This window comes from Bacillus sp. (in: firmicutes), from assembly GCA_017656295.1.
In the GTDB taxonomy this organism is placed as follows: Bacteria; Bacillota; Bacilli; order Bacillales; family JACDOC01; genus JACDOC01.
Genome location: JACDOC010000009.1, coordinates 1 through 57,671 on the forward strand (window position 1 = coordinate 1; position 57,671 = coordinate 57,671).

The following is a 57,671-nucleotide window of genomic DNA, read 5'->3' on the forward strand; positions in this document are numbered from 1 at the left end:
GCGGAAGTAGTTCAGTGGTAGAACACCACCTTGCCAAGGTGGGGGTCGCGGGTTCGAATCCCGTCTTCCGCTCCAAACAATATAAGGCGGCATAGCCAAGTGGTAAGGCAGAGGTCTGCAAAACCTTTATCACCGGTTCGAATCCGGTTGCCGCCTCCAACATACATAAAACGGCAACTTCCATGAAAAATGGAAGTTTTTTTATTTTATCATAAAATTAAAAGCATTTACGAAATAGCATCGTAAATGCTTTTTTACATACTTGAAACAACATTACAAATGATTACATATAAATTTGACCAATTGTTGTCCAAAATTCTGCTTTAACATACCCTCAATTTAAACTATAATATCATTATCATGAAAAGGTATGGTGTACTTATTTGAGAAAAAATATTTTATGGGAAAAATATAGTATTTATGAGTAAAAATGACGAAATTATGAGCAAAATTATGAAATTTATGGGAAATGTTTGCTCAGTTATGAGAAAAAACTTAAAATTTAAGAGTAAAAATACTAATTTATGAGCAAATCAGCGTACAAAATCGTAAATCAATTTCCATATGTGACTCTCTTTTCATAGACTAGGGTGAGATCTATGTATCACATAAGACAAGAAACGGCACAAGATTGTATGGCCATTAAAGAAGTTAATAACCTAGCTTTTGGACGGAATAATGAATCCCAATTGATTGAGGAACTTAGAAAATCCAGATCTTTTATTCCTCAGCTCTCATTAGTTACTGAAACGGATACACGTGAAATTATAGGACATATTTTATTTAGTGAGATTTCTATTGAAACCAAAAATGGATCTATTCCATCTTTAGCTTTAGCTCCAATGGCAGTTAAACCGAGTTATCAAAAAAAAGGCGTAGGTTCTGCGTTAATAAAAGAAGGATTAAAGCGATGTAAGGAATTAGGATACCATTCGGTTATTGTCTTAGGTCACCCTGAATATTACTCAAAGTTTGGTTTTATAAAGGCAAGTACAAAAGGGATCTTTCCACCATTTGACGTTCCAGATGAGGCGTTTATGGTTTATGAACTACAACCCAATGCATTTAAAGGAATTCAGGGGACTGTGAGGTATCCAGAACCTTTTCTTAATGTCTAATGAATTTATGGACAGAGTGGCTAAAAATTGTTTGAAAAAGCTGATTATAGAAGTGAAATCAATTTTACTTTGATTGATTATAGTTGACGATATTTTAAAACTGTTTAAAACTGTGATTTGATATTTCTTGTTAGTTCCCATGAATTGAATAAGCTGAATTGCCGATGTGGCGGTATTGGTAGACGCGCATGACTCAAATAGCTTTTTGCGTATCCACCAAACGTTGAATTTAACATGTATATCAGTTAAGAATAGTACGCTACGACAATTACGCAACTCTTTCTGTTTCAACTTCGCAAATTTGTTAATGCAAGGTTAGAAAACGGAAAGGGGTTTTTTATTTTGTTCAGAAGTTGAACTATAGGAGATAAATCAATTTTTTGGCTTCAGAGAAGCATTAAAATCTTTATTTACATAAAAATGGATAAAATAAGGAAAACTAAGGTAAGGAATTTTATACAAATAAAAATTATTTAAATGGTAAGAATGTAAGGAGATAGTATGAGAAATATTGCTGCTTTATTTTCCATTCTTATGCCCGGATTCGGACAAATTTATAATGGTCAGTTCTTGAAAGGTGTCTTCTTTTTAATAGTTGAACACTTTGATAATATATTTGGACATATAAACCATGCCATTTATCTTGATTTTAATGGATTCCACCAACAGGCTATAGATGTGACAAATTTTCAATTCATGTTATTTTACCCTGGATTTTATGTTTATGTAGTATGGGATGCTTGGTATTATGCAAAACCTAATGCTGACAAGTCAAAGACCGCTATTCCATTTATCATTGCCGGTTTCCTGGGAGAGTTGAGTGCAATATATGCACCGAAACTAGCCATCCCCACTTTAACCGTAGGATTGGTAATGATTATTCCTATGCTTTGTGGAATGTTCATATTTAGGAACCAATAAAGATATGGCCCAAATTCAATTTATGAAACTAAAGAAGCTATTTGTAGATTTTTTTCAATGAGATAGATGAAAAATGTATTTTGGAGAGATTTACTCGGAAATGCCTTCAGATATACGGTTGGAAGAAAAAATTTAACGATGGGAGAATACATGATTCAATGGACAGAATATTATTGTGGTGTTTATTAATCATTGGAATTGGATTATTTATTTTCAGTTTAAGAAAACCACTCCTTATGAAAAACACGATTTTAATTTTCTTAATGAAAGCTTATTTTTCATCATTTATTGGGGTTGTTGTTGTAGAAGAAAAAATGGTTGAATACCCTGTAAGGTTTTTAAGTAAATATTTCGATGCAAGTCTTCTTTTTGAATATATTCTTTATCCCATTATGTGTGTTTACTTCTATCAAACAACTGTACATTCAAGATTTCTAGGCATTGTTCTACAATGTGCATTGTATACCGCTGGATTAACGATAATTGAGGTCATTTGTGAAAAATATACCGATTTAATTACATACCATTCATGGACCTGGATGCACTCGTACGTAACCATCTTTCTTTTATCTCTTACAGTACGTCTCCTTTTGCAATTGATAAATAAAATAGAAATATCAAAGGTATAATGGTTCATTAAACCGAAACTGTGTGATTTCAGATTTTTAATTCTTTCTGTTTAACATAAAAAGTGATGCTACCGAAGTGATTGCGTTCAGTAACCAATGTTTGTTAGATTTTTCTTGAGGCCACGGTTTCCCTCAAGTATAACTAATGTTACTGTTAATCTAATTAATGATTTAATCCTTCACCTTGAATGGTTGAAAAATGAACAAATATAACATTTCTGCCGTCAACATAGGTTGTTCTCATCTCAAGTCATAAAACTTATGCATAAGTTCCCTTGAAATAAAAACAAGGATTGCTGCCCAAAATTTAGGTGATAGATTAAAAAACAGATTGACTTACGTTTGCGTCCGTGTTATATTATTCATTGTCGACAGACACGCACGACTTGTAGTAACATACCTTGAAAAGTGATCGTCTAACTGAATAATTCGTTGTTAATACCAACAAAAACGTGCCGATGTGGCGGAATTGGCAGACGCGCACGACTCAAAATCGTGTTCCCTTGTGGAGTGTGGGTTCGACTCCCACCATCGGCATCGAAAATAGGGAAAAGGTTTTAGGATCAAGGGTTCTCACAAACGTGGGAACCCTTTTTTTATACCGAATACGATTCAAGAAGGAAAAATCGTGTGCGTACAATCGTGTTCGGTGAGGTGAAATGAACAGTGAAAAGAATGGAAAATGAGAGAAAATTGCAGAGAAAGAGCAAGAGGGAGAGACGAGGAGAGCTGAGTCCTGAAAAGCTATTGCTAATATCTGACGACATCGTGGAAATTGAATACACGTTCGATGAATTGTTAGAGATATTTATTGAGGATTGCGAATTGAGGAATTTAAGAGAACATACGATTAAATATTACCGCAGTGAGCTAAATGCATTTGTAAAACTACTAAAAGAACAAGAAATCGAATTACGTGTAGGTGAATGGACAGGAGAAACCATTAAGCGAAATGTCATTATGTACATGAAAGAAAAAGGTCTCAAGACAGTCAATATCAATTCTCGTTTGAGAGCAGTGAGGGCGTTTTTTAACTTTTTAGAAAGGCGAAATCTCATAAAAAGCAATCCGATGAAAGACATCAAATTGCTGAGGAAAGAAAATGGATGCTTTACTTCAATAAGGAGTAAAGTCTTTTTATTGTACTAATAGGCAGGGTAATTAAATAATCCAACCTATTCATTTGTACAATTTATCCAATCGTTCCGTATGTAATTGGTAAAATAGAGTTGTTTAGCAAATAAAGAACAATAGAGAAATTGAGGTGTTTATTTCATGTGGAGCCAAACACGATTTCAAATGCATAGATTGAATAAAAAAGATACACCTGAACTTATTGCTCTTTCAGCATCGGTTGATTGGGATTATGATGAACAAGAAATCAATACAATCATGTCGGTAGGTATAGTATATGGACATAAAAATGAACAAGGAGATATTATTTCCAGTGCAGCTATTATTCCTTATGACAATAAGTTGGCTTCTATCGGAATGGTAATTGTTAACGAAAACTACAGAGGGAATGGGTTAGGCAAGGAGCTGACTCAGGCTTGTATCAACTCAGTACCTAATGAAACGACTATTATGCTAATTGCTACTAAAGAGGGAAAACCCCTGTATGAAAAATTAGGATTTCAAACGGTTACTTATGTACATAAGTTTTTAAGTGACAACTATATGCCTCTTTACTCAGACCACGAAAATAAAGAATACGAAATAATTCCATTAACTGATTCCCACTTCTCTCAAGTTCAAGAGCTGGACCAATCCGCGATTGGCGCTGACAGAAGCTCGTTTCTTAAATTTAGAATCCAACAAGCTAAACAAGGAGTAGTAGTTAGAAATAATAATGGGGATATAGTGGGGTATGGATTGAGTATTGAAGGGCCAATTAATTTAATACTTGGACCTATTGTAGCAATTAACGATGATGTAGCAACATACATCATAGAACACCTTGCAAGAGGATACCAAGGGAAGTTAAGAATTGATGTACCAGACGGACAGGAATCATTCATCACGTATTTAGAGAAATGTGGATTTAATAAAGTGAACCAACCTCCTGTAATGGTCAAAAATTCAATCCAATTGCCACCAAGAAATGATACACTCTATGGTATCGCTGCTCAGATTTTTGGTTAAGGTAGTAGGCAATCCTATGTCACTAAACAATTTTAAAAAGGGATGTATTGTAATTGTAAATCATAATAATAAGCAGGAAGTGGAACCATATGTTCCTTATCATCAGATAGTTATTATCACACATTCACGATTAGACACTCTTTTTTTAGGATATGGGAACCTTCAAACATATAAGGGTGGGAACAGTATCGAACTGATGGATGGAGTATATATGAAAAATTAAACGAAAAAAACTTTGTCTGTAAGCGGCATAGATTGTTAATTATTGATGAAAAACCTTCTTTGTGAATAGTAGTGTATTTGATATTGATGACACTGATAATGTTTTGAAATGGTTCAATGATTTAGCGGAACCATTAGTACTGAATGTGTATGAATCTCAAATGTACAAAAGCTATATCACGACATTGGTTGCAAGGCAGTTAGCAGAGAATCAATCAAGTGTAACAACATCTCTCATTGATGAAAATGACAATTCTATACATACGAAAAAACTTAAAGAGACAATACTAAAATGAAAAGTCATGAGGATAATAAATCGAAAAACGAGTCTTTAAAACAAATAAAGCATTTTGAAAAATTGCTTAAAGAAGATGGGGCAGGAAGAATCGATGACTATCAAATTAGAAAAAAAGTAGGAAGGAAGATTATTGTATCCGAAAGAATTGATTATTCTAAATTAGGCCTGAACATACTTGTACTCGATGGAACAGCAGAATTAACCTTTCAACAATACAAAGGATTTAAATTTAAAAAAGTGCAAAATTATAATGATCGAAAGTTATTTGAGGAGAAATCGAATGTGGCAACCAAACCCCAATAAACTTATTGAACACGACGGGGAAAAATGAATTAAAAGACCGAAAAGCATTATATTTGACTAGCTTACCTAAAATGAATGCAGATCATTATAAAAAGATTGCTATTGCCTTTTACGGAAATGATGTTGATATATCGATGAGTTCGGATAATGCAGAAATACTCCAAATGATACATAGAACAGCACTAAGAAAGATTACGTCTAACGATGAAATACATATCTTTGTAGCATACGATGATGAGGATATTGATAAATTGATGAAAAAGCCTAGCGGAGCTACAATATCTATACTATCTGAAACACTCAATAGATGGTACTTCAAGGAACAAGCTCATATACATACATATCGTGTTCAAGATGAATCACTATATAAACGTGGTGAAACAATACTAGACTTTGCAGAACAAATTGATCGATGGATAAAAATGAATGTGACTTTTTTCAATGATCTTCCTAAACCAATATCACATATTGATAAAGGTAAAAATGGCATAGGTGAAAAATTCCGTAATTGGCTAAAGAGAAGTCTTTTAGAAAAGGGATAATAGCATAGATTGTTGAATTCTGTAAGATAGGTTATGGATATATGTTACAAAAGTTGTTGCAGGGTTTGATGTAAAAGCTATCAAATTGTTAGCTGTATTTGATAATAAGTGTCACCCGCATCCTCCCTCCCCTTTTCATGTTTATAAAATGATGTTTATCCAATGCGAAATAATTGGTGGTCAAACCAATGGAAGGCATAGAAACAAGTGCAGTTGAGTTCTTTGCTGAAAACGAACTACCACCGTTACCAATAGTTCGGAATACAAAAAACACAATTGAGATGGCTTTTAGCATTTTAATAACTTCCCACCCTCTGGTTCAACTACCATGGAAGAACGAATAAACTTCCATCATCTATGATGCCGCGAAGCGAGGCATGGTGGCTAACATGTTCGAGAATTCATTATCGGTGGTATAGGAAGCCGTTTTTCTTATTCAACAAACGGGACAGGATAGTTTAATAAGGCATTATTTGATGGAAGGCGGAGAAATTATGGACATTCAAGAGATAATTAAAGAATTAGTCAATAAAAAAATCATTCATTCAAATACCATTGAGTATAAACAGTTAAATGGAGGAACTATAAGTAATTTATACCTTCTTGGTAACAGTGATAACGCCAAATATGTCGTTAAGTTGAATGAACCGCAAGTTCTTGAATCAGAGGCATATTTTCTTGACTTTTATAAGGACGTAAATCTATTACCTAAACTTCTGTATGTTGGGCAATCATATAATTACATAGTTTATTCATTCATTTCTGGTTCTACAAACTATGTTAGAAAAAATAAAAAGGAAATACTTAAGGCGCTTGTGCAACGCCTTATAAATAATTATAAGACCGTTCCTCATTCCGTTGGCTGGGGATGGGCAAATGAACCAACAGATTCGTGGCAAGGTTTTCTTTTGAATAGGGTTATTGAAGCAAATAAGATTTTAGATTCACACTTAGAAAAAGATGATTTAAATATTGTACTTGAACTTGTGAAAAGTCCAAATAGAAATAGTTTTAACAGAGAACCATTTTTATTACATGGGGATTGTGGTGTACATAATTTTATTTTTAATGAGGGACAGTTATGTGGGGTGATTGATCCAACTCCTGTTTTTGGAGAACCCCTTTATGATTTAATCTATGCGTTTTGTTCTTCACCAGATGATTTAACTAAAGAAACGATAAATTCAGCAGCAAGTCATTTGATAATTAAAGGGAACAAAAGTGAACAACTATTATATGAAGAAGTGCTTATTGGGTTATATCTCAGATTAGCAACATGTATTAGACATCATCCAAATGATTTAGAGGACTATCTAAAAGCTTGGAACTACTGGAAGAACATAATCAAAGACACATGATTTTAGTTTTTATTGCTTACTCAGCTATCCTGAAAATTAGTATTTTCATCCTCCTGATGGTGCCGTATAGATGCCGAATGGTTGTCTCCCATGGAAGAATAAAATTTCATTATCTGTGGTGAAGCCCGTTTCATGGTTGGCTAGGGGCAGGATAGTGGAAGAAGGAAATTGTTTTTTGGATGGAGATTAAAAAGTATGTATGGGGTTATAGCTTTATTCGATGAAAAGACAGAACAAATTATTAAAGATATATGGAAAGAGTTGAGTGAAAAATCAATTTCCTTTTATGCAGAGGAAGTGGAGGATAGAAGACCACACATTACAATAGCCAGTTACAATGATTTAAATAAAAGCGAATTTATAAGGCTAATGGATAAATTATATGATGATAAAACTAATGTCGATATTACATTTAGTTCAATAGGCTCATTTTTAAGTTCTGGAACCTTATTTTTCTTACCAACTGTAACAACAGAACTGATTGAATTTCATTTTAATCACCATGAATACTTTAAAGAGTTCAATGATAATCCCAATTCGTTGTATTTGCCTGGCAAATGGATACCTCATTGCACTATTGCAAATAGGCTATCTCATGAGAAATTAACCGAGGCATTCAGTTATTGCTCAAAAAGAAATGGAACTATACATGGGAAGATAAATAAGATTGCTTTAATTGAGTTAGTTTATGAAAATAACAAATGTGTCAAAGCTCCTATCATATATTCAAAGACGTTAAAGGGATAATAGTTCTCATCTTACTCAACTTAATGGGTATCTTATCTTAGTTAAAGAAGACATATAAAAGGACAAAAAAAACTGATAATAACTGATTTATTGTTAACCAACGCTTTTACATATTGAAAAAGGGGGGGAGACCGAGTGAATATACGTCAAGCTATTCAACACGATATTGAAGCATTACAAACACTAAGCATGCAAAATCATGAATTTCATCTGGAACAATCGCCTGATTTCTTTAAAAAGATAGATAAATTGTAAGGAATCTGATTGGCAAGGCTTTATAGAAAACAGCTCATGCTGTGTTTTAGTGATTGAGGACGCTCTAATGTAATAGGTTTTGCATTAATCCGTTTAATAAATACAAATGTCGCACCTCATTTACGGGAAAAGCGAACTGCTTTTATCTCAGACTTCTGTATCCATCAAAACTGGCGTGGAAGAGGACTTGGCAAAAAGTTGTTTCAAGCTTGCGAGGAATGGGCCAGGGAACAAAATGCGGAAGAATTAGGATTAAATGTATGGTCATTTAATAATCATGCTATTCAGTTATATGAAGCTATGGGTATGAGAGATATTTACCGTCAAATGCGCAAACCATTATAATTTTAGGTCAACTTCCAAATTCAATTGACGAGTGTATACTTTAGTAACTCATCTCATATGCCGCACCATGAGGAACCGGAATTATTTGCAGAAACCATTAAAATGTTTGTAAACAGAAACGCTCCTTTACAGTAGTAATTAAACTCCCATAAAAGAACGAATTAACTTCTATCATCCACGGTGAATTATCGTTTCATGGTTAGCTAACGGGTAGGAATGTATGTTATTCTCCACTGACGAACCAAATGATGAGAGAAAAAAATTAATAAAGATTAAAAGTGGCTATATTTCCTATTTAATAAGTATTATTTATATATTTATTATTACTGTCCTTTTTGATTAGGGTGTATTTAGCAACTCATTAAACGGATTTATCTTTATATTGGTTGGAACCATTTTAGTATTTCCTTTGACACTTTTTTATTTTAAAAAAACCATGTAAAAAAGTTGCTAAAGCTGCATATTTAGTCTTATTAAAAAAACACCTGTAAAACAGATCCTGGTGGAACTCCACCTATTCCAGTAAATCGAAAATAAACACCATAACCTTTGTCAACGTTGCTTAATGCACGATCAAGAACTCCACCTTCAAGGCTATTGTGGCAGCAATTACTTCCTGGTACTGATTGCTAATGAGATAAAAATTTTCTTTTTCATATTTATCCTCTCCTCTGATGTCTTAACATGTTGCCATATGTTATTGAACTTCTCGCTTTTCACAAGATATATATTCCTTCTTCATCTAACGCCAGCTTTAGTTAAAATTAGGACACCCAAAGACAACCATTAGACAATTTCAATAGCTCAATATAGAGGAAATGCAGTTGTCTAGAAGTTTTGTATTGGAATAAATTGTTTATTGATGATTATCACATTTATTTGATAGTTTTGTTAAAAGAGCTAATGAAACGGTAACCAATAATAGGCTCATATTGACATCTGAGGTGAGCTGCCATGAATTCCATCATCAAAAAATACGAGCATATGAAGATGATTCTTGACAATATTTTAGAAATGGTATTTTTCGTTTCAGTAAAAAAAGATGGCTCCTTTTGTTATGAAGATGTTAATAAAGCGGCTATCGATCAGCTCCGTTTCCCAAAAAACTTCATTGGAAAAACGATTGAGGAAGTGGTGGGGGCACATAATGCCAAAAACATCATTTACCATTATCAAGAGGCGATTCGTCAAAAACAACCAGTCACTTACGAAGACCAGTTTGAAATATCTGCAAATACGTATCGGTGGTATGAATCGACGGTTTCCCCTTTATTTAACAAAAAGGGCGACTGTGAGTATATCATTGCAGTTACTCGAGATATTACGGATCGGAAACAAAAGGAAAACGAACTAGAGCTCATCTTTCATCATGCGGCGGATGCGGTGTGTACGTTCGATCAATATGGAAACTTTGTAAAAGTCAATCCAAGTTTCACGAAACTATTTGGTTGGACAGAAGAAGAACTTTTAAATGATTCAACGATTTCCATTTTACCTAATGGTTATGAAGAGGAATTTAACGATGTATTACGACTGATTCAAAAAGGAGAGAGCGTTAACAATCTTGAATCGAAACGTATGACAAAGAGTGGAAAAATCATTCATACATTATCTTCTTATTCCCCCATCATGGAAAATGGACAAATGATTGGCGGCGTTGCGGTTTATAAAGATATTTCTAAGCTAAAGGAAGTAGAAAAACAACTTCGTGAGAGTGAGCAACGATTTAAACAAATTGCTGACTATTCTACGGATTTGATCACTGTTGTCACCTCAAAAGGAATCATATTATACGCGTCACCTTCTCATGAAAAGATTCTCGGTGTGCAACCCGAATTTATAAAAAACAAATCATTTATGGCGTTTGTTCATCATGACGATATGGTCCATATTCAAAAAACATTAGAGGACATCGTTCAAACGAAAACGACACAATCAATGGAATTTCGGCGGTATAGCAAAAATAAAGAGACGGTTTGGTTAGAAGCTTTAGGGACGCCTATCTTGAATGAGAGTGGTCAAGTCCATCAAATCGTTTTTATGTCACGAGATATAAGTGAACGAAAGAAAGAAGTAAAGAAGTTAAAACGATTGGCGTATCATGATTCACTTACGAATCTACCCAATCGTCGGTTATTTGATAAACTACTGTCTAAAGCGATGAAAGCGACAAGGCGACATAAAAAACTGTTAGCGGTTTTCGTTTTAGACTGTGATGGCTTTAAACTAGTAAACGATACTTACGGTCATCACGCTGGCGATAAAGTTATACAGCAATTTGCACAACGCTTAAAAAGTAATCTCCGAGAAGGGGATATGGTTTCACGAATGGGAGGAGATGAATTTCAAGTACTACTTACCAATATAAAAACAAAAGAAGATGCATTAAAGGTCGCTGATCGTATGATTAAGGCAATGGAAGTACCATTTGATATTGGAAGTATTCAATTAAAACTTACAACAAGCATTGGTATTGCTTTTTATAAAGGGGAAAACAAACATAAAAACTCATTAATTAAAGAAGCGGATTCAGCCTTATATGAGGCTAAACGCAAGGGGAAAAATACGTACTGCATCTATACTCCTTATAAAAAAGAGTCACGTGGCAATGATTGAGGAATAATGAAACAATACAAAAAGAAAAAATCGAACTTAGTAGACTAATCGTTTAATTTATAGCCATGCCTACATCGGTCATGGTTTTTTTATAGGGAAATAATTAGAAATTCCGCTCGTTTGTATATAAGTGATTTATAGATACAAAAAATTGAGAATCTATAAATTATTTTCAGAATAAATTAAGAATGATGAAATCGTTTAATGAAGGAGGTCTGTGCATGGGAATATTAGACGGGTTAATGGGCAATGTTTCCGAAGCGAATATTGAAGAGGTTAAAAAGGAATTGGAAAAGATTGTAACTGAAGAGGAACGTGTGGAAAAAGCGTATAAGTTGATCCGTGATTTAATTGTTTTTACAAATAAGCGATTGATATTAATTGACAAGCAGGGCGTAACTGGTAAAAAGGTAGAATATCATTCCATTCCTTATAAAAGTATTACTCATTTCAGTGTGGAGACAGCAGGAACTTTTGATTTAGATGCAGAGTTAAAAATTTGGATTTCCAGTAACTCAGAACCGATTACGAAGCAATTTAAAAAAGATAAAAGTATTTATGATGTTCAAAAAGCATTGGCAACGTATGTAGCGAAATAAAATTCGTATTCGTGGTAAACAAAAAGAAGAAAGGGGTTGTCCTTTCTTCTTTTACGGTAATTATTGACCGAGAAACGATTTAAGCATCCAGTTGTGTTTTTCAAGGCTTTTGTGTATACCTAGAAGCATATCTCCCGTTGCTTCGTCATTTGTTTCCTCTGCTAACTCTAATCCTTTTGCTAAGTCTTCTAACATCGATAAGAAGTCTTGATACAATTGTTGTACCATTTGTTCATCCGTTTCGTTGCCTTTTGCTTCTTGGATGGAAGACAATTCTAAGCATTCTTTCATGGTGGCAACTGGTTTTCCATTGAGGGCGAGTAGGCGTTCAGCTAGTTCATCAATATAGAGAGCGGCTTCGTTATATAGTTCCTCAAACTTGGCATGTAACACAAAAAATTGTTGTCCCTTAACGTACCAATGGTAATTATGCAACTTGACGTATAGGACTATCCAATCCGCAATTTGTTTATTGACAATGTCCATCAGTTGTTCTTTTGCCATGTGGTATCTCCTCCTTTTTTCACTATTAAAGTCCCCTATGTCCTTCTTTTTCAAACAAAAGAGATTATAGAATAACTTGGTAATAATTATTTCTTTGCTATTAAAAGAGGAAATTCATCATGATTGATTCATTAAAGTCATAACCATATGATAAGAAGGCTCATTTATATGGGAGGAGTGAAGTTTGTGTATCCTTACTATGTTTACCGGGTGAACGGTTGGACTAATATACTGCATCTTCTTCAGCAAAGTTTATATGCGGAAAGTATGGTTTGTTCGATGAGTTCGCAACTTTATCATATTCCAGAAACGAAAGACTTGCAGGGAAATAATGAAATGCATACACACTTGGTTCCTGCTTCCTACCATCGAGTAACAACGGTCGGCTCAGCTCAACGGTTAGTTAATGGTGAACAGCAACAATCCATTGTGAAGACACTGATTGCCTGTATCCGTAATGCGGAGAAACAAGATCAACACGTTCGAGAAGGACTTAAAGTGATGGAAGAACATGCCAACTCGGATATAAAGCCATTTATTCAAGCCATCCAATGGTGGCAACAGCAAGCGGAAGCTTCATTACAGCAAGCCAAGCAATTGGTAGAGGCGATGGGACTATCCCTATCAACCGAAGAAGAAGCAACGAATTCTTACTAACTGTCAAAGATGATTTTATATAAAGGTTATGTTATACTTCATTGTTGATTTTTAGCAAGTTGTTCACACGGCGGCGACTCCAGCGGGAACAAGAAGCCGCAAGACCGTTACTTGAGTGTAGCGAGGGAAGCGGCTAGCGGTTTGCCCGCGGAAAGCGTCCGCCTGCAGCGAAATATAAATATAAACAGTATCGTTTAAAAGATCCTATATAAAATGAAAAGGTCATTTCCTATGGGGAATGATCTTTTTTCTTTTTAGGGGTTCTATTTAACAATAGTCACAAATGTTTCCTCTTGTCTCCAAAACAAATTGATGGTAGCATTATTTTTACATAATATTTTGTAAAGGTCAGACGTTTTTGTGAAGCTAATATTTACGCTGTCACAAATTCTTAAAAAAAATTAAAAAAAGCTGTTGCAATTTTTAAGTGATGTTAATATAATAAAAAATGTCTTCGACAGAAAGAGATAACATTCGACAAATGTGCGGGTGTAGTTTAGTGGTAAAACCTCAGCCTTCCAAGCTGATGTCGTGGGTTCGATTCCCATCACCCGCTCCATACATATTCGTATTCAACGCAGTGTTTCGTTTCGAAATGAACGAAGCATTGCGTTTTTTGATTATATACGGATAAAATGAAGAAAGCCATTGGTTATTTCCCAATGACTTCAAACGTACCTGTTCCTCCATGAATTTGGAGAAACATGTCCATTAATGATTTTGTGAGTTTTTCACTCTCTTCTTTAGATAAAGAAGGGCGAAGATAGATAATTTGTAAAGCAGATGTGGTGGTTTCGGTCACCGGTGTTCGATCGGAATCGACAAACGGACTGCCAAATGGCCCGAGGGCATCACATGAAACGAGTAAGCCGTCGAGCGAGTTGCTTCTACCGTTTAATCCTATGTATTCTTCACCGTCTTTACCAATTCGTAAGATGACGTCACCTTTAATATGGTCTTTATCATAGATACCGATTGGTGTTTCATATTTTAACGAAAAGAAATTGTTAACATCGATAGTTGAGTTGACGCTCGTTAAATAATTTTGTTTTTTAATGCGACGGTATAAAGCTTCTGCCGAATGACGATAACGGTTCGGGTCTTTTCCAAACGTTTTAAATAGTTGACGCCATTCTTGTATGCCTGGGAACGCCGTTACTGGTTTTTCTTCTAAATCAAAAAAGATGGATTCCTGGAAAAGCTGCAAACGCCCACGCAGCATTTGCGGGGACTTTCCAACTTGAATGCCCTCGTAATGAATGACACCAATTTTAAAGGTAGGAACGAGTTCAGTAATAGCAGAATCAACTGTTACGTTCATTTCATTCACCCCTATCCAGTGTAATGTACTGTTAGTTTATCATACCGAATGATGGTATTAGAAATAGAAAGGAGGGATATTGATGGATTGGCAACAATTAAAAGAAGAAATTATTGCTTATAGCCGGACGATTGGCATTGATAAAATCGGTTTTGCTGCTCCAGATCCGTTTACCGAAATGAAAAATCGCTTGATTCGGCAACAAGAGTTAGGATATCAGTCAGGATTTGAAGAAAAAGATATCGAAAAACGGGTCGATCCATCCCTCATTTTTGAAGAGCCGCGTTCGATTATTTCAATTGCGTTAGCGTATCCGTCCAAAATGAAAAACGCTCCCCGAAGCAAGCGAGGGGACCGACGTGGGATTTTTTGCCGTGCATCTTGGGGAACCGATTATCATGTCGTACTAAAAGATCGGTTAGATAAACTGGAACAATTTATTAAAGAAAAAGTACCAGATGCTGTATGCCGTTCGATGGTGGATACCGGTGAGTTAGTCGACCGAGCCGTCGCAGAACGAGCGGGTATTGGCTGGAGCGGGAAAAATTGTTCCATTATTACGCCGGAGTTTGGTTCTTACGTTTATTTAGGAGAAATGATTACCAATTTGCCGCTTGAGCCGGATGAGCCGATGGAGGAACAATGCGGAGAATGCACCAAATGTTTAGACGTCTGTCCAACAGGAGCGTTAGTGGGACCTGGACAATTAAATGCGCAGCGGTGCATCGCCTTTTTAACCCAAACAAAAGGGTTTTTGCCAGACGAATTCCGTGACAAAATCGGGAATCGTTTGTACGGATGTGATACGTGTCAAACGGTGTGTCCGAAAAATAAAGGAAAGGATTTTCATCTCCATGAAGAGATGGAACCGGATCCTGAAATTGCTAAGCCAAGGCTGCTGCCGCTTCTTTCGATTTCTAATCGCGAATTTAAAGAAAAGTTCGGCCACATTTCTGGGGCATGGCGCGGAAAGAAGCCGATTCAACGGAATGCCATTTTAGCGCTAGCTCATTATAAAGAGGAAGCGGCCGTTGGGGAACTGATTAACGTCATGCGATCCGATGTACGTCCGGTGATTCGGGGGACGGCAGCTTGGGCGTTAGGGAAAATCGGTGGTAACGAAGCGTACGAAGCGTTACTAGAAGCAAAAGAGCGGGAGAAAGATCCGGATGTGTTAGCTGAAATTGAAAAAGGATTAGCTTTTTTTGAAGCGGAGTGACCTTCACTCCGTTTTTTTATAGTGCAAGCCAAAAAGCTGAAACTGCAAAACAGATGCCTGAAACTGCAAAACAAATGTCTAAAATTGTAAAATAGAAGGACAAGCGTGCAATCAAGAATAATTATGACTGATCCAAATTCAATACTTTTAAAAAGGATTGAACCTGCTTCTCCGTTCATAGGATGGAAAGAGGAGGGTGGGGTGTATGAAAGAGCAACTGCAAAAATATTTACAATGTCGGCTCGACCAATGTGTATTAAATGACCGGGATGTTGTTTGTCCGAAAATAGAGCGCAAAAAAGAACTAGCTTCAAAACGAAATGCTGAAATTGTGAAGGTGATCGGAAAAGGGTGGATCAAAAAAACTGTAGAACACGGGGACCATACGGAAGTGTTATATCAAACGCAGCTGACGTATTTAGTAAAACAACTTGATTTGTTTTATATAGAGGAAGAAATCGAGTCAAGAATCGCAACCTTTGCAGAAAAAAAATTAGTGGATGACCGAGAAGTAGACGTGGTGTATGAAGAGAACCATGATGCGATTGATGTTTTTTCAGACGAACGGGTATCCTATCCTTATACCTATGATCGGCAAAAAGCGGTTCAATATGCCGAACGTTGGTGGGATTCGTACAATCCGGCCTATAAACAGTTTGAAGTGGACTGCACCAATTATATATCCCAGTGTTTGCATGCTGGGGGAGCACCGATGCGAGGATATCCGAATCGTGGGCGTGGCTGGTGGATGATGCATAACAATTGGAGCTATAGTTGGAGTGTCGCTAATTCCTTAAGGCTGTATTTGACCCACTCGACGGTCGGTTTAAAAGCAAAAGAAGTATATAGTCCGGATGAGTTATTACTAGGAGATGTCATCTGTTACGACTTTCAAGGGGACGGCCGGTATGATCATAACACGATTGTGACTGGAAAAGATGCATACGGTATGCCGCTCGTTAATGCGCATACCACGAACAGTCGGTTACGGTATTGGTCGTATGAAGATTCCAGCGCCTATACCCCAAATATTCAGTACAAATTCTTTTCAATCGTTGATCATCCGTGAAAAGCTTGTCCTCCTTCAAAAGAGTGGTATAATGGCAAATAGAGTTTTTTAGATGAGGTGAACAGTTGTGCCATTACATGTAGTTTTATACCAACCAGAAATACCTGCCAACACTGGGAACATTGCCCGGACGTGTGCTGCTACTGATACAACTTTACATTTAATTCGTCCATTAGGTTTTTCAACGGATGATAAAATGCTTCGTCGTGCGGGATTAGACTATTGGAAGTACGTTAATGTCGTCTACTACGATTCGTTAGACGAATTTTTTGAAAAAAATGCCGGTGGCGATTTTTATTTCTTAACGAAATTTGGTGAGCGCGATCATACATCTTATGATTACAGCGATTCTAAAAAAGATATTTACTTTATTTTTGGCCGAGAAACGACAGGACTTCCGAAAGACGTACTAGCTTCGAATAAAGAACGATGCCTGCGCATTCCAATGAACGATAACGTACGTTCGTTGAACTTATCGAATACGGCTGCGATTCTTGTATACGAAGCGTTGCGTCAGCAAGGGTTTCCGAATGTAAAGTAATGACCGCTTCTTTAGTAGGCGGTCTTTTTTTGTGAGAAAAATGAGGAATTTACGAGAAAGTGAACCGTTTAGAGTAAATTTTGAAGTTTTAAGAGCAAAATATGCAGTTTTATTGAAAAAAATCTGAGAAATAAGGGAAAATTTTAAAAATAGGCTATGTTATATTTCATTGTGTAATTTTATTCATCGATGTGCCAATGGCAATTGGCATGAATGTCTGTTAAATGATACTGATGATATTTATACATTACGCTTGTGGCGGACGCTTTCCGCGGGCAAGCCGCAAGCCGCTTCCCTCGCTATGCTCAAGTATGGGTCTTGCGGCTTCTTGTTCCCGCTGGAGTCGCCGCCGTGTGAATAACTTGCTAAAAATCAAAACAAAAGTTATCCACAGTTATTTCTGGGTAGAGCCTAAAAATAAGAGTATTAAGCGCAAAATGTCCTTGACATAAAAAATTAAGCTGCTGATTCATTCAGCAGCTCGAGTTCATTTACTTATGAACACCTGGTTTGTCGTTGTAACCTGCTGTGAAAATCGCAGCAAGAAACGCTACACATACACCTAAAATTAAGAATGTACCCATGTATGTAAGCCTCCTTTTTCTTCATTAGGACAAACGAACACTATTTTTATTATATCCAAAAGGGAAAGCAGTGTGAATGATGTCTCATGATTTTTTTCTGGCAATTCGGTGACAATGTTATTATTCGAAAATCCTTGTCTTGATTAATCATCATTAGCCAACTCCCCGCATAAATATTGTAATAATCGTTGCTCAATAAGGCTCAGGGGGAGGTCCTCATGGATATTTTAAAAAGGATTGAACAATTTCGTGAAAACGAAGAAAGATTGAAATGGGAAGGCACGTTTGCTCAATATTTAGAGATTGTCAAACAAAAGCCGTGGGTTGCACAGTCGGCGCATTCAAGGGTATATAATATGATCAAAGATGCCGGATACGAAGTAGTTGATGGAAAAAAACGATACAAATTTTTTAGTCAACAATTGTTCGGTTTGGAAGAAGCGTTGGAACGTTTAGTGGAAGAATATTTTCATCCAGCAGCGAAACGACTCGATGTCAGGAAACGCATTTTACTATTAATGGGGCCAGTGAGCGGCGGTAAGTCAACGTTAGTTACGTTGTTAAAGCGTGGCCTAGAGGCGTATACACGAACGGATCGAGGAGCGATTTACGCAATTAAAGGATGTCCGATGCATGAAGACCCACTCCATTTGATTCCACATCATTTACGTGATGATTTTTACAAACAGTACGGGGTGCGAATCGAAGGGAATTTATCACCATTAAACATGATGCGTTTGGAACAAGAGTATGGCGGACGTATTGAAGATGTCATGGTTGAACGTATTTTCTTCTCAGAAGATAAACGTGTCGGTATTGGAACATTTAGTCCATCTGATCCAAAATCACAAGATATTGCCGATTTAACAGGCAGTATTGACTTTTCAACGATTGCTGAGTACGGATCTGAATCCGATCCTCGAGCATATCGATTTGACGGTGAGCTAAACAAAGCAAACCGAGGAATTATGGAATTCCAAGAAATGTTAAAATGTGATGAAAAGTTTTTATGGCACTTGCTTTCGCTTACACAAGAAGGAAATTTTAAAGCTGGACGTTTTGCACTTATTTCAGCGGATGAGCTCATTGTCGCCCATACGAATGAAACCGAGTATCGTTCGTTTATTTCCAATAAAAAAAATGAAGCGCTTCATTCACGGATCATTGTTATGCCGATTCCGTATAACTTAAAGTTATCAGATGAAGAAAAAATTTACGAAAAAATGATTAAAGAAAGCGATGTAGCGGATGTGCATATTGCTCCGCATACGTTGCGCGTGGCAGCGATGTTTACCATCTTAACTCGTCTAAAAGAACCGAAACGGGGCGATATTGATTTAATTAAGAAGATGCGCCTGTATGACGGAGAAAGTGTCGAAGGGTTTAATTCGACTGACGTAGAAGAATTGAAAAAAGAGTATCCAGATGAAGGAATGAGCGGTATTGACCCACGATATGTGATTAACCGAATTTCTTCTACGATTATCCGAAAAGAAATACATTCCATAAACGCCCTAGATGTATTGCGTTCACTAAAAGAAGGATTAGACCAACATCCTTCTATTACGCAAGAGCTCAAAGAAAAATATTTGAACTTTATTTCACTTGCACGTAAAGAATACGACGAAATTGCGAAAAAAGAAGTACAAAAAGCGTTCGTCTACTCCTATGAAGAGTCTGCAAAAACGTTAATGGATAACTACTTAGACAACGTGGAAGCTTATTGTAACAAGGCGAAGCTCCGCGATCCGTTAACTGGAGAAGAAATTAATCCTGATGAAAAATTAATGCGTTCGATTGAAGAGCAAATTGGTATTTCTGAAAATGCAAAAAAAGCGTTCCGGGAAGAAATTTTAATCCGTATCTCGGCCTATGCACGCAAAGGAAAACGATTTGACTACAATTCGCATGATCGTCTAAGAGAAGCGATTCAAAAGAAATTGTTTGCTGATTTAAAAGATGTCGTAAAAATTACAACGTCCACCAAGACGCCTGATGAACAACAACTGAAGAAAGTTAACGAAGTCGTAGCTCGTTTAATTGATGAATATGGCTACAATTCGACGTCAGCGAACGAGTTGCTCCAATATGTAGGAAGTTTATTAAACCGATAAATTGTTATCAGGGAAGGCTGCGATTACGCAGTCTTTTTCCTTCCTTTTCATCGTACGATTTCCATTTCACGAGGGAATGATAACAGAGAAGGAGGGAAAAAGATGAAGGAGCAAAAAAATATAGAAGATGTGTGGAATGGATACATGGCTCCGACCATGGAGGATATGATTTGGCTTGGAAAGCAAATGGAAAAATTGCGGACAGAACTGGAAAAGTATAATCGGTACGATGATTATATTGAAGATGAAAAATAAAAAGGGGGAGCTAAACAGATCCCCTTTTTTGGAACATTTATTGGTTATTCTTCATCTTTCATGTAAACGGCCGTGCCCGTAGCTACACACATCATCATGCCATCGCGAAGTGTTTCAAAATCAAGGTCCACCCCGATTACTGCATTTGCACCCAGCCGTTGGGCTTTTTCTTGCATTTCGCGTAGCGCAATTTCTCGGCCTTCAGCTAGCTTATTTTCATAAGAAGAGCTACGTCCTCCAATTACATCCGTTACCGAAGCTAAAAAGTCTCGCACGACGTTTGCACCCATAATCGCTTCTCCAGAAACGACCCCTAAGTACCGTTCCACTTTCTTTCCTTGAAGTGTATGAGTCGTTGATACGATCATATCCATCCCCCTTTCGTTTAATTACTAGTATACGAAAAGGTATCATAAAAAGATTCATATACTTGTCCAAAAATTTAGGTTTTTGTCTATTTATTGTTCGAATTGGTCAATTATTTGAATTTCATGCATACGATAGAGTAATCAAACAAACTTTCTTGTATTCCATAGTTTTTTTGCCAACATATTGTATGTAACAAAGATGGAATTCGTGAATAAATTTTTTATAGGAGGGGAAAAAAAGGTGACTCATGCGGATAATCAGCAGTTTGTCGTATCGAAAGAAGATTGGTCCCTCCACCGTAAAGGACATGATGACCAACAACGTCATCAAGAAAAAGTTCAGGAAGCGATTCGTAACAATTTGCCTGATTTGATCACTGAAGAAAGCATCGTGATGTCAAACGGTAGAGACGTGATAAAAATTCCAATTCGCTCATTAGATGAATATAAAATTCGGTACAATTATGATAAGAATAAACACGTTGGTCAGGGGGACGGTGATAGTCAAGTCGGCGATGTCATTGCTAGAGATGGTTCGGGTAGTCAAAAGGGACCAGGGAAAGGCAACGGGGCCGGAGATACGCCAGGGCAAGACTATTACGAAGCGGAAGTTTCGATTTTAGAATTAGAATCCGCCTTATTTAGCCAACTCGAATTGCCGAATTTAAAACAAAAAGAACCTGATTTAAATAAAGTTACATCTATCGAATTTAACGATATTCGAAAAACGGGTCTCATGGGGAACATTGATAAAAAACGGACGATGATGTCTGCCTTTAAACGAAATGCGATGCGAGGGAAACCAAGTTTTTATCCAATCTATCGAGAAGATTTAAAGTTTAAAACGTGGAACGAAATAACGAAGCCAGATTCTAAAGCAGTTGTATTAGCGATGATGGATACAAGTGGCTCGATGGGCGTATGGGAAAAATATATGGCACGTAGCTTTTTCTTTTGGATGATACGGTTTTTACGGACGAAATACGAAACGGTTGAAATTGAGTTTATTGCTCATCACACGGATGCGAAAGTCGTGACAGAAGAAGAGTTTTTCTCAAAAGGAGAAAGTGGAGGAACGATTTGTTCATCTGCTTACCGAATGGCGCTTGAATTAATTCATGAAAAATACGACCCTAATCGTTATAACATCTATCCGTTTCATTTTTCAGATGGGGATAATTTAACATCGGATAACGCCCGGTGTGTAAAGTTAGTGGATGAAATTATGAAACATTCCAACATGTTCGGTTACGGTGAAGTGAATCAATATAACCGACACTCGACATTGATGCAAGCGTATAAAAACGTGAAAAATGAAAAATTTAAGTATTACATTTTAAAACAAAAAGCGGACGTCTTTCACGCAATGAAAAGATTTTTCAAAAAAGATGAATCCAAACAACCCGTGTAAAATGAAAGGGAATACCTTTCTTTTTTTTGGGCTATTTTTGTTTAATACGTTAATGTGTAATAGAAATGGGGTTTTTTGCACTAGGAATTTTGTCTTTGATTTTAGTAAATATTGCTTATAAATTACAGAACACTGTGAAATCTGGCTGTTTTTATTATTTTAGCATTGAAAAAAAGTATATGTTATAGAAAAATAGTTAAGATTATGCGTTTTCTAAAAAACGTGGAGAATAGGAAGTTAGGGGGAACCATATTGAAAAAACTACACGTATTATTGATGGCAAGCCTGTTCGCGATATTACTTGTGGCTTGCGGACAAGAAAAAGTAGCGAACAAAGAAGATGGAAGTACAGGGGGAAAACTGACAGCTGAAGACATACTAATGAAGTCAACAGAAGAGATGGCAGATGTAAAAAGTTATGCGATGAATATTGATGCGAATATTGACATGAATATAGATGGTGAACAAATGTCCATGCCGATGCAAATGGAAGGAAGATATACGGTCGATCCGTTCATGGGACATACGACAACAACAACTGCTTTGGAAGGAGAGGAATTTGCCGTCGATTCGTACTTTGATGGGGAAGCGGTCTACATGGATTTAGGAGGCATGTGGGCTAAAATGACGTTTGATACAGAAGAGCTTCCTGAAGATATAAAAGCACAACTTCAAGGATACGATCCATCTCAAGAAATTGAAGAATTAAAAGCAGTCTCTGATTATATTGATCTAAAAGAACAAGAAGGACAATATATCATCACGATTGATAGTTCCAATGATACGGTGAAAAAATTCATTCTAGAAAAAATGAATAGTTTAAACGGCGACATGATGATGACACACGATTCCGAACAAGCATTAGAAGCCATGAACATTCAAAGTTTATCTTATAAAGTGATGGTTGATAAAAATACATTTTTAGTTAGTCAATTAGAAATGTCGATGTCCTTAACGATCAATGATGGAGAGATGCCGGTCGATATGAAAATGGACATGACAACAAAATACAACCAATATAACGAAATTGAATCCATTGTTGTACCTCAAGAAGCCATTGAGCAAGCAATCGAGATGGACGGAAGTGCGATGTAACGATATAAAAGAGGTTGGCTACTGGCCGGCCTCTTTTTTGTACTTATTTAATGGGACTGAAGGGATGGATTAATTGGTAAAAAAATTTATTCAATGAATTGATCAAAGTCGCATAAAATATTTTAGAAAATTCTGTATTTATTATTGACTAAAATTTAATATATTATAAACTTAATTTATATTAAATATTTACTAATTTGAAAAAATATAGAAGGTGGGAGGCGATTTCATGCGGATGTTCCGTACATACGTAGGTAGAATGGTTGCATTCATTACACTACTAGGTACTTCATTTACCCTTTTCCTTCCAAGTAGTGCATCTGCTTACAATACTTTCAACGATCATGTTTTAAATGGAGGGGTAGGAAACTACGGTAACAATAAAAGATATTATTATATCACTTCATCGGCAAGTAGTTATGAAAGTTTAATTGACCAAGCGATGAATGAATGGATTTATACAACGGAACGTGTCGGAATTACCACCCCAATTTCATATCGTAAAACAACTACCATGTCTCAAAGTGTTATGGATATTTACGCAGGAAGTTATTACCCGAGTTATATGGGAGTGTTAGGAGAAACTGAATTTTGGAAATATGATACGAAGTTAGACCCTTATCAAGAAAATTGGGGCTGGAACAAAATTAAATTAAATAATCCTAACTTTAATAATCTAAATAGTACAGATAGGAAAGGGACTATTGCTCATGAAATGGGGCATGCTTTTGGATTAGCTCACAACAACTCAAATCCATATGCTATCATGTGTCAACTAGGATATGGTAGAAAAGTAAGCAATTCACAAGCTGATGATCTCCATGGCATTAATTATCTGTACTAATTTGGAAAGGGAGTGGAAATATGAAAAAAATGCTCTTCGGTGTGATTGCCTTTATCATTTTAGGAACAACTTTTTATATAAATGATAGTCATTTTAACATCCAAAATGAACCCCTAACCGTTTCTGCCAAATCGGTAGCGGTAGAGGAAAATAGATTAGAGGAAGTAACAAGAAATGAAAGTATCGAAGAAGTCGTGACAGAAGTGGATTTTGAGAAGATATATAACAATGTCGAGGAACTTATGGAAGATGCAACAGTCATTATTGAAGGAAAGGTTTTAGAAACAAGCTCTGTTCATCATGAAGTTGGGGAAGATCGTGTTGTATTTACGAAAGTAAACGTAAAAGTTTCAAAAGTATATACTGGAGATGTAAAAGCAGGGCAAGAGCTTACGTTTATTGAACCTGGTGGAATGATTACAAAAGAAGCAGCAGGTGTTGGGAAAAAATTTAAAGATTATCCAAAAGAAAAATTAAAAGAACAGGTGAAGGTTGTTTTTAATGGTGTACCCAATATGGAAAAAAATGATAAGGTGTTATTGTTTGGTGTGAAATCTGATTTTCCGTTATTGGAAGAAGAACATTATGGGATTTTAGGAGCTCATCAAGGAAAATTTAACATCAAAAACGGCAAGGCTGCTAGATATGTTCCTGACAGTATGGATAACTATTTATCGTTAGAGATGGATGAACTTGATGTGGATGAAAAAATAAAGAAATTATTGAAAGAAAAAGATAAGTAACACTTTAATGAGTAATAATTCCACCGTTATGAGGTGGATTTTTTTTGTTAGGCTCTATCCTAAAATAACTGTGGATAACTTTTGATGTTATTTTATTCATCGATGTGCCAATGGCAATTGACATGAATGTCTGTTAAACGATACTGTTGATATTTATACATTACGCTTGTGGCGGACGCTTTCCGCGGGGAAGCCGTAAGCCGCTTCCCTCGCTACGCTCAAGTAAGTGTCTTGCGGCTTCTTGTTCCCGCTGGAGTCGCCGCCTTTAAAAATAAAACAGCCTTTTGTTATATAAAGTACATTATTTGGACCGATTGAATTTTCTATGAAAACACGAAAAAAATATTTGACTTCTCTACTTAATCGTATTAAAGTAATAAAAGTGTAAGTTGAATAGTGGTAGTGAAGTCTTCTTATCAAGAGAGATGGAGGGACTGGCCCGAAGAAGTCTCGGCAGCGGACTCATTTATTGAGTGCTGTGCCAAATCCAGCAAGCGGATGCTTGAAAGATAAGAAGAGTGTTACTTATGTATAAACATAAGGCCTCTTCTTATTAAAAAGAAGGGGCTTTTTTCATACCTATATTGGCCGAACACTTACATTTGAGACATACAAGATAGGAGTGAACAAGTTGGAAAAGAAGCAAGGAAGTGTGTTGGCGTTATTCCCGTTAGTGGTGTTTTTATCATTGTTCATTGGTTCAGGAGTAATGACTGGAGATTTTTATCAATTGCCGGTGTTAGTAGCGGCTTTACTTGCTAGTGCTGTGGCGTTAGTGATGAACCGAAAAGAATCGTTTGGTGTCAAAGTTGAGCGTTTTGCCAAGGGAGCTGGACACCCGGATATTATGATTATGGTGTTGATTTTCTTATTAGCCGGGGCTTTTTCTGCGACGGCTAAAGGAATGGGGGCTGTGGAATCAACGGTTAATTTAGCATTATCAGTATTGCCTCAAAATATTATGATCGCTGGATTGTTTGTAATAGCGGCCTTTATTTCGTTATCGATGGGGACATCGATGGGAACGATTGCTGCCCTTGCACCGATTGGCGTCGGTATAGGGGAGCAAACCGGGATTTCGTTATCCGTTGCGATGGCAGCGGTTGTAGGTGGTGCCATGTTTGGTGATAACTTGTCCATTATTTCCGATACAACAATTGCTGCCGTTCGTTCGCAACAAACGAAAATGAAAGACAAGTTTAAAACAAACTTTTTTATTGTGTTACCAGCAGCTATTGTGACGATTTTACTTTTCATTTTTGTCACAAGCAGTCAAGAAGTACAAGTGACCATCGGTGAATTCCAATGGGTTAAAGTGTTACCATATGTAGGTGTGCTGATTGCTGCGATTGCAGGTGTGAACGTCATCGCGGTGTTAGCCGGTGGGATCGTTCTTGCTGGAGCAATTGGCTTGGTCGATGGTAGTTATACATTGTCAACTTTTGTAGGCAAAGTGGCTGAAGGATTAAACGGCATGGCGGAAATCGTTATTTTAACGATGTTGATTGGTGGTATCGTAGAAATCATTAAACATAACGGTGGCATTCAATTTTTACTCAACCTGGTGTCTAAAAATGTCCGTTCGCCAAAAGGAGCTCAATTTAGTATCGCTGGTTTGGTGAGTGCGACCAATTTCGCGACAGCCAACAACACGATTTCTATCATTGTAGCGGGTCCGCTAGCAAAACAAATTGCAGATCAATACGACATTGATGCCCGAAAATCGGCAAGTATTTTAGACATTTTTTCTTGTGCCATTCAAGGAATCATTCCATACGGCGCACAGTTGTTAGTTGCTGCGCAAATGGCGTCGTTATCACCGCTTGAAATTATTCCGTTTTCGTTCTATCCGATGTTAATCGCTCTTTGCGGTGCTTTAGCGATTGTATTTAATTTTCCTTCTGTAAAGGCGAAACCCGTACAATCCACGAAAGAGGTATATTTAAATAACTAATGTGTAGCAAGACTAATCTTCCTTTAAGTAGGGAGGTTAGTCTTTTTTTAACCTGTCTGAATGGGGAACGAACGTACTTCTAAACAAATCAATTGTCTACTAAACAGGAATTTTATATATTCTTATTAAACTACCAAAAGTTAGGAGGTTAATAAATGATTCGCCGTATGACACAAAGAGATATCCCGGCTGTACAGCATGTAGCTAGAGAAAGTTGGCATGCTACTTATGCAGGGATCATTCCAAAACACGTGCAGGATGATTTTTTACATAACGCGTATTCTGATGAGCAAATGGTGCGGAGATTACAACATTCCCATCTTTGGGTGGCGGAAAAAGATGGGGAGGTTGTCGGTTATGCGAACTTTTCTCCTGTCACCGATGGAAAAGTCGAGCTCGGAGCGATTTATTTGTTACCAGCATACCAAGGACAAGGAATCGGAACGGCTTTATTAAATCGAGGATTACAAGAACTACTTGATGTAAAAGAGGTATGGGTGAACGTTGAAAAGCAAAATCGAATTGGCCGAACATTTTATGAAGCAAAAGGATTTCAATTGGTCAAAGAATTTACCGAAGATTTTGCCGGGCATCAATTGCAAACGGTTCGAATGGTGCTTAAGGTAAATGGAAAAAAGAGCTGACCAATACAGCAGCTCTTTTTAATAATACTTAAATTCACTTTTTACTTTTGCCGTAATGTCGAGCGTGCCTGGTGAAATGGGCGTGATTTCTTCATAGGTATCGTAAGTGGCTGCTTTGACGAGTGTTAGGGGACGATCTTCTGTCAGCTCAGTGATGGAAATAGGTGTCTCATCTAACGTGACTCGAATGGCGGAAACAATCGCTCGAGCTTTTTTGAATGACTGATGAACTGCTTGTATGAGCGCTTGTTGATAGTACTGTTCCGGTTGTGAGACGAGAAATTGAATGTTGCCGATTTGATTCGCACCTTGCTGGACGGCTGTATCAAGGATCGTCCCTACCATCGTTAAATCGTTGATGGTTACTTCAACGAGGTTGACGACTTCATATCCGCGGAAAATCCGTTTCCCATCCACATAATCGTATTGTGGAGTGATACGGTACTGAGACGTTTGGATGTCGTCACGAGGGACTCCAAGATTGACGATTGATGTGATGACTTGATTCATACGGACGGCATTTTCCTGTTGGGCGGATTGAACATTTTCGTTGGTTGTACTTACACCTAAAGTGAGTTTCGCTTGATCAGGTTGAGCGGTCACTGTTCCTTCGCCATAAACAAGGAGCGTTCGTTTTTTTCGTCCATCCTCTTTTTTTACAGTAGGTGGATAATACATTGGCGTCCTCCTTTCATGAAATATGCTATTAAATCATTATATGTGCCAATGCCTCTGTATTTTCGAAAAGAAAAAAAGAAGAGGAATACCTCCTCTTCTAGCGAATGTTGACGGATTGGATCGTTTGGCGTAACGTGTTTGCGGAATGATGAAGCTGTTTCTGTTCCTCTGGATTAAGCGGTAATTCAATAATTTGTCGAATTCCTTGGCGGTTAATGATAGCTGGAACACCTAGATAAACATCTTCTTCTCCATAGGAACCATCAAGTAAGGCAGAAACAGTTAAAATGCTATTTTCATTTTGGAAAATCGCTTTTGTAATCCGGACAAGTCCCATTGCAATCCCGTAATAGGTAGCCCCTTTTAAATGAATAATGTCATACGCCGCATTGCGAACATTGAAAAAGATTTGTTGTAAATCCTTCATTTTCGAGTTGTCATTCATGTACTCTTTTAATGTTTGGCCACCAATCGTTGCATGGCTCCAAACTGGAAACTCTGTATCACCGTGTTCACCCATAATATAGGCATGCACGTTCCGAGGGTCCACTTGAAAGTATGAACCAAGCAAGTAACGGAAGCGAGCAGTATCTAAAATCGTTCCGGAACCAATTACTTTTTCTTTCGGTAAGCCTGAGAATTTCCAAGAAGCATAGGACAACACGTCAACCGGATTGGTGGCAATGAGTAAAATCCCATTAAATCCACTGGCCATCACTTGCTCAATAATCGTTTGGAAAATCGCTACGTTTTTTTCGACTAAATCAAGCCGTGTCTCACCAGGTTTTTGGTTCGCTCCTGCCGTAATGACGACTAAATCCGCATCCCGGCACTCATCATATGAACCTGAGCGAATCAGCATAGGCGAAGGAGCAAACGGCATCCCATGATTTAAGTCGCGTGCATCTCCTTCGGCTTTTTTCTCGTTGACATCAATTAACACTAATTCGTGAGCAATTCCTTCATTTAACAAGGCAAAGGCGTAGCTGGAACCAACAAAACCTGTTCCAATAACGACTACTTTATTGGTAAAATTGTGAACCATCCCGATCACCTACACAAATTTATTTGTGAAATATTTCACAATGTTATTTTACCACAAGTTAGCAACGATAGTGTGACGATTTTGTGAAGACTTACTCATAAGTATTCCATCTGAATTCCATAAAAAAACTACCTTGGACAAACATCCAAGGTAGTTTTTTACGATTAATCCATCATTTGAACAAGTTTTTTCGAAATGAATAGTAAAATTAATCCAAGACCAATCGTTACAAAACCGATTAAGCTGAACACTTCTAAATAACCTAAAGAAGAAGTATAGGCAGCGAGACGGCCAGCAACAATATTCGCCACACCAGAGCTTGCAAGCCATACGCCCATTAGTAAAGAAGCGAGCTTCACTGGAGCGATTCGGCTGACTAGCGACAAGCCAACAGGTGAAAGCAGTAATTCACCGAGAGTGTGTAAGAAGTAAGTGGCGATAATAAACAGGACGTTTGCTTTAACGACGATATTTGCTTCATCGCTACCTGTTTGTAACACGGCTAAGGTTACAACTAAAAATCCAAGACCAAGTAGAATCATTCCTAATCCCATTTTCGTTGGGATACTTAAATCACCGCGTTTAGAATAGGACAGTTTTAACCAAAGAGCCGATAATATTGGAGCTAAAATAACAATAAATAACGGGTTCAATGATTGGAACCAAGAAATAGGAATTTCGTACCCGAATAAATCGCGGTCCACAAATTTCGCTGTATATAAGGTTAAAGAGCTTCCTGCTTGTTCAAAGCCTGCCCAGAAGGCAACAACGAATACGGCTAAAATGAAAATAACGGCAGTCCGTTGTTTTTCCTTTTTCGTTAATGGTTTATTTTCAACGACACCTTGATCGTTGACTTGCGGTTTACCTGTTGGTTTTTTTCCGATATCGCCAAGGTAACGGTTACCGAAAATATTGAAAATTAATTGTCCAATAATCATTCCGATAGAAGCTGCTAAGAAACCGTATTTAAAACCGTAATGTACAAATCCATCGACTGTTGTTTTAAAGAAATCTTCTGCTAAAAATCCGATGACAAGTGGAGCAAAAAACGCACCAATGTTAATTCCCATATAGAAAATCGTGAATGCCCCATCTCGACGGCGGTCATTTTCTTCGTATAATTCTCCTACTAATGTAGAGATATTTGGTTTAAAGAAACCATTACCAATAATAAGTAAGGCTAATCCAATATAAAGAGCGGTATATGTTTGGCTTGAGAACAGGGCGAAGTTACCTAATGCCATTAATATACCACCGATCGTAATGGCTAGACGTCTGCCTAAAAAGCGGTCGGATAAATAGCCCCCAACTAATGGTGTTAAATAAACGGCTCCTGTAAAGAAACCATATAACATTAACGCGGCTTCCTCTTTCATCCCTAATCCACCGCTTATAACAGCAGTTGTTAAGTAGAGAACAAGGATAGCACGCATACCATAGTAGCTAAAACGTTCCCACATTTCAGTAAAAAATAGTAGATACAATCCCGGAGGATGTTTCTTGGAGGAACGTTCTTCAGTCTGCTCATGTTGAATTTCTGCTGATGCTTGCATAATGAACCCCCAAATCAATTATTTTTTTAAAAACATGTTATTATATTAATTTACAAACAATTTAGATGTCAATAAATTAAGATAAATTGCTATTTTTTCGAAGTGTACCAAGAGTACAAAAAGACTGAATATTATCATCTGATTTCGTTTATTTATTATTTTAAAATAATTAAATCGGTAAATCGATTGTTTTTTCAGAAAAATAATACATACATAAAAAAGAACGACCTATAATGAGTCGTTCTTTTTATTAAGGAAGGAGACTTCTCCTAGCGTTATTAGATACATTTGCTGAAGGAACTGTCGGGAGAGACAGTTCCTTGACTGGAGGATAAGGAGAACGAAAAAGGAAACATTTTTTCATTCTACTCCCTCGTAGTCAAACTATTTACGGTAGTTTGGTAGAAACTTCTGGACCGTATCTCCAAAATTATACGAGTATGAGTGCCCTTATTATAAAGAAAATTCTTTTTTCTTGTCAATAGAAGTTTATTCCGCTCTAACTTACGCTAAGACTTCCGCTTCAAAATCAAAGAAGTTTAGTAGGAATTATGCGCCAGTAAGAACCTAATTATTACCCACAATGAAAGCTTTCTTTTATATAGGCTCTGTTAAACGATACTGTTGATATTTATACATTACGCTTGTGGCGGACGCTTTCCGCGGGCAAGTCGCTTCCCTCGCTACGCTCAAGTATGGGTCTTGCGGCTTCTTGTTCCCGCGGGAGTTGCCGCCGTGTGAATAACTTGCTAAAAATCAACAATGACTTAAACAATAGCCTTTATAAAAAAAACACCGGGAGAAGTTCCCGGTGTTAGTGAGGTAAATATGCTAATTGATAGAAGAAGAGAATTGCAAATAAGTATACAAGCGGATGAACCGTTTTCCATTGTCCTTTGAAGATTTTCATAATCGGATATGAAATAAATCCTAACGCAATACCTGTCGCAATGCTCGATGTAAGTGGCATGCTTAAAATAATGAGGAAAGCAGGAAACGCTTCATCTAATTCATTCCACTTAATATGTGTGATGGCACTCATCATTAAGCTACCAACAATAATTAACGCTGGTGCGGTAATCGCGCTAATTCCTGAAATCGCACTGACTAAAGGTCCGAAAAAGGCGGATAGGATGAAAAGTACAGCAACGGTTAACGTCGTTAAGCCTGTACGTCCGCCAGCCGCTACCCCAGCAGAAGATTCAATGTATGCACTTGTTGGGCTTGTACCGAACATAGCTCCAAAAGTAGTGGCAACCGAATCTGCTAATAATGCTTCTCGGGCACGTGGCATTGTTTTTCCTTTCATTAATCCCGCTTGTTGAGCCACTCCAATCATTGTTCCTGTTGTATCAAAAATCGTAACTAGTAAGAAGGAGAAAACAACGGCGTATAATCCATGTTGAATGACATCTGTAAAAGCTGTGATTGGGTTTAACACAATAAGTCCTTCTGGAAGTTTTGGCATGGACACAAACCCTTGGTCAAAAGAAAGTTGACCTGTAAAGTAAGCGATAATGGCCGTGATAATCATTCCGAGAAATAATGCACCATGGACATTTAACACCATCAATATTAGCGTCACCGCTAAACCAACAAGTGCCAACAAGGCCGATGGGGAATGAAGATCGCCTAACGCGACTAAATTCGTTGGATGGTCGGTAATAATACCGGTTAAGCGTAAACCGATAAAGGCAATAAACAAACCAATTCCAGCCGTAATTCCATGTTTTAAGTTTTCTGGAATGGCTTCAATTAATTTTTTACGGAAAGGAGATAATGATAAAATGACGAAAATAATACCAGCGACAAACACCGCAGAAAAGGCAGTGGCATAAGACACATGTTCATTTGAACCTACGACAGAATACGCAAAATATGCATTTAAACCCATACCAGGTGCGATTGCTATTGGATAGTTGGCAAAAAGGGCCATCCATAACGTTCCGATCACTGTGGCAATGATCGTCGCAGTGAATACTTGATCAAATGGAACACCCGCGTCTTTTAAAATAATCGGGTTTACGATGACGATATAAACCATCGTTAAAAAGGTCGTTAAACCAGCAATTAACTCAGTTTTTACCGTCGTGTTATGTTCTTGCAATTTAAACATGATTAACTCCTCCAAAACACGAACAATTTTTAACACGATTATTATAATATTCGTTTTTTCGAAGATACGCAACCTTTTTTTAAGAAATGTTCCCATTTTTTTATAAAACCATTAAAATAGGTAGGAGTATAAACGAACAAAAAAACAGGAACCGTTGTTGGTCCCTGTTTAGGAAAATTATTTTGCTTCCGTAATTAATTGATGAATGTCGAGACGATTGGATTTACGTGGTTCTTTGATCGCTTTTCCAATGGTAATAAGCATCACTGGTACATAGCGATCAGATACGTTAAATTCTTTCATAAACTGGACTGGATTAAAACCACCAATTGGACATGTGTCCCAGCCTTTCGCTTTCGCGGCTAACATGAATTGCATCGCCGCTAATGACGCGTTACTGAACGCAGCGTCGCGTGCATATTGTTTATTTTGATAAGCTCCTTCAATTTGTTGAATGAGCGCACTTTTAATTTCAGGGGTCATCATACCAGCTTCTACATCTGGGGTAAATACCAGCTCAGCATTTTTGTTTGCCTCAAGGTCCCCTAATACCGCGATAACAGCGGATGCATCAACAATTTGTTGTTGGTTATAAGCAATTGGGAGTAACCGTTGTTGAATTTCTTTATTATCAAAAATCATAAAATGCCAATGTTGTAAGTTCCAAGCAGAAGGCGCTTTACCAGCAATTTCTAATAACTCAACAAGCTCTTCACGCGAAATTGGAAGATTTGGGTCGTACACTTTTGCTGAACGACGTGATTCAATAACACCAAAAATATCTGCCATGATGTTCCTCCTTATGATGATGTATTGTCATGAATTACAAAATAATAGTTACTTACTTTTGGTAAGTAAGGTACTTTGTTAGCATAAAATAAGGTGAACTTATCGTCAAGAAAAAGCGTTCGAACGGGGGGATGACCATGTCGAATTTGTGCCCGAAATATGAAGCTGCCTTTCAATTGTTAGGGAGGCGTTGGATCGGACTGATTATAAAAGTATTATTTGATGGACCGATGCGTTTTAAAATGATTTCCGAACAAATTCCGATGATCAGTGAAAAAGTGTTAGTGGATCGGTTGAAATTATTAGAAAAACATGGAATTATTCGGCGCAATGTCTATGCCGAAACACCTGTCCGGATTGAGTACGAGTTGACAGAGAAAGGGATGGCGTTAAAATCTGTTATGGCTGAAGTACAATCATGGGCAAATCAGTGGATGGATTGTCCGGTAGACGAACAATAAAAGTATTCATTTTTGTTATTTTCCCTTATAGGCCGTAAAATATAAGTAAACCTTTAGGGAAAGGAAGAGACCACATGCTTGGAGATAAACAAGAAAAAGTACTTGTGATTACGATGTTTGTAGTCGCTGTTTTTTTATTGTTTTCGATTGTACGGAAATTTTTCTTTTAAGGGCCTATGGTCTTATACAAATGGGGTGTATTCTTATGTGGAAAGGGTATGGACGTGGCAATTGCCGTAACATATAAGGGCTGTCGATTCGTTGGTGAGGGACATCGGCGAAAGACGAGAAGAGAAAAGCTTTCTCATCTGAAGAGACGAGAAAGCTTTTTATTACGCGCGAATAAGTCCTTTGGCTGCTTCAACCGCTTGCGTATCTTTTTGTACTTCCTGAGGGGCGTTTCCTTGGCCAATCACATAACCAGCAAATTCCATACCAATAAATTGACAAATGTATTGGAATTGTTGAACGAGCGGAAGACCTTTTATTTTCGGTTGATCTCCTCCACAAGTGATTAAGTATGCTTTTTTCGTTGCTAATCGCTCTTTAAATTGTAATTCACAGTCACGTAAGCTTTGAGACCAGCGATCGATAAAGTTTTTCATATATCCTGATAGTCCATACCAATAAATCGGTGTCGCAAATACAAGAATATCATACTCTAAGATTTCTTTAATCAGTTCATCATAGTCATCATCAACTGGTTGAAACCCGTTTGGATCATGACGTAAATCATGAATAGGCTGAATTTGCTTTTCACGAAGTTTAAACAATTTGTAGTCATATCCTTGAACGGCTTGTTCAGCTAACCATTCGGTATTACCGTTGTCTCGGGAGCTTCCGCTTATGACAGCGATTTTCATCCAAAATCCTTCCTTTCTCCATTTAATGTATGGGCTTATTGTAACGGATTTTGACTATTTCTTCACATCATATGAAAACTATTGTATTTTTGGGATAATTCTGATAATATTGATACTTGCCCTCTGCTGTAATTTTTACTCACCTCGTTTACTCCATCAGACACCCACAATTATCTATGAAAGGAGCAAACGTATGACCACAGCACCGGAACATCACCCGGATTATCACGAGGAAAAGAAACGGCTAGAATTTACCAAAACGTATATGGATGTCGTCATTAAAACAGCTGAAACGAACAAAGAACAATTTCGTCAAAACATGCAAGAAGCGTTTGCTGATGTGGATTGGTTAGAATCGAGTGGTGCGTACATCGAAATTTTAACGAATGCCAGCTTTTTTGATATGTCGAAGGAAGAGCTAGCGCATTTAAAAAATGCGCGAAAAAAACCGTACTTTGCTCGCATTGATTTTAAACGGAATAATGAAAAAACTGAAGTCCATTACATCGGAAAGACGTCCCTCTACCAAAGGGAAAATCAAGAGCAGCTCATTGTGGACTGGCGGTCACCGATTGCCAATTTGTATTATGAAGGTCGTTTAGGGCACGTGACGTATGAAACGGAAGATGAAACGTTCGAAGGGGAATTAACGTTAAAACGCCAAATTATGATTGAAGACGGGGAAATTGTTGAATTACGAGATATTGATTTAACAACAAACGACGAACTGTTACAAGAGTCGCTAGCGAAAAGCTCTTCCAATCGTCTAACAGAAATTATTACGACGATTCAAGAAGAACAAAACCGAATCATCCGTGCCGATTTAAATAAGCCCATCATTGTCCAAGGAGCGGCGGGAAGTGGGAAAACGACGATTGCTTTACACCGCATTTCCTATTTTATTTACCGTTATAAAAACTATTTTGATCCTAAACAACTGATGATTTTGGCACCAAGCCGACTGTTTATCGATTACATTTCCGAAGCCCTACCGGAATTAGGAGTTGAAAAAGTCCGCCAAACGACGTATCAAGACTATGTGGTCGCTTGTTTAGACGAAAAACTTCGCCTTCGTCCTGATGATAAGCTTGTTCGACTCATTGAACAAGGGGGCAAAGAAGCACAAATCGCTGCAGAAGTCGCCCAATTTAAAGGGTCACGCCTCTTCTTTCAAATTTTACAAGCATATGTTCACGATATTGCCCAGCGTTTTACGACGAAAGAAGATTTTTATGTGGACAAATATCGGTTATTTTCGGCGAAAAAATATAATCATTTGTTATTAGTCGAGTATCAATACTTACCATTATATCGCCGAAAAGAAAAGTTAAAGCATGTGCTACAAAATTACGTTCGTTCCAACAAGAAAAAGATGCTCGAAAAAGTAGAGGCTTTTTATGATGAAAAAATTGAGTATGCTCTTTTTCATGTGAAACAGTCTCCTAAACGAAAAGCGTATGTCACCCAAGCGCTCGATAAAAAAGCGAAACGTTTAGCGGAAGTACAACAAGCCATTCGCCATGCGGTTCCTTCGTTTATGCGCCAATTTGAGAACAAAAAGCTGGGGCAATATTATAAAGAGTTATTCCAAGAAGACAAGCTTGTAGAATATAGTCAAGGCTGTTTATCACGACAGGAAGCGTCTAAAATCTGTCATTACGTTCAGAAACATTTACGAAAAGGGGAGTATGAATATGAAGATTTAGGTGCTCTTTTATTTTTACAAAAGCAGTTGTATGGCATTGATAAAGAGTTGATGGCAAAAAACGTGGTGATTGATGAAGGACAAGACTATAGTTATGTGCAACTAATGGCGTTAAAAGTAGCTTTAGAAACGGATATGTTTACAATCGTCGGGGATTTAGCTCAAGGCATCCATTCGTATCGAGGATTGCAGTCGTGGGAAGAAGTGTATCAAGAAATTTTCCCACGAGCAACGTATACGGAGCTGCAAAAAAGTTATCGAACAACGGTAGAGATCATGGAAGAAGCCAATCAATTGCTTCAGAAATTACCGTACACATTTCCTAAAGTTACTCCCGTTGTTCGACATGGGGAGCCACCGAAGTTTTTGCATTATAATGATGTAGAAGAGATCAGTCATTTGATCCATCACCATGTTCATCAATTAAAAAAAGAAGGATATCAAACGTTTGCAATCATCGGAAAAACAAGAACGGATTGTGAACAATTGTATGGACTTCTTTCCAACACTTTTTCAGATAACGTAACGTTGTTACAAGAGAAAGCTTCTATTCCGAAAGACCAGCTCGTCATTGTACCCTCCTATGTTTCGAAAGGATTAGAGTTCGATGTGGTGTTCATTTGCTCATTAAATGAAATATTTGATGAAACGAACGAATTAGACGTGAAATTACTTTATGTGGCGATGACCCGACCGCTACATCGGTTGTTTTTTATAGGAAAACATCCTAGCGATTTTATTAGATAATTTTTTTTGGCTATGTTATATGTCATTGTTGATTTTAGCAAGTTATTTACACGGCGGCGACTTTTAGCGGGGACAAGAAGCCAGGCAAGACCCATACCTGAGCGTAGCGAGGGAAGCGGCTTGCGGATTGCCCGTGGAAAGCGTCCGCCACAAGCGTAATGTATAAATATCAACAGTATGATTGCTTCGATTTAAAGCGTTTTCGTATAATTAAAGGATGAAAAGGTATTTTGAGGTGGACCAATCATGAAAACAATTGCTGATATCGCCAAAATTGCTGGGGTTGGGAAAAGTACGGTTTCTCGTTATTTAAATGGTGGTTCGGTTAGTGAAGCAACGAAACGAAAAATAGAGCAGGCGATAAATGAAACTGGATATACCCCCAATCCTTTTGCTCAAAGCTTGAAGGCGAAAAAAACCAATTTTATCGGAACGATTGTTCCACGTTTAGATTCTTATGCGACATCTCGTACGTTAATTGGTATTGATGAACAGTTAAAACAATTAAATTATCAATTATTAATTTCGAATACAAGCCAACATATTGAACGAGAAATCGAAACGATTTATAACTTAGCAAGCCAAAAAGTAGCAGGAATTATTTTACTTGCCACCCAAATTACAAAAGCTCATCTAGAAGCTTTTGAAAAAGTAAAGATTCCGATTCTTCTTGTTGGACAAGAACACCCGAGCGTGCATAGTCTTATTCATAATGACTATGAGGCAGCCTATGAAATTGGGAAATACATCTTACAAAAAGGTCATCGAAAAATTGCTTATTTAGGTGTGACGGAAAAAGACGTGGCTGTTGGCGTAAAAAGAAAAGAAGGCTTTAAGCGGGCAATAGAAGAAGTTGAATCGTGTGAAGTTCGTTATTTTGAAACTGATTTTAATATGTTTATCGCACAAGAAAAAGCGTCAAAAATGTTAGAAGAATATCAGCCAACCGTTATTGTATGCGCAACAGATAATATCGCTCTTGGGGCATTAAGGGCAGCTCAGTTAAAAGGATTAAGCATTCCAACAGATATTTCGATTACAGGCTTTGGAGGATATGATGTAACTGAAATTATTCATCCTGGATTGACGACCGTGAAATTTTTCTTTAAGGAAGCTGGAAAAATGGCGGCACAAAACATCGTGAAGCTTGTGAATGAAGAGGCGATTGCGAAACGAACTTTATCAAATTTTCAAATAATTGAACGTGAAAGCGTTGACAATTTAAATCGTTGTTCATTATAATGTAACTGAAACCGGTTCCAGTTCCAAAAAAAGCACTTGAAACCGGTTCCTATTTTTTATACGTTGTTGGAACCGGTTCCATTATCAGATATTCCAATATACAATTTAGGGAGGAAGCCATGAAACACGATCAAATTGCCAAAGGAATTTTAGAGGCTATTGGCGGAAAAGAAAATATTTCGGCTGCTGCTCACTGTGCGACACGCTTACGTTTGGTTTTAAATGACGAAAGTAAAGTGAATCAAGAAGCGCTTGACCAAATGGATGCCGTGAAAGGTACATTTTCAACGGGTGGTCAGTTTCAAATCATCTTAGGTTCAGGGACTGTTCAAAAAGTATATCAAGAATTGAAAAAGTTAACCGGACTACAAGAAATGTCCACAAAAGATGTAAAAGATGCCGGAGCGAAAAATCTCAATCCGTTGCAGCGTTTAGTGAAACTGCTATCTGATATTTTCGTTCCAATTATTCCTGCCATTGTTGCTGGCGGTCTGTTAATGGGGATTAATAATGTGTTAACGGCACAAGACTTATTTATTGAAGGCAAGTCCCTCATTGAAGCGAATCCAGAATTGGCAGACTTAGCAGCTCTTATAAATACGTTTGCTAACGCAGCATTCGTGTTTTTACCTGTATTAATTGGTTTTTCAGCCGTCCAGCGCTTCGGTGGTAATCCATACTTAGGTGCAACTTTAGGGATGTTAATGGTTCACCCTGATTTATTAAACGGCTGGGGGTACGGTGGTGCCTTAGCAAATGGTGAAATTCCTGTTTGGAGTATATTCGGATTTGAAATTGAAAAAGTCGGTTATCAAGGTACCGTATTACCAGTTTTAGTTGCATCCTATATCTTAGCAAAAACAGAACAATTTTTGCGTAAATATATACCATCGGCACTTGATAACTTGTTAACTCCATTATTAACGATTTTTATTACTGGTATGTTAACTTTTACAGCCGTAGGACCGATTACGCGTTCAGCAGGGAACCTATTAACGGACGGACTTGTTTGGTTATATGATACAACAGGCTTGATCGGTGGTGCTTTATTTGGTTTCGTTTATGCACCGATCGTTATTACGGGTATGCACCATAGTTTTATTGCCGTTGAAACCCAATTATTAGCCGATTTCGTGAAAACAGGTGGTTCATTTATTTTCCCAGTTGCGGCCATGTCTAACGTTGCCCAAGGTGCTGCTACATTAGCCGTGCTAATGATGGTAAAAGATAAGAAAATCAAAAGTATTGCGTCTGCAGCGGGAATTTCAGCACTTTTAGGTATTACAGAGCCAGCCATGTTTGGTGTAAACTTAAAGCTTCGTTATCCATTTATTGGCGCAATTACCGGTGCAGCCGTTTCATCGGCATTTATTACAATCTTTAAAGTCAAAGCAGTTGCCCTTGGTGCTGCTGGTTTACCAGGTATCATTTCGATTCGACCTGATTCCATTGTTCCATATGTCATTGGAATGGTGATTTCCTTCGCTGTAGCATTCGTTACAACCATCCTTTTAGCGAAGCGTGCAGAAATAAAAGAACAAACTCAGAAAAAAGTAGCTTAATAGAATGTGAGAAGGGAGAATCACATAGATTCTCCCATCATGTTTAAGGGGAGTTTGATGACACATGAAATGGACGAGAGAACAGCGATATCGACGGCTAGAAGAGGCTAGTCAAGAGGAATTGAACGCATTAAAAGAAAAAGTCCAAAAAAGTATTTGGCGTCAATCTTTTCATATTCAACCGGAAATGGGCCTTTTAAATGACCCAAACGGCTTTTCTTATTTTCACGGGGAATACCATTTATTTTATCAATGGTTTCCGCTCGGTCCTGTTCATGGACTAAAATATTGGTATCACACAAAATCAAAAGATCTTGTTCATTGGGAAAATGTCGGGATAGGTATTCAGCCGAACGACTATTTTGATTCCCATGGGGCTTTTTCAGGAAGTGCGATTTGCCATAATGGAAAGTTACATCTTATGTATACCGGAAATACAAGGGATGAAAATTGGGTTCGTCATCCCTATCAATGTTTAGCGGTGATGGATGAAGACGGGCATATTGTAAAATTACGTGAGCCCGTTATCAAAGAAGTTCCAAAAGGGTATACCGATCATTATCGGGATCCGAAAGTATGGAAGGACAAAAACACCTTTTATGCTGTCATTGGAGCTCAGCGGGAAAATAAAACAGGTTGTATTGTTCTTTATTCATCACCAGATTTACATCACTGGACATTTGAAGGTGAGGTGCAAACCAACTTACAGGAATTTGGATTTATGTGGGAGTGCCCCGATTATTTTGAACTAGATGGAAAAGGTGTTTTGATCTTTTCACCACAAGGGGTCGAGCCAAATGGGGATCAGTTCCAAAATATTTATCAATCTGGCTATATTCTTGGTGATAAGCTCGATTTAAAGAAAAAAGTATTTCATCATGGAGAGTTTGTGGAGCTTGATCGTGGATTTGATTTTTATGCACCACAAACGACTGTGGATCATAAAGGGCGTCGCCTTTTAGTTGGTTGGATGGGTCTTCCTGAAATCGAGTATCCAACAGACAAAGATGGTTGGGCCCATTGTTTAACATTGCCGAGAGAATTGAGTGTCCAAAATGGTAAGTTAATTCAGCGCCCTGTGAAAGAATTAGAAGCTTTACGTCAACATTCGGTAAATGTGAAAGATATTCTTCATAATGAGAAAAAAATGTATGATGGGTTTACCGGAACAATATATGAACTGATTTGTGAGTTTACGGACATGGAGGCAGAGGAAGTCGGAATCGAATTCCGGGCAGGAAAAGAGGAAAAAACGGTCATCTACTTTAATAAAAAAGAACAAAAAGTCATCTTAGACCGAACTCATTCAGGCCAAGTTCCGGCGAAAGAGTATGGAACAACAAGAAAGTGTATCGTTCAAGGCAGTAAGTTAAAGATGCATCTATTTGTTGATACGTCTTCTGTTGAAATCTTTCTCAATGACGGGGAAGAAGTGTTTACCAGCCGAATTTTTCCACGACCAGAAAGTACAGAAATTCGCTTCTTTTCCAGAAACGGAAAGGTTGCATTAAATACAACCAAATACAATTTATCTCCAATGAATGAAAGAGAGGATTAACTAATGGGGAGATTATTTTCAATCGGTGAAGTGTTAATTGATTTTATTCCAAAAGAAAAAGGAAAAGCCTTAAAGGATGTTCAAGCTTTTGTACGAGCACCAGGAGGAGCCCCAGCAAACGTCGCGGCGGCGGTAGCTAAATTTGGGGCAGAAGCTTCGATGATTACAAAGCTAGGAATGGATGCCTTCGGGGACTTTTTAATAGACGAGTTGCAAAAAGCAGGAGTCAAAACGGACAAAATTAAACGTACAAATCAAGCCAATACGGGATTAGCTTTTGTTTCCCTTCGAGAAGATGGAGAACGAGATTTTTCCTTTTATCGTAATCCGTCGGCCGACTTATTACTTTCGGAAGATGAAATCGAAGAACATTGGTTTCAAAAAGGAGATATTTTACATTTTTGCTCGGTCGATTTGGTAGAAAGTCCAATGAAGCAAGCGCATGAAAAAGCGATCCGTCTTGTGAAAGAAATCGGTGGACTGATTAGCTTTGACCCGAATGTACGGCTTCCACTTTGGAATCAGGCAGAAGAATGTCGTCAAACAATTTTAGAGTTTATTCCAAAAGCCCATCTCCTTAAAATTTCCGATGAAGAATTAGCGTTTATTACTGGAATGAAGGATGAAAAAGAAGCCATTGAAAGCTTATTTACAGGTGAAGTAAAAGCTGTTATTTACACAAAAGGAGCCAACGGAGCCGACCTATATACAAAGAATTCGGCTTATCTATCGAACGGCTATAAAGTAGACGTTCAAGATACGACAGGGGCAGGAGATGCCTTTATTGGCGGCTTTTTATATAAACTTCTTGAAAAAGAAGTAAACCCTGACAACTTGGTCGATGTGTTAAATGAACATCATCAGGAACTATTAAGGTTTGCAAATGCCAGTGGGGCCTTAACGACAACCGGAAAAGGTGCCATTTCATCGATTCCGACGAAAGAAGCGATTGAACAGTTCATTCAACAATAAAAATAAATGTTTTATATGAAGACCGGGTCAACTACTGAAATCGGTCTTCTTTTTTGTAATGGTTATCGAAAATTTTATAAGAATAACACATTTTTGGAACTTTTTGTACGTTCCTTCGTATAAAAAGACGGGGGGAAGAGCAATGGAATATAGAAAATGGCAAACGCTTTTTGTGATCATCTTTATAGGACTATTAATAGCAGGTGCTTTTTTGAAAGCTTTTACCTTAGTAGAATATGTGATTTGGGGTCTATTTCTTTTTTTTATTATTGCAGCCAATCAATTAAGAACTGCACATATCAATAAAATTCGATATAGCGCCCCTGTTGTAGATAGTCATTTGTTTTCGCAAAATGACCTTCTCATCGAACGCGGGGAGACTCTTACGTATCAGGCGTTGCTATTTCATCCTAAAGGGGATGTCATTGGTACAATCGAAGATGATTCTGAAAAAATATCGAGATGGGTACGCTATTTTACAAGTTTCGCCTTTTGGGTACCGTTTCGGGCGCATGTGAAGGATAAAGAGGGAAATATTGTGGCTGCAATTGTCCGTACCCCGGGGTGGAATTCGTCGATTGAACTTTATGAACCAGATGGGACACTGATCGGTTCATATAAAGAACGATTATCGTTTAGCGGGGAATTAAAAGGAACGTTTACATTTCAAGATGGGAATGGCGAATATGAGCTTAAAGGAGATGCGTTCTTTTTAAAATTACTTAATGAACAAGGAAAAACAATTGCAGAATTTAAACAAGGATGGATGCCGGTCGAATGGCAACAGCGGTTTAAAGATCCGAATTTGGCGATTATTCACTTTCACCCAGAAGCGACGGTCATCGATCGGAAAATCTTTTTCGGCATTTGTTTGTCACTGGTGTTAGCACAACGGTAAGGAAAGAGGAGACGATATGGATACATTGAAAGAGCAGATTTACCAATTAGAACAAAAGCTTCTTCAACCAGAAGTTCGAATGGCCCCAGAAGAAATCGACCAGCTTCTTGCGGAGGACTTTATGGAGTTTGGAAGCTCTGGAAACGTGTGGGTAAAAGCGGATTGTGTTCAACCTGGAGGACTCTCGGTACGCCAAATGACCATTCTAGACTTCGATATTCGTCTATTAGCTGAAAATGTTGTGTTAGCCACTTATCTTATCTATGATGAGACTAGAAATGAATACACGCTTCGTAGCTCCATTTGGAAACACCTGAACGGCCGTTGGCAAATGACCTTTCATCAAGGGACGAAAACATGCCGATAGAAGTTTTATATATAGGCTATGTATATATCATTGTTGATTTTTAGTAAGTTATTTACACAGCGGCGACTTCAGCGGGAACAGCAAGCCAGACAAAACCCTTACTTAAGCGTAGCGAGGGGAGCGGTTTGCGGCTTGCCTGCGGAAAGCGTCCGCTTGCAGCGAATATATAAATATCAACAGTATCGTTGTAGAGACTATATTTTAAAGTATGAATAATGATCAGCTCCTCCAAAAAGAGGAGTATTTTTTGGAATCTTATCATCTATTTCTTTATTGGTATTCGGATTATTAGAATTATAAAGGATAAATAAGGTTATCGGACTAAACGAATTTTTTTATTGACAAAGAAAAAATATCATAGTATCATAAATCTTGAATTCGAGATAAATTCCTTTTTTTTTGTCATTAATATCTTGAATTCAAAATAATAAAATTCGAGATAAATAGTTCTTTTCAACATGTGAAGGGAATTATAAGGAGGAGATTATATGTTAACAAGTATTGGGTTATTAATCATTCGTGTCGTAATCGGGGTGTTGTTTATTGGCCATGGTGCCCAAAAGCTTTTTGGTGCATTCGGCGGTTATGGTCTAGAAGGTACTGGACAATATTTTGATTCAATTGGCATTAAACCTGGAAAGACGATGGCGCTACTGGCTGGTTTAATGGAGTTTGTTGGAGGATTATTATTTGCACTCGGTCTGTTTACGCCGATAGGGGCGCTATTGATCGCCTTAACGATGGTCGTAGCGATTGCAAAAGTTCATGGAGCGAACGGTCTTTGGATTACACAAAACGGCTATGAATACAACCTAGTGTTACTAGTTGTAGCGATTGCCGTTGCGTTCATTGGTGCAGGAGATTATTCATTAGACGCGTTCTTGTTTTAACGATAGGAGGAAAGTCTAAATGATCCAAGTTTTTCCGGCAAAGGAACGGTTTTTTGCTGATCATGGTTGGTTAAAAAGCTATTTTAGTTTTTCATTTGCTCATTATTTTGATCCAAACAATATGATGTTTGGTCCGATGCGAGTACTTAATGACGATGTCGTGAAGCCACTTCGAGGATTTGGGGCTCATCCGCATGAAGAAATGGAGATTGTCTCTATCGTGTTAAAAGGCCAATTAAAACACGAGGATAGCACTGGTCAATCGGCCATTACAACGTTTGGTGGAATTCAACGGATGACCGCTGGTACTGGGGTCGTTCATTCGGAAGTGAATCCATCCGATACGGAAGAAGTGAATTTTTTACAAATGTGGTTTGTCCCAGATACACCGGGCTTGCCTCCTTCCTATGAAAAAACGGAATTTGATGTGAACAAGTTAAAAAATCAACTTCTCCCGGTAGTATCCAAAAAATTAGCCGGAGAAGGAGTTGCTTATATTCATCAAGATTTAACGATTTATTTATCCGATCTTGAAAAAGAAAATGAATTGACTTTTACGCAGCAACCTGACCGTTATATTTTCTTTTTCGTCATTGAAGGAAACGTGACGTTAAACGATGAGTTTACGTTAGGTCGTAGAGATTCCGCACGCATTACGGATGTGACGAAATTACACATAAAAGCGAATGAAGACAGTCGTTTCATGCTCATTGATTTACCTTCTAACCATTAATGGTTGGATGGAAAATAATAAAAAAACTAAAGGAGAGATTTCAATGACAAATGTGAATTTAGCCATCATTTATTACAGCTCTACAGGTACGAACTATCAATTAGCAAAATGGGCTGAAGAAGGGGCAAAAGAAGTTGGAGCAGAAGTAAAAGTGTTAAAAGTAGAAGAATTAGCTCCTGAATCCGCAATCGCTTCTAATCCGGCATGGAAAGCTCATTATGAAGCAACAAAAGATGTACCAACAGCTACATTAGAAGATTTAGAGTGGGCCGATGCAATTATTTTCAGTGTTCCTACTCGTTTTGGAAATGTGCCTTCCCAGTTAAAACAATTCCTTGATACAACAGGTGGCTTATGGGCGCAAGGAAAACTGGCCAATAAAGTAGTGAGCGCTATGGCTTCAGCGGCGAACGCGCACGGTGGTCAAGAACAAACAATTTTAGCTCTATACACGACGATGATGCACTGGGGAGCGATTATTGCCGCACCTGGTTATACGGATGGTTCTGCGTTTGCTGCTGGTGGAAATCCGTATGGCACTTCTGTAACTGTGGATCAAGAAGGCAATATGATCGAAGATGTGGAAGCAGCAGTGAAACATCAAGCAAAACGTACCGTTGAAATCGCCCAATGGGTGAAAAACGGAATTCAAAAATAATGAGGTAAGGCTGACTACTACGTTTTTTAGGTGAGTCAGCCTTATATTCTGCCAAAACTGTCATGATTTAAGGTGGAAAAAAGAATATTTCGAAATAAAACTGGTAAATAAAAAATCACCGTTAAATAATTGGATGAACGGTGATTTTTTCTAAAAGTGGAATTTTAAACTTTTGAACTAGAAATTAAGTACATCCAACAGCTAATAAAATGGTCCGAACTAAAATAAATTCAGCTAAACAGCACAAAAAATCCGTGATTCAATCAATCGGTCGCTTATTCCATGTATGGCTCAAACACGCTGTCCGGTATAGGGGCCTCGCACGTAATCATTTCAAGTGTTAGCGGATGCACAAACGTAAGTCGTTTCGCATGAAGGGCTTGACGGTGAACGACCGGTTTTCCACCATACAGCGTATCGCCGACGAGCGGATGTCCAATGGAACTCATATGGACCCGAATTTGATGCGTCCGTCCTGTATCCAATGTACACTCTACTAACGAAACGCGGTCTTTCGGATATGTCTCTAGCACCCGGTAATGGGTAACAGCGTATTGTCCTGTACGAGATACACGACGGCGTGTTGGATGGTGCCTATCACGGCCAATCGGTGCTGAAATCGTATCTTGATTTCTTTGAACGACACCATGCACGAGTGCCATATACGTTCGTTTAATATTCCTTGTTTCTAACTGTCGATCTAACATTCCTTTTACAAACGGAACTTTGGCAAAAAGTACGGCCCCAGACGTATCTCGATCTAACCGGTGAACATGTTGAACAGCACGTATCTCTCCATTCATCAAACAATAACCACACACTCGTTGAAGGAGGGTGTCTTCATCGGTCGGATGATTCGGGTGCGTATCTAAACCAGCTGGTTTATTCACAACAACTAATACTTCATCTTCATACAGTACCTCTACTGGTTTAAACGAAGGGGAAAAAGGAGATTCTATGTCATGCAAAATATTCAAAGACAACGTGTCCCCTTCTGTTAACACCGTATGCCATGGGACTATTTTTCCATTCACGAATACCCCTTTCGTCATCCGTAGTTCATGAGCCAGTTTTTTCGGTACGTTCCAGACGTTTTTTATCAATTGTTCAATCGTATAGGATGTCCACTGTTGTTTGACATCCACTTCTAATATTTGACCTTTTCGATTCATGGTTACGCTCCTTTTCTGGTTAAAAATTACCAGATAAAAACTACAATTTAGTATGTTATTCTTAAAGTGTAATTTTTAAAAAGATTACAAACTTTACAAGTAGGTGGTAGTGATGAAAGTAAGGTATGCATCAACTTCATTACAAGAAGAAGAAATCGACCAACTCATTGACTATATGTACACTGACATATTTCCACGATATTTTTCAGAAGACGAGGTTGAATATTTCCGAAAAATGAAAGTGTTACATACGCCATCAAGACATCATGATTATACGGGAACATTAAAAGATGCCTTCGAAATTCTTTCCAGTCTTCAATTAATTATCGCCTTAATCGAAGCAAATGAAAAGCAGGCATTAGGAGAACGGTACAAAAAAATATTTGAGCGGAACGTACAAATTTTACAACAATATCATTTACATTTTCCATTTACCCTCGATCAGTTCGAACGTCCCAAAAAATATGTCATTAGTACGTATACTCCTGTAACGAATGAATTACTTGTGTAAATATCTTATTTTAAATGAAAGTTTCCTAAAAAAGGCCTATTTTGGTCCCGTTTACCCTCATAAAATATCAGAATTTTATCAATACACAGAAATTTAAGAGAGTGGTACGATAATTACGTAATCTATTTGATTGAAGGGGGAATGAATTTGAAGAAGAAAAAGGTTTTGATTTCGGGCGTTACCACTCTCGGCTTGCTTTCTACGTTAGTGTTTTCGACGCCCAATACGGCCCCAGCAGCGAACGGTGAATTAGTTTATAAAGGAGTCAACACCGTTTCAGTCAATGATGTAGCAAAGCCTATCAAAACAGGGAAAGCTCACTTTCTTATTGAATCCTACCAAAGTAAAATTCCTAAAGGTCTATTAAAATCATTAAAAGAAGTACCAGCGAATAATGAACTATACGTCATTCAATTAGAAGATGTAATTACTCAAGACGAAAGAGACACGTTAGAAGCTGCAGGCGTACAACTCATTGAGTACATTCCTGACTATGCGTTTGTGGCCACAATTAAAAATAGCGATCTTTCAAAAGTTGAAGGACTCACTCTTGTTGAATCTGTTACCCCATATTTGCCACTATACAAACTAGACCCTCGACTATTTGAAGAAGGTGCTTCTAATCTCGTGAAAGCAGTTGTGAAAAAATCGAATCAAAAGGCAACAAAAGTCGAAGCGAAAGGGTTAAATGAGCTCATTTCATACGCCTTCCAAAATGATGTCACGTATATTTCCCCAGAATCGGAATTTCAACTGATGAACGATCAAGCGGCTGTCATAACGAAAACGACGATCGCCAATAATACGTACGGGTTATATGGTGCTGGTCAAACAGTAGCAGTTGCCGATACAGGTCTTGATACAGGTGTAAATGATTCATCGATGCATGAATCGTTCCAAGGGAAAATTACGGCGATTTATGCATGGGGTCGTCCAAATAATGCGAGTGACCCGAACGGACATGGTACCCATGTGGCTGGTTCCGTGTTAGGTAATGCGAGCTTTAAAGGTATGGCACCTAGCGCAAGCCTTGTCTTCCAATCTATCATGGATGCTAATGGTGGATTAGGTGGTTTACCATCCAATTTATCCGACTTATTCTCCCAAGCGTATAATGCAGGTGCACGTATTCATACAAACTCTTGGGGAGCACCAGTAAACGGGGCTTATACGACCGATTCGCGAACGGTGGACCAATATGTGTATAACAACGATATGACGATTTTATTTGCCGCAGGTAATGAAGGTCCTGGTTCAGGAACGATTAGTGCACCTGGTACAGCGAAAAATGCAATTACTGTAGGTGCATCAGAAAATTATCGACCTTCGTTTGGTTCGTATTCGGATAATCCAGACCAAATTGCGAGCTTCTCTTCTCGTGGACCAACAAAAGATGGTCGTGTAAAACCAGACGTCGTTGCTCCGGGAACATATATTTTATCTTCTCGATCGTCGCTTGCACCAGATTCATCTTTCTGGGCAAATTATAATAGTAAATACGCGTACATGGGCGGAACATCGATGGCCACGCCATTAACAGCAGGAAATGTGGCCTTACTTCGTGAAAACTTTATTAAGAACTACGGCATTACTCCGAAGCCGTCCTTATTAAAAGCAGCGTTAATCGCTGGTGCCACTAACCTCGGTTTATCGAACAACAGCCAAGGCTGGGGGCGAGTGAACATGGAAACCTCGTTAAATGTGGCTTATGTCAATGAATCTACTGCACTATCAACAGGGCAAAAAGCAACATATACATTCAACGCAACTAGCTCCAAACCGTTACGTATTTCACTCGTATGGACGGATTATCCTGGAAGTACATCCGCCTACTACTCATTAGTAAACGACCTTGACATAGTTGTTACTTCTCCTAGTGGTCAAGTCTATGTCGGAAACGACTTCTCGTATCCATACAACAACAATTGGGACGGCGTCAACAACGTCGAAAACGTCTTTATTAACAATCCACAATCAGGAACGTACACCATTGAAGTTCAAGCATACAACGTTCCAAGCGGTACGCAAAAATTCTCATTGGCGGTTGTGAATTAATTTTAATTACTTAGGAGGTTAAATTTTGATGAAAAAAGGTAAAAAAATTTTCATTTCCGCTATCATGATCGGCTTACTATCAACTCTCTTTGCAGGAGTAGCAGCAGCGGAAGACCATCCACCGTGGTTCGGGGTAAGCAGTGTACAAGTAGATAACAATAATTAAATTAGAAAAGGTGAGTGCTATTATAGCTCTCACCTTTTTTGTAGTTTACGGATAATTTTGTTTTGTTTTCTAGACACTTTTAAGACCTGCTACTGTGGATAAAATTTTGAAGGAAGCGGACAGATTCAACTATTCATAATTAAATCTTCAAAAAAATTAATAATCATGTAAAATAAAGTTAATAGTGCTAATAGGATATTTGATATTCATTCACTAATCGAAAATAATCCGCAGCAAGTTTATATTTTCTCTTTTTGTAAAAATAATTCCCTAATTCAGTTAGTAGAAATGTTCTTTTTTTATGCTCATTTATTTTTTCGATGTATGGCAAATAGTTAGTAGTCACAAAATCGATATATGCTTCTTCAAATGTTCCTTTATTGGGGTGTTGAAGATAATTCATTCGTTTTAAACGGTATTCAATTTCTATTTCCATTTCTTGAATAGCATGATGGTGTCTTAATTGTTGTAAATAATTATTTGCATCTTCAAAACGTTGTTGCTCAATATAAAGGTCAATTAAATATAATGTTGTCCATATCCGTTGCTTATGATGTTCTTCACGGTGTTGAATGCTTTCTTTAAACATCTTTTCAGCTTCTTGATACCACTTTTTTTCAAAATACATATATCCTAGATTATGATAAACGCGGGCGAGAATATCGTCCATTTGTAAAGTAGTTGCCAAGTCTAAAATTTGTCGATATTCTTTTTCTGCTGCATGAAAGTTTTTCGTTCGTGCATAGTTGATTCCTAGAATCATTTTACAGTCAAGGCTTCGTAAATAATTTGTTGTTTCATCATATAATTTTAAGGCAGTTTGGGCGTAGTATACCGCCATAATACTATTTTGAAGATAACTATACGCCATTGCTAAGTGAAAATATAAATTGCCGTATTTAATCCCTTGTTTCACTAATGTTTTTTCTACGGCTAATAAAAATGAAAGACCTTTTTCGTACTGTTGATCGATACATAAATGGACACCCCGAAAGTATTGAAACATAAGCTTTTGTTCTGTAGAAAGGTGTTCCTTATTATCCATGAGATTCGTCATGTAGTATTGAGCTTTATGAAAATTTCCAATCGTTAAATAAAAATAATACATTAAAAGGATATAGGATAAGTACAGCTCTGGCTCCAACTCAATAAAAGATTCAAAAGGTTTGATTTCATCTACTAGTTTTTTGGCTTTTTCAATTTGCCGACATTCTATAGCTTCATAAATTTGATCAAATAGCTCTTCTAATTCATCTGTTGGGAACTGATCAAAATCGCTAGGACAGATATTCAAACGTTCACAAAGAAGAAGAAGAATTTCTTCATTTGGTACCACTTTTCCGGTTTCGATTTTACTTAAATACGTAACCGAGCAAATGCCTTCACATACTTTTTCTTGTGTCCAACCTAATTTTTTTCGTTTGTATCGTAAGTAGCCTCCTTTGGAAATATTGTGTTTAATATTAAGTAGTTTTAGCAAAATAAGAATACCTCCTATAAAAAGAGATAGAAATTTAATAATTTTCAGTAATATTATAAGATACTATTGTATAATAAATGAACTCTATAAAAATCCCCTAAACGACTTAGGAGTTTAGTCCTATGTTGTTTAGGGGAATTTATTAATTTAACACATGTTCTTTAAACCAATTCTCGAAATATTCTTCGGTGTTGGAGCCTACTGTGCGAGCGACTTCTTGGCCGTTTTCATAATGGACGATGGTTGGGGTGTATTCAATGTTGTATTTGTTCCAGCCTTGTTCAAATTCGAGTAAGTTGTATTGAACGAGGTCGACGCCTAATTCGTCCATAAGCGGCATTAAAATAGGCGTGGTTTCTTTACAATGCGGACAAGTCGGGCTGTAAAAATAAACAGTAATGTCTTCGCCGTTGTTTAATTTGGCTTCTAATTCTTCAGGTAAAATAATGTTTTGATAGTTTGGGTCGTCTAACTGTTCGATCGTGGCTGGATGGAGATCGTCTTTTCCGTACGGATTGCCTTCTGTTAACTGGTCTTGTTGCATCTTGGTCATAAAAGCAATCGCTCCAAATAGTGCAAAAATAATAACTAAAAAAATAACAACTTTTTTCACCGGTTTTCCTCCTCTTTTTTTAACGTACGATAGACAATGAAACTAGAAACAAAAATAATGATAAATCCAGTTAATGCTAAAAACGGAATCGTGATAAAGCCAAACCAGTTGATGTATGCACCCGTACAAGGAATTCTGCCGCAAGCAGGTGCCATTTCCGTTAGAAACGATACTTTTTGAATCGAATAATGGTAGAGGGAGATGCTCATTCCGATAGCTGATAGAACCATGCTATAGAACGAAATGGCATAATCTTTTTTTACGACGGCGATACCTAAAATAACGGTAAGTGGGTACATCAAAATTCGTTGATACCAACATAGCTCACACGGTTCGTATTGCATAATTTCTGAAAAATAGAGGCTCCCCAAGATCGCGATGACCGAAGCGCACCAGGCGATAAACAGGCTGGTTTCTTTTCGATTGGTTAGCATTTTTTTCAAATCCTTTCTTTTTTCTACGTCAAAATTATAGTATGGTAAAAGTAAGAAGTAAAATTAAAAGGTCATTCATGACAAAACGAATGCATATTTTTTTAACGAAAAATGCAAACGGTTGCACAAAAAATATAGCGAGGGGAGAAATGGTTGAATGAACAAACAATGGTGGAAGGAAGCGGTCGTTTATCAAATTTATCCAAGAAGCTTTATGGATGGAAATGGAGACGGAATAGGGGACTTACAAGGAATTATTTCCAAGCTCGATTATTTAAAATGGTTAGGAATTGACGTCATTTGGTTATCGCCTGTGTATGATTCCCCTAATGATGATAACGGGTATGACATTCGCGATTATTATGCGATTATGAACGAATTCGGTACGATGCAAGATTGGGACGAAATGATTGATGAAATTCACAAGCGTGGCATGAAGCTTGTCATGGATTTAGTCGTGAATCATACGTCTGACGAACATCAATGGTTTGTCGAGTCTCGATCTTCGAAAGATAGCCCTTATCGAGATTATTACATCTGGCGTCCAGGGAAAAACGGAAAAGAACCGAACAACTGGGAGTCTATTTTTAGCGGGTCTGCATGGGAATACGATGAACAGACTGGAGAGTATTATTTACACCTGTTTTCGAAAAAGCAGCCGGATTTAAACTGGGAGAACGAAAAGGTTCGCGAAGAAGTATACAAGATGATGACCTTTTGGTTGGATAAAGGGGTCGACGGCTTCCGGATGGATGTGATCAACTTTATTTCAAAAGTACCGTCCTTACCAGATGCCCCGAATTCAGAAGGAAAAAAATATGCATCCGGGGCCCAGTATTTTATCAACGGACCGCGCATTCACGAATTTTTACAAGAAATGCACGACCGTGTTCTTTCCCGTTATGATGTGATGACGGTTGGAGAAACGCCTGGGGTGACACCGGAAGAAGCGATTCTTTTTACAGGGGAAGACCGCAATGAATTGAATATGGTGTTCCAATTTGAACATATGGATGTGGATGCGGGACCGAATGGAAAATGGGACCTTGTTCCACTGGATTTAGTAAAGCTAAAACGTATTTTAGCGAATTGGCAAGTCCGTCTTCACGGAAAGGGATGGAATAGCTTATATTGGTGCAACCATGATCAGCCGCGCGTTGTCTCTCGTTTTGGCAATGATGAAGAATACCGCAAAGAATCAGCTAAATTATGGGGTACATTGCTTCATATGATGCAAGGAACTCCGTACATTTACCAAGGGGAAGAAATCGGTATGACCAACGTTCGTTTCCCATCCATCCAAGACTATAAAGATATTGAATCGCTAAATATGTATAAAGAAAAATTAGAGGAAGGGTGGACAGAAGAAGAAATTTTGCATGCTATTCACGTAAAAGGTCGTGATAATGCCCGCACGCCGATGCAATGGGATGAGACGGAATATGGAGGATTTACAACCGGTACGCCATGGATTGGAGTAAACCCGAACTATCGAACCATTAACGTGAAAGAAGCAACGGAAGACTCGAATTCTGTTCTGCATTATTACCGCAAGCTTATTCAACTGCGGAAACAGCATCCAATTGTTGTGTACGGATCGTTTGAATTGTTAGAAGAAAACGATGAACAGCTATTCGTTTATCGCCGTCGTTACGAAAACGAACATCTCCTAGTGATTGGGAACGTGTCGAATCATCCACTAGGCTACACCTACCCAGATAACGTTCCTGCAGAAAAAACTCTTTGGATTTCGAACTATCCAGTGAGCGAAGAACGAACTGGGGCTATAATCCTCCGACCATGGGAAGTTCGTGTCTACCACTGGGTTGAATAAAAGAAAAGGAAGACGAATCCCTATTCTAAATAGGAGGATCGTCTTCCTTTTTTTGGCCCATCAAACCGTAGAAAAATAGATGAATCAACTGTTTCGTATGTTTGTCTCGTTGGTCTTCGTTGGAGAATAGGTGTGATTGTTTTGAAATGCCGTCGAATAATAGCTGAATATAAAAGAGAAGAAGTTCTGGAGAAAGATCATTGGAGATATATCCTTCTTTTTTTCCTTCTTCTAATAGTTCCATTAAATGAGGAATGGATTTTTCAGCAGCAAAGGTTTGGATGAGTTCCCGAACTGGCCCGGTTGTCATAAAAATCGATTGAATAAAAGAGGGACTTAGCTTTTTCGTTTCTTCAACTTTTGCTTCGACCATTTTCCCGATTTTTTCTTGAAAAGACAGATCGCTATTTTTTATCTTAAGAAATTGTTGTAATCTCGTTTCAAAATAATTGGATAACACATCAAGGAGTAAGTCTTCTTTACTGCCAAAATAGTTATAAATCGTCACTGGGGAGACGTTCGCTCGTTGGGCGATATCTTGAATGCTTACCTTTTGGACACCGAAATGGGAAAACAAATCGAAGGCCGCCTCACGTATTTGCTGCATTTTTAATTGTTTTCTCCGCTCAAATCCGTTCATAGTTTCACCTCTTAGAACCATCATAAAGAATTTTATTCCGAGATTCAACGAGAGACGACATCTCCTGTTACGTTTCTTCAACACATTTCCTCTCGTAGTTGTGATACAATGACGAAGGTTTCAAAATATGTCGGATTTACTCGAAACGTTTTAAAAGGAAATAACTGTTTCATGGGGAAATAAATAAGGGAAAGACTTCTTGTGAGGTGAAATCAATGTCATGGAAAGCAGCATTTGAACGGTGGGATTCTTTTCCTCAGTTGGATAGCAACTTACGTCAGCAGCTAGATGAATTAAAAAAGGATGAAAAGTTACTTGAAGATGCGTTTTATAAGGAACTGGAATTCGGTACAGGGGGCATGCGTGGAGAAATCGGCGTAGGGACGAACCGGATGAACGTGTATACCATTCGAAAAGCCTCGCTCGGCCTGGCCAAATACATAGAAACGTTTGGGGAAGAAGCAAAAAAGCGTGGAGTTGTGATCGCTTATGATTCACGCCATCAATCGCCGGAATTTGCAATGGAAGCGGCGAAGACCCTAGCGACTCGAGGGATTCAAACATATGTGTTCGATGAACTACGTCCGACACCCGAATTATCGTTTGCCCTTCGTCATTTGCAAGCGTTTTCTGGCATCGTGATTACTGCAAGCCATAATCCGCCGGAGTATAACGGATTTAAAGTGTATGGAGAAGACGGGGCTCAGCTACCGCCAGAAGAAGCAGATAAGGTTATTGAAAAGGTAGCAGAGGTCGAAAACGAATTACTGATTAAGGTAGATGATGAAGCAACGTTAAAAGAAAAGGGGCTCATTCAAATCATCGGGGAAGACGTAGACACTGCGTATATTGAAAAGCTCGTATCGATTTCAGAACAACCGAACCTGGCGGTGACCTCCGATATTCGTGTGGTGTTCACCCCGCTTCACGGAACAGCAAACAAGCCAGTCCGTCGTGCTCTTGAAGCCCTTGGATATAAACATGTAGTCGTTGTTAAAGAACAGGAGCTACCAGATCCAAACTTTTCGACGGTAAAAGCGCCAAACCCAGAAGAACATGCGGCGTTTGAACTGGCCATTCGAGAAGGAAATCGTGTCGGTGCCGATGTCTTAATTGCAACTGACCCGGATGCGGACCGTCTTGGGGTCGCTGTAAAAAATCATGCCGGTGAATATGTAGTGTTAACAGGAAATCAAACGGGAGCCCTTTTAATGGACTACATTCTTTCACAAAAGAAAGAAAAAGGAACACTTCCAGCAAACGGAAAAGTGTTTAAAACGATTGTCACTTCTGAACTTGGACGAAAAGTAGCAGCTTACTATGGTATTCCGACCGAAGATGTGTTAACCGGTTTTAAATTTATCGGAGAAAAAATGAAACAATATGAAGAGTCTGGTGAGCATACGTTTTTATTCGGTTATGAAGAAAGCTATGGGTACTTAATTGGCGATTTCGCTCGCGACAAAGACGCGGTTCAAGCAGCCATCATGGCCGTAGAAGTGTGTGCTCATTATAAAAAGAAAGGAAAAACGTTATATGATGCGCTTCTTGATTTGTATGAAAAACACGGCTACTACCGCGAAGGCTTAAAATCACTCACGTTAAAAGGGAAAGAAGGAGCCGAAGCAATTCAGTCCATTTTAGCCCAATTCCGTAGAGAACCGTTAAAACAACTCGGGGGAGTAAGCGTCGTTGCTTATGAAGACTATTTAATCCGTGAAAAGTTAGACGTCCAAACGGGTCAAAAAGAACCGCTTCACTTACCAAAATCGAACGTATTGAAATATTTCCTTGAAGATGGTTCGTGGGTTTGCTTACGTCCGTCCGGCACCGAACCAAAAGTGAAATTCTACTTCGGTGTTGTCGGCGAAACACTCGAAGCAAGCGACCAAAAGCTAAAGCAGTACATGGATGAAATGATGGAGAAAATTGATCAAATGTTAAATGAGTTGGTGTAGTAAAGAATAGAAAGCGTCCTCCTTTCATAGGAGGGCGTTTTCATTGAAACAAGGGAGTTTTTGTGAGGTGATTGGATGGAATACAAATGGATTGATCCAAATAGAGATATGGACATGATGACAGGTGTTCTTTCTCTTTATGAAACGATATTTGTTGATTCTGCTGGTCTCTTAGAGCGTATGAAAACGAAATACAACCTGCTTGTACTAGCTGCGATTCATGAAGGAAAAGTGGTCGGCTTTAAAATGGGCTATGAATTGGAAAAGCATAAATTTTACAGCTGGCTTGGAGGAGTTGATCAAGAATACCGAAACAAAGGGATTGGCTCCACGCTAATGACGATGCAGCATCAAATTTTGAAAGAACGTGGATACAAAATTGTCCAAACGAAAACAAAAAATAAATGGAAACAAATGCTCATATTGAACCTAAAGCATGGGTTTGACATTATCGGAACGTATACGGACAATAAGGGAGAACCAAAGATTATTTTAGAGAAAAAATTAAAATAAAATCCACTTTAAATTGTTAGCGAATATGTCGTCGACC

At 38.0% G+C, this 57,671-nt stretch carries 58 protein-coding genes, 4 tRNA genes, 1 pseudogene and 2 riboswitches; of the genes and pseudogenes, 48 read left to right on the forward strand and 15 right to left on the reverse strand.

Features of this window, described 5'->3' with window-relative positions; genetic code table 11:
• The 16 genes and pseudogenes from H0Z31_09245 to H0Z31_09320 all read left to right on the forward strand — a co-directional run bounded on the left by H0Z31_09245 (window position 1) and on the right by H0Z31_09320 (window position 12,095).
• A tRNA-Gly gene (locus H0Z31_09245) sits at window positions 1–75 on the forward strand.
• Between the two features lie 10 nt (window positions 76–85).
• Window positions 86–159 (forward strand) — tRNA-Cys (locus H0Z31_09250).
• Between the two features lie 440 nt (window positions 160–599).
• Window positions 600–1,118, forward strand: coding sequence for an N-acetyltransferase (locus H0Z31_09255; GenBank protein ID MBO8177625.1), 519 nt, complete (start codon window positions 600–602; stop codon window positions 1,116–1,118).
• A 501-nt stretch (window positions 1,119–1,619) separates the two neighbouring features.
• The gene (locus tag H0Z31_09260; protein MBO8177626.1) at window positions 1,620–2,039 is read left to right on the forward strand and encodes a hypothetical protein; all 420 of its coding nucleotides are present in this window, start codon (window positions 1,620–1,622) and stop codon (window positions 2,037–2,039) included.
• Between the two features lie 158 nt (window positions 2,040–2,197).
• Window positions 2,198–2,668, forward strand: a complete 471-nt coding sequence (locus tag H0Z31_09265) for a hypothetical protein (protein ID MBO8177627.1) — start codon at window positions 2,198–2,200, stop codon at window positions 2,666–2,668.
• A gap of 454 nt (window positions 2,669–3,122) precedes the next feature.
• Window positions 3,123–3,205: transfer RNA gene (locus H0Z31_09270), tRNA-Leu, on the forward strand.
• Window positions 3,206–3,415: 210 nt separating this feature from the next.
• Window positions 3,416–3,817, forward strand: coding sequence for a phage integrase N-terminal SAM-like domain-containing protein (locus H0Z31_09275; GenBank protein MBO8177628.1), 402 nt, complete (start codon window positions 3,416–3,418; stop codon window positions 3,815–3,817).
• 126 nt (window positions 3,818–3,943) lie between these two features.
• Window positions 3,944–4,810, forward strand: a complete 867-nt coding sequence (locus tag H0Z31_09280) for a GNAT family N-acetyltransferase (protein MBO8177629.1) — start codon at window positions 3,944–3,946, stop codon at window positions 4,808–4,810.
• Window positions 4,811–5,324: 514 nt separating this feature from the next.
• Window positions 5,325–5,633: a hypothetical protein gene (locus tag H0Z31_09285; GenBank protein MBO8177630.1), complete on the forward strand. Its 309-nt coding sequence runs from the start codon at window positions 5,325–5,327 to the stop codon at window positions 5,631–5,633.
• 53 nt (window positions 5,634–5,686) lie between these two features.
• The gene (locus H0Z31_09290; GenBank protein ID MBO8177631.1) at window positions 5,687–6,175 is read left to right on the forward strand and encodes a hypothetical protein; all 489 of its coding nucleotides are present in this window, start codon (window positions 5,687–5,689) and stop codon (window positions 6,173–6,175) included.
• Between the two features lie 58 nt (window positions 6,176–6,233).
• Window positions 6,234–6,519 (forward strand): annotated as a pseudogene (locus tag H0Z31_09295) (ADP-ribose pyrophosphatase).
• 150 nt (window positions 6,520–6,669) lie between these two features.
• The gene (locus H0Z31_09300; GenBank protein MBO8177632.1) at window positions 6,670–7,533 is read left to right on the forward strand and encodes a phosphotransferase; all 864 of its coding nucleotides are present in this window, start codon (window positions 6,670–6,672) and stop codon (window positions 7,531–7,533) included.
• Window positions 7,534–7,728: 195 nt separating this feature from the next.
• Entirely contained in the window at window positions 7,729–8,280 is a 552-nt protein-coding gene (locus H0Z31_09305; protein ID MBO8177633.1) for a 2'-5' RNA ligase family protein, read from the forward strand.
• A 327-nt stretch (window positions 8,281–8,607) separates the two neighbouring features.
• Complete coding sequence (locus H0Z31_09310) at window positions 8,608–8,880, forward strand: GNAT family N-acetyltransferase (GenBank protein ID MBO8177634.1); 273 nt, start codon at window positions 8,608–8,610, stop codon at window positions 8,878–8,880.
• 954 nt (window positions 8,881–9,834) lie between these two features.
• Window positions 9,835–11,496, forward strand: a complete 1,662-nt coding sequence (locus H0Z31_09315; protein ID MBO8177635.1) for a PAS domain S-box protein — start codon at window positions 9,835–9,837, stop codon at window positions 11,494–11,496.
• A 221-nt stretch (window positions 11,497–11,717) separates the two neighbouring features.
• Window positions 11,718–12,095 (forward strand): PH domain-containing protein, encoded by a 378-nt coding sequence (locus tag H0Z31_09320; GenBank protein MBO8177636.1) that lies wholly within the window; start codon window positions 11,718–11,720, stop codon window positions 12,093–12,095.
• 60 nt (window positions 12,096–12,155) lie between these two features.
• Here H0Z31_09320 and H0Z31_09325 read toward each other — a convergent pair whose 3' ends face one another.
• Window positions 12,156–12,599, reverse strand: coding sequence for a DNA starvation/stationary phase protection protein (locus tag H0Z31_09325; GenBank protein MBO8177637.1), 444 nt, complete (start codon window positions 12,597–12,599; stop codon window positions 12,156–12,158).
• Between the two features lie 186 nt (window positions 12,600–12,785).
• Between H0Z31_09325 and H0Z31_09330 the strand changes: the two genes are divergently transcribed.
• Window positions 12,786–13,256 carry a hypothetical protein gene (locus H0Z31_09330; protein MBO8177638.1) on the forward strand — a complete coding sequence of 157 codons (471 nt, stop codon included), beginning with the start codon at window positions 12,786–12,788 and terminating at the stop codon, window positions 13,254–13,256.
• 485 nt (window positions 13,257–13,741) lie between these two features.
• Window positions 13,742–13,815: transfer RNA gene (locus tag H0Z31_09335), tRNA-Gly, on the forward strand.
• A 93-nt stretch (window positions 13,816–13,908) separates the two neighbouring features.
• Here the strand turns inward: H0Z31_09335 and H0Z31_09340 are convergent.
• The gene (locus tag H0Z31_09340) at window positions 13,909–14,577 is read right to left on the reverse strand and encodes a B3/4 domain-containing protein (protein ID MBO8177639.1); all 669 of its coding nucleotides are present in this window, start codon (window positions 14,575–14,577) and stop codon (window positions 13,909–13,911) included.
• Between the two features lie 82 nt (window positions 14,578–14,659).
• Between H0Z31_09340 and queG the strand changes: the two genes are divergently transcribed.
• The 5 genes from queG (at window position 14,660) to H0Z31_09365 (ending at window position 20,359) form a co-directional block, all read left to right on the forward strand.
• On the forward strand, window positions 14,660–15,796 hold the full coding sequence (gene queG / locus H0Z31_09345; GenBank protein MBO8177640.1) for a tRNA epoxyqueuosine(34) reductase QueG: 1,137 nt from the start codon (window positions 14,660–14,662) through the stop codon (window positions 15,794–15,796).
• Between the two features lie 205 nt (window positions 15,797–16,001).
• Window positions 16,002–16,865 carry an amidase domain-containing protein gene (locus H0Z31_09350; protein ID MBO8177641.1) on the forward strand — a complete coding sequence of 288 codons (864 nt, stop codon included), beginning with the start codon at window positions 16,002–16,004 and terminating at the stop codon, window positions 16,863–16,865.
• A 67-nt stretch (window positions 16,866–16,932) separates the two neighbouring features.
• Complete coding sequence (gene trmL / locus H0Z31_09355; protein MBO8177642.1) at window positions 16,933–17,406, forward strand: tRNA (uridine(34)/cytosine(34)/5-carboxymethylaminomethyluridine(34)-2'-O)-methyltransferase TrmL; 474 nt, start codon at window positions 16,933–16,935, stop codon at window positions 17,404–17,406.
• Window positions 17,407–18,208: 802 nt separating this feature from the next.
• Window positions 18,209–20,104 carry a PrkA family serine protein kinase gene (locus H0Z31_09360; GenBank protein MBO8177643.1) on the forward strand — a complete coding sequence of 632 codons (1,896 nt, stop codon included), beginning with the start codon at window positions 18,209–18,211 and terminating at the stop codon, window positions 20,102–20,104.
• Between the two features lie 102 nt (window positions 20,105–20,206).
• On the forward strand, window positions 20,207–20,359 hold the full coding sequence (locus tag H0Z31_09365) for a hypothetical protein (protein ID MBO8177644.1): 153 nt from the start codon (window positions 20,207–20,209) through the stop codon (window positions 20,357–20,359).
• Between the two features lie 44 nt (window positions 20,360–20,403).
• Here H0Z31_09365 and H0Z31_09370 read toward each other — a convergent pair whose 3' ends face one another.
• The gene (locus H0Z31_09370) at window positions 20,404–20,727 is read right to left on the reverse strand and encodes a YbjQ family protein (protein ID MBO8177645.1); all 324 of its coding nucleotides are present in this window, start codon (window positions 20,725–20,727) and stop codon (window positions 20,404–20,406) included.
• Between the two features lie 241 nt (window positions 20,728–20,968).
• On the opposite strand from H0Z31_09370, the gene yhbH reads away from it, so the two are divergent.
• The 6 genes from yhbH (at window position 20,969) to H0Z31_09400 (ending at window position 27,418) form a co-directional block, all read left to right on the forward strand.
• Window positions 20,969–22,138: a sporulation protein YhbH gene (gene yhbH / locus H0Z31_09375; GenBank protein ID MBO8177646.1), complete on the forward strand. Its 1,170-nt coding sequence runs from the start codon at window positions 20,969–20,971 to the stop codon at window positions 22,136–22,138.
• A 252-nt stretch (window positions 22,139–22,390) separates the two neighbouring features.
• Window positions 22,391–23,233, forward strand: coding sequence for a hypothetical protein (locus tag H0Z31_09380; GenBank protein ID MBO8177647.1), 843 nt, complete (start codon window positions 22,391–22,393; stop codon window positions 23,231–23,233).
• Window positions 23,234–23,462: 229 nt separating this feature from the next.
• On the forward strand, window positions 23,463–24,077 hold the full coding sequence (locus H0Z31_09385) for a matrixin family metalloprotease (GenBank protein ID MBO8177648.1): 615 nt from the start codon (window positions 23,463–23,465) through the stop codon (window positions 24,075–24,077).
• A 20-nt stretch (window positions 24,078–24,097) separates the two neighbouring features.
• On the forward strand, window positions 24,098–24,820 hold the full coding sequence (locus H0Z31_09390) for a hypothetical protein (protein MBO8177649.1): 723 nt from the start codon (window positions 24,098–24,100) through the stop codon (window positions 24,818–24,820).
• A 410-nt stretch (window positions 24,821–25,230) separates the two neighbouring features.
• Window positions 25,231–25,336, forward strand: a riboswitch (SAM riboswitch).
• Window positions 25,337–25,451: 115 nt separating this feature from the next.
• Complete coding sequence (locus tag H0Z31_09395) at window positions 25,452–26,774, forward strand: Na+/H+ antiporter NhaC family protein (GenBank protein ID MBO8177650.1); 1,323 nt, start codon at window positions 25,452–25,454, stop codon at window positions 26,772–26,774.
• Between the two features lie 155 nt (window positions 26,775–26,929).
• The gene (locus H0Z31_09400) at window positions 26,930–27,418 is read left to right on the forward strand and encodes a GNAT family N-acetyltransferase (protein ID MBO8177651.1); all 489 of its coding nucleotides are present in this window, start codon (window positions 26,930–26,932) and stop codon (window positions 27,416–27,418) included.
• An 18-nt stretch (window positions 27,419–27,436) separates the two neighbouring features.
• On the opposite strand, the gene H0Z31_09405 is transcribed toward H0Z31_09400, so the two are convergent.
• The 6 genes from H0Z31_09405 to H0Z31_09430 all read right to left on the reverse strand — a co-directional run bounded on the left by H0Z31_09405 (window position 27,437) and on the right by H0Z31_09430 (window position 33,602).
• Window positions 27,437–28,096 (reverse strand): SIMPL domain-containing protein, encoded by a 660-nt coding sequence (locus tag H0Z31_09405; protein MBO8177652.1) that lies wholly within the window; start codon window positions 28,094–28,096, stop codon window positions 27,437–27,439.
• A 97-nt stretch (window positions 28,097–28,193) separates the two neighbouring features.
• Entirely contained in the window at window positions 28,194–29,141 is a 948-nt protein-coding gene (locus H0Z31_09410) for an L-lactate dehydrogenase (protein MBO8177653.1), read from the reverse strand.
• A gap of 164 nt (window positions 29,142–29,305) precedes the next feature.
• Window positions 29,306–30,697 carry a peptide MFS transporter gene (locus H0Z31_09415; GenBank protein ID MBO8177654.1) on the reverse strand — a complete coding sequence of 464 codons (1,392 nt, stop codon included), beginning with the start codon at window positions 30,695–30,697 and terminating at the stop codon, window positions 29,306–29,308.
• Window positions 30,698–31,053: 356 nt separating this feature from the next.
• A riboswitch (purine riboswitch) is annotated at window positions 31,054–31,155 on the reverse strand.
• A 173-nt stretch (window positions 31,156–31,328) separates the two neighbouring features.
• Complete coding sequence (locus tag H0Z31_09420; GenBank protein ID MBO8177655.1) at window positions 31,329–31,472, reverse strand: hypothetical protein; 144 nt, start codon at window positions 31,470–31,472, stop codon at window positions 31,329–31,331.
• Window positions 31,473–31,511: 39 nt separating this feature from the next.
• Entirely contained in the window at window positions 31,512–32,813 is a 1,302-nt protein-coding gene (locus H0Z31_09425; GenBank protein MBO8177656.1) for an NCS2 family permease, read from the reverse strand.
• Between the two features lie 177 nt (window positions 32,814–32,990).
• Window positions 32,991–33,602, reverse strand: coding sequence for a nitroreductase family protein (locus H0Z31_09430; protein MBO8177657.1), 612 nt, complete (start codon window positions 33,600–33,602; stop codon window positions 32,991–32,993).
• Between the two features lie 137 nt (window positions 33,603–33,739).
• On the opposite strand from H0Z31_09430, the gene H0Z31_09435 reads away from it, so the two are divergent.
• Complete coding sequence (locus tag H0Z31_09435; GenBank protein ID MBO8177658.1) at window positions 33,740–34,063, forward strand: helix-turn-helix transcriptional regulator; 324 nt, start codon at window positions 33,740–33,742, stop codon at window positions 34,061–34,063.
• A 332-nt stretch (window positions 34,064–34,395) separates the two neighbouring features.
• Here H0Z31_09435 and H0Z31_09440 read toward each other — a convergent pair whose 3' ends face one another.
• Window positions 34,396–34,926 (reverse strand): flavodoxin family protein, encoded by a 531-nt coding sequence (locus H0Z31_09440; GenBank protein MBO8177659.1) that lies wholly within the window; start codon window positions 34,924–34,926, stop codon window positions 34,396–34,398.
• Window positions 34,927–35,119: 193 nt separating this feature from the next.
• Between H0Z31_09440 and H0Z31_09445 the strand changes: the two genes are divergently transcribed.
• From H0Z31_09445 to wrbA, 12 genes are all read left to right on the forward strand, one after another.
• Window positions 35,120–37,378: an AAA family ATPase gene (locus tag H0Z31_09445; GenBank protein MBO8177660.1), complete on the forward strand. Its 2,259-nt coding sequence runs from the start codon at window positions 35,120–35,122 to the stop codon at window positions 37,376–37,378.
• Window positions 37,379–37,384: 6 nt separating this feature from the next.
• Window positions 37,385–37,537, forward strand: coding sequence for a hypothetical protein (locus H0Z31_09450; GenBank protein MBO8177661.1), 153 nt, complete (start codon window positions 37,385–37,387; stop codon window positions 37,535–37,537).
• Window positions 37,538–37,624: 87 nt separating this feature from the next.
• Window positions 37,625–38,620: a LacI family DNA-binding transcriptional regulator gene (locus tag H0Z31_09455; GenBank protein ID MBO8177662.1), complete on the forward strand. Its 996-nt coding sequence runs from the start codon at window positions 37,625–37,627 to the stop codon at window positions 38,618–38,620.
• A 119-nt stretch (window positions 38,621–38,739) separates the two neighbouring features.
• Window positions 38,740–40,182 (forward strand): PTS sucrose transporter subunit IIBC, encoded by a 1,443-nt coding sequence (locus H0Z31_09460; protein ID MBO8177663.1) that lies wholly within the window; start codon window positions 38,740–38,742, stop codon window positions 40,180–40,182.
• 64 nt (window positions 40,183–40,246) lie between these two features.
• Window positions 40,247–41,740 carry a sucrose-6-phosphate hydrolase gene (locus H0Z31_09465; GenBank protein ID MBO8177664.1) on the forward strand — a complete coding sequence of 498 codons (1,494 nt, stop codon included), beginning with the start codon at window positions 40,247–40,249 and terminating at the stop codon, window positions 41,738–41,740.
• 3 nt (window positions 41,741–41,743) lie between these two features.
• Window positions 41,744–42,712, forward strand: coding sequence for a carbohydrate kinase (locus H0Z31_09470; protein MBO8177665.1), 969 nt, complete (start codon window positions 41,744–41,746; stop codon window positions 42,710–42,712).
• Between the two features lie 142 nt (window positions 42,713–42,854).
• Entirely contained in the window at window positions 42,855–43,610 is a 756-nt protein-coding gene (locus H0Z31_09475; protein MBO8177666.1) for a hypothetical protein, read from the forward strand.
• Between the two features lie 16 nt (window positions 43,611–43,626).
• Complete coding sequence (locus tag H0Z31_09480; GenBank protein ID MBO8177667.1) at window positions 43,627–43,977, forward strand: DUF4440 domain-containing protein; 351 nt, start codon at window positions 43,627–43,629, stop codon at window positions 43,975–43,977.
• Between the two features lie 18 nt (window positions 43,978–43,995).
• Window positions 43,996–44,193, forward strand: coding sequence for a hypothetical protein (locus H0Z31_09485; GenBank protein MBO8177668.1), 198 nt, complete (start codon window positions 43,996–43,998; stop codon window positions 44,191–44,193).
• A 272-nt stretch (window positions 44,194–44,465) separates the two neighbouring features.
• Window positions 44,466–44,867 (forward strand): DoxX family protein, encoded by a 402-nt coding sequence (locus H0Z31_09490; protein MBO8177669.1) that lies wholly within the window; start codon window positions 44,466–44,468, stop codon window positions 44,865–44,867.
• A gap of 19 nt (window positions 44,868–44,886) precedes the next feature.
• Window positions 44,887–45,600, forward strand: coding sequence for a pirin family protein (locus H0Z31_09495; GenBank protein ID MBO8177670.1), 714 nt, complete (start codon window positions 44,887–44,889; stop codon window positions 45,598–45,600).
• Between the two features lie 43 nt (window positions 45,601–45,643).
• Complete coding sequence (wrbA, locus tag H0Z31_09500; GenBank protein MBO8177671.1) at window positions 45,644–46,258, forward strand: NAD(P)H:quinone oxidoreductase; 615 nt, start codon at window positions 45,644–45,646, stop codon at window positions 46,256–46,258.
• Between the two features lie 275 nt (window positions 46,259–46,533).
• Here the strand turns inward: wrbA and H0Z31_09505 are convergent, their stop codons facing one another.
• Complete coding sequence (locus tag H0Z31_09505) at window positions 46,534–47,430, reverse strand: RluA family pseudouridine synthase (GenBank protein ID MBO8177672.1); 897 nt, start codon at window positions 47,428–47,430, stop codon at window positions 46,534–46,536.
• Window positions 47,431–47,542: 112 nt separating this feature from the next.
• Here H0Z31_09505 and H0Z31_09510 point away from each other — a divergent pair, with 112 nt between their 5' ends.
• From H0Z31_09510 to H0Z31_09520, 3 genes are all read left to right on the forward strand, one after another.
• Window positions 47,543–47,941, forward strand: coding sequence for a YhcU family protein (locus tag H0Z31_09510; protein MBO8177673.1), 399 nt, complete (start codon window positions 47,543–47,545; stop codon window positions 47,939–47,941).
• 147 nt (window positions 47,942–48,088) lie between these two features.
• Window positions 48,089–49,996: a S8 family serine peptidase gene (locus H0Z31_09515; protein ID MBO8177674.1), complete on the forward strand. Its 1,908-nt coding sequence runs from the start codon at window positions 48,089–48,091 to the stop codon at window positions 49,994–49,996.
• A gap of 28 nt (window positions 49,997–50,024) precedes the next feature.
• Window positions 50,025–50,162 carry a hypothetical protein gene (locus tag H0Z31_09520; GenBank protein ID MBO8177675.1) on the forward strand — a complete coding sequence of 46 codons (138 nt, stop codon included), beginning with the start codon at window positions 50,025–50,027 and terminating at the stop codon, window positions 50,160–50,162.
• A gap of 187 nt (window positions 50,163–50,349) precedes the next feature.
• Here the strand turns inward: H0Z31_09520 and H0Z31_09525 are convergent, their stop codons facing one another.
• From H0Z31_09525 to H0Z31_09535, 3 genes are all read right to left on the reverse strand, one after another.
• Window positions 50,350–51,642 (reverse strand): tetratricopeptide repeat protein, encoded by a 1,293-nt coding sequence (locus H0Z31_09525; GenBank protein MBO8177676.1) that lies wholly within the window; start codon window positions 51,640–51,642, stop codon window positions 50,350–50,352.
• A 142-nt stretch (window positions 51,643–51,784) separates the two neighbouring features.
• Window positions 51,785–52,255, reverse strand: coding sequence for a thioredoxin family protein (locus H0Z31_09530; GenBank protein MBO8177677.1), 471 nt, complete (start codon window positions 52,253–52,255; stop codon window positions 51,785–51,787).
• Window positions 52,252–52,689 carry a disulfide bond formation protein B gene (locus tag H0Z31_09535; GenBank protein ID MBO8177678.1) on the reverse strand — a complete coding sequence of 146 codons (438 nt, stop codon included), beginning with the start codon at window positions 52,687–52,689 and terminating at the stop codon, window positions 52,252–52,254. The genes H0Z31_09530 and H0Z31_09535 overlap by 4 nt, the downstream gene beginning before the upstream one ends.
• A gap of 157 nt (window positions 52,690–52,846) precedes the next feature.
• Between H0Z31_09535 and H0Z31_09540 the strand changes: the two genes are divergently transcribed.
• Window positions 52,847–54,523, forward strand: a complete 1,677-nt coding sequence (locus tag H0Z31_09540; protein MBO8177679.1) for an alpha-glucosidase — start codon at window positions 52,847–52,849, stop codon at window positions 54,521–54,523.
• Between the two features lie 25 nt (window positions 54,524–54,548).
• Here H0Z31_09540 and H0Z31_09545 read toward each other — a convergent pair whose 3' ends face one another.
• On the reverse strand, window positions 54,549–55,163 hold the full coding sequence (locus H0Z31_09545; GenBank protein ID MBO8177680.1) for a TetR/AcrR family transcriptional regulator: 615 nt from the start codon (window positions 55,161–55,163) through the stop codon (window positions 54,549–54,551).
• Between the two features lie 215 nt (window positions 55,164–55,378).
• On the opposite strand from H0Z31_09545, the gene H0Z31_09550 reads away from it, so the two are divergent.
• Together H0Z31_09550 and H0Z31_09555 are read left to right on the forward strand one after the other, a co-directional pair.
• Entirely contained in the window at window positions 55,379–57,121 is a 1,743-nt protein-coding gene (locus H0Z31_09550; GenBank protein ID MBO8177681.1) for a phospho-sugar mutase, read from the forward strand.
• A gap of 75 nt (window positions 57,122–57,196) precedes the next feature.
• On the forward strand, window positions 57,197–57,634 hold the full coding sequence (locus H0Z31_09555) for a GNAT family N-acetyltransferase (GenBank protein ID MBO8177682.1): 438 nt from the start codon (window positions 57,197–57,199) through the stop codon (window positions 57,632–57,634).
• The last annotated feature ends 37 nt before the right edge of the window (window positions 57,635–57,671 follow it).

Bases quoted from the DNA above. Each gene is read 5' to 3' on its own strand.
- H0Z31_09255 (MBO8177625.1), top strand. From the start codon at position 600: ATGTATCACATAAGACAAGAAACGGCACAAGATTGTATGGCCATTAAA.
- H0Z31_09260 (MBO8177626.1), top strand. From the start codon at position 1,620: ATGAGAAATATTGCTGCTTTATTTTCCATTCTTATGCCCGGATTCGGA.
- H0Z31_09265 (MBO8177627.1), top strand. From the start codon at position 2,198: ATGGACAGAATATTATTGTGGTGTTTATTAATCATTGGAATTGGATTA.
- H0Z31_09280 (MBO8177629.1), top strand. From the start codon at position 3,944: ATGTGGAGCCAAACACGATTTCAAATGCATAGATTGAATAAAAAAGAT.
- H0Z31_09285 (MBO8177630.1), top strand. From the start codon at position 5,325: ATGAAAAGTCATGAGGATAATAAATCGAAAAACGAGTCTTTAAAACAA.
- H0Z31_09300 (MBO8177632.1), top strand. From the start codon at position 6,670: ATGGACATTCAAGAGATAATTAAAGAATTAGTCAATAAAAAAATCATT.
- H0Z31_09305 (MBO8177633.1), top strand. From the start codon at position 7,729: ATGTATGGGGTTATAGCTTTATTCGATGAAAAGACAGAACAAATTATT.
- H0Z31_09315 (MBO8177635.1), top strand. From the start codon at position 9,835: ATGAATTCCATCATCAAAAAATACGAGCATATGAAGATGATTCTTGAC.
- H0Z31_09320 (MBO8177636.1), top strand. From the start codon at position 11,718: ATGGGAATATTAGACGGGTTAATGGGCAATGTTTCCGAAGCGAATATT.
- H0Z31_09325 (MBO8177637.1), bottom strand. From the start codon at position 12,599: ATGGCAAAAGAACAACTGATGGACATTGTCAATAAACAAATTGCGGAT.
- H0Z31_09340 (MBO8177639.1), bottom strand. From the start codon at position 14,577: ATGAACGTAACAGTTGATTCTGCTATTACTGAACTCGTTCCTACCTTT.
- queG (MBO8177640.1), top strand. From the start codon at position 14,660: ATGGATTGGCAACAATTAAAAGAAGAAATTATTGCTTATAGCCGGACG.
- H0Z31_09350 (MBO8177641.1), top strand. From the start codon at position 16,002: ATGAAAGAGCAACTGCAAAAATATTTACAATGTCGGCTCGACCAATGT.
- H0Z31_09360 (MBO8177643.1), top strand. From the start codon at position 18,209: ATGGATATTTTAAAAAGGATTGAACAATTTCGTGAAAACGAAGAAAGA.
- H0Z31_09365 (MBO8177644.1), top strand. From the start codon at position 20,207: ATGAAGGAGCAAAAAAATATAGAAGATGTGTGGAATGGATACATGGCT.
- H0Z31_09370 (MBO8177645.1), bottom strand. From the start codon at position 20,727: ATGATCGTATCAACGACTCATACACTTCAAGGAAAGAAAGTGGAACGG.
- H0Z31_09385 (MBO8177648.1), top strand. From the start codon at position 23,463: ATGCGGATGTTCCGTACATACGTAGGTAGAATGGTTGCATTCATTACA.
- H0Z31_09390 (MBO8177649.1), top strand. From the start codon at position 24,098: ATGAAAAAAATGCTCTTCGGTGTGATTGCCTTTATCATTTTAGGAACA.
- H0Z31_09400 (MBO8177651.1), top strand. From the start codon at position 26,930: ATGATTCGCCGTATGACACAAAGAGATATCCCGGCTGTACAGCATGTA.
- H0Z31_09405 (MBO8177652.1), bottom strand. From the start codon at position 28,096: ATGTATTATCCACCTACTGTAAAAAAAGAGGATGGACGAAAAAAACGA.
- H0Z31_09410 (MBO8177653.1), bottom strand. From the start codon at position 29,141: ATGGTTCACAATTTTACCAATAAAGTAGTCGTTATTGGAACAGGTTTT.
- H0Z31_09415 (MBO8177654.1), bottom strand. From the start codon at position 30,697: ATGCAAGCATCAGCAGAAATTCAACATGAGCAGACTGAAGAACGTTCC.
- H0Z31_09425 (MBO8177656.1), bottom strand. From the start codon at position 32,813: ATGTTTAAATTGCAAGAACATAACACGACGGTAAAAACTGAGTTAATT.
- H0Z31_09430 (MBO8177657.1), bottom strand. From the start codon at position 33,602: ATGGCAGATATTTTTGGTGTTATTGAATCACGTCGTTCAGCAAAAGTG.
- H0Z31_09435 (MBO8177658.1), top strand. From the start codon at position 33,740: ATGTCGAATTTGTGCCCGAAATATGAAGCTGCCTTTCAATTGTTAGGG.
- H0Z31_09440 (MBO8177659.1), bottom strand. From the start codon at position 34,926: ATGAAAATCGCTGTCATAAGCGGAAGCTCCCGAGACAACGGTAATACC.
- H0Z31_09445 (MBO8177660.1), top strand. From the start codon at position 35,120: ATGACCACAGCACCGGAACATCACCCGGATTATCACGAGGAAAAGAAA.
- H0Z31_09455 (MBO8177662.1), top strand. From the start codon at position 37,625: ATGAAAACAATTGCTGATATCGCCAAAATTGCTGGGGTTGGGAAAAGT.
- H0Z31_09460 (MBO8177663.1), top strand. From the start codon at position 38,740: ATGAAACACGATCAAATTGCCAAAGGAATTTTAGAGGCTATTGGCGGA.
- H0Z31_09465 (MBO8177664.1), top strand. From the start codon at position 40,247: ATGAAATGGACGAGAGAACAGCGATATCGACGGCTAGAAGAGGCTAGT.
- H0Z31_09470 (MBO8177665.1), top strand. From the start codon at position 41,744: ATGGGGAGATTATTTTCAATCGGTGAAGTGTTAATTGATTTTATTCCA.
- H0Z31_09475 (MBO8177666.1), top strand. From the start codon at position 42,855: ATGGAATATAGAAAATGGCAAACGCTTTTTGTGATCATCTTTATAGGA.
- H0Z31_09480 (MBO8177667.1), top strand. From the start codon at position 43,627: ATGGATACATTGAAAGAGCAGATTTACCAATTAGAACAAAAGCTTCTT.
- H0Z31_09485 (MBO8177668.1), top strand. From the start codon at position 43,996: ATGTATATATCATTGTTGATTTTTAGTAAGTTATTTACACAGCGGCGA.
- H0Z31_09490 (MBO8177669.1), top strand. From the start codon at position 44,466: ATGTTAACAAGTATTGGGTTATTAATCATTCGTGTCGTAATCGGGGTG.
- H0Z31_09495 (MBO8177670.1), top strand. From the start codon at position 44,887: ATGATCCAAGTTTTTCCGGCAAAGGAACGGTTTTTTGCTGATCATGGT.
- wrbA (MBO8177671.1), top strand. From the start codon at position 45,644: ATGACAAATGTGAATTTAGCCATCATTTATTACAGCTCTACAGGTACG.
- H0Z31_09505 (MBO8177672.1), bottom strand. From the start codon at position 47,430: ATGAATCGAAAAGGTCAAATATTAGAAGTGGATGTCAAACAACAGTGG.
- H0Z31_09510 (MBO8177673.1), top strand. From the start codon at position 47,543: ATGAAAGTAAGGTATGCATCAACTTCATTACAAGAAGAAGAAATCGAC.
- H0Z31_09520 (MBO8177675.1), top strand. From the start codon at position 50,025: ATGAAAAAAGGTAAAAAAATTTTCATTTCCGCTATCATGATCGGCTTA.
- H0Z31_09535 (MBO8177678.1), bottom strand. From the start codon at position 52,689: ATGCTAACCAATCGAAAAGAAACCAGCCTGTTTATCGCCTGGTGCGCT.
- H0Z31_09540 (MBO8177679.1), top strand. From the start codon at position 52,847: ATGAACAAACAATGGTGGAAGGAAGCGGTCGTTTATCAAATTTATCCA.
- H0Z31_09545 (MBO8177680.1), bottom strand. From the start codon at position 55,163: ATGAACGGATTTGAGCGGAGAAAACAATTAAAAATGCAGCAAATACGT.
- H0Z31_09550 (MBO8177681.1), top strand. From the start codon at position 55,379: ATGTCATGGAAAGCAGCATTTGAACGGTGGGATTCTTTTCCTCAGTTG.
- H0Z31_09555 (MBO8177682.1), top strand. From the start codon at position 57,197: ATGGAATACAAATGGATTGATCCAAATAGAGATATGGACATGATGACA.